Annotated in this window: 54 protein-coding genes (1 of these 54 running past the window's edge); 32 read left to right on the forward strand and 22 right to left on the reverse strand. The window is 72.2% G+C overall.

The features are described 5' to 3' along the window. Positions 1–363 precede the first annotated feature (363 nt). Genes AB0K28_RS32780 through AB0K28_RS32795 form a run of 4 tightly spaced genes read left to right on the forward strand, consistent with a single transcriptional unit; the run spans position 364 to position 3,327 of the window. Positions 364–1,293 (forward strand): metal ABC transporter substrate-binding protein, encoded by a 930-nt coding sequence (locus AB0K28_RS32780; protein ID WP_364377614.1) that lies wholly within the window; start codon positions 364–366, stop codon positions 1,291–1,293. Next, entirely contained in the window at positions 1,290–2,069 is a 780-nt protein-coding gene (locus AB0K28_RS32785) for a metal ABC transporter ATP-binding protein (RefSeq protein WP_345409624.1), read from the forward strand. The genes AB0K28_RS32780 and AB0K28_RS32785 overlap by 4 nt, the downstream gene beginning before the upstream one ends. Continuing rightward, the gene (locus AB0K28_RS32790) at positions 2,069–2,941 is read left to right on the forward strand and encodes a metal ABC transporter permease (RefSeq protein ID WP_364377846.1); all 873 of its coding nucleotides are present in this window, start codon (positions 2,069–2,071) and stop codon (positions 2,939–2,941) included. Before AB0K28_RS32785 ends, AB0K28_RS32790 begins: the two co-directional genes overlap by 1 nt. Continuing rightward, on the forward strand, positions 2,938–3,327 hold the full coding sequence (locus AB0K28_RS32795; RefSeq protein ID WP_345399302.1) for a transcriptional repressor: 390 nt from the start codon (positions 2,938–2,940) through the stop codon (positions 3,325–3,327). Before AB0K28_RS32790 ends, AB0K28_RS32795 begins: the two co-directional genes overlap by 4 nt. Here the strand turns inward: AB0K28_RS32795 and AB0K28_RS32800 are convergent. Beyond that, positions 3,314–4,324, reverse strand: coding sequence for a DMT family transporter (locus AB0K28_RS32800; protein WP_364377617.1), 1,011 nt, complete (start codon positions 4,322–4,324; stop codon positions 3,314–3,316). The two genes, AB0K28_RS32795 and AB0K28_RS32800, sit on opposite strands and share 14 nt — an antisense overlap. A 71-nt stretch (positions 4,325–4,395) precedes the next feature. Between AB0K28_RS32800 and AB0K28_RS32805 the strand changes: the two genes are divergently transcribed. Then, positions 4,396–4,944 carry a CGNR zinc finger domain-containing protein gene (locus AB0K28_RS32805; RefSeq protein ID WP_364377619.1) on the forward strand — a complete coding sequence of 183 codons (549 nt, stop codon included), beginning with the start codon at positions 4,396–4,398 and terminating at the stop codon, positions 4,942–4,944. A 76-nt stretch (positions 4,945–5,020) separates the two neighbouring features. After that, positions 5,021–5,293 (forward strand): hypothetical protein, encoded by a 273-nt coding sequence (locus tag AB0K28_RS32810; RefSeq protein WP_364377621.1) that lies wholly within the window; start codon positions 5,021–5,023, stop codon positions 5,291–5,293. Between the two features lie 50 nt (positions 5,294–5,343). Here the strand turns inward: AB0K28_RS32810 and AB0K28_RS32815 are convergent, their stop codons facing one another. Both AB0K28_RS32815 and recO read right to left on the reverse strand, forming a co-directional pair. Then, positions 5,344–6,171 carry an isoprenyl transferase gene (locus tag AB0K28_RS32815; RefSeq protein WP_364377623.1) on the reverse strand — a complete coding sequence of 276 codons (828 nt, stop codon included), beginning with the start codon at positions 6,169–6,171 and terminating at the stop codon, positions 5,344–5,346. Continuing rightward, positions 6,114–6,848, reverse strand: a complete 735-nt coding sequence (recO, locus tag AB0K28_RS32820; protein WP_345399287.1) for a DNA repair protein RecO — start codon at positions 6,846–6,848, stop codon at positions 6,114–6,116. The genes AB0K28_RS32815 and recO overlap by 58 nt, the downstream gene beginning before the upstream one ends. A 151-nt stretch (positions 6,849–6,999) precedes the next feature. Between recO and AB0K28_RS32825 the strand changes: the two genes are divergently transcribed. From AB0K28_RS32825 to AB0K28_RS32845, 5 genes are all read left to right on the forward strand, one after another. After that, positions 7,000–8,556 (forward strand): CDP-alcohol phosphatidyltransferase family protein, encoded by a 1,557-nt coding sequence (locus AB0K28_RS32825; protein ID WP_364377626.1) that lies wholly within the window; start codon positions 7,000–7,002, stop codon positions 8,554–8,556. Further along, complete coding sequence (locus tag AB0K28_RS32830; protein WP_364377628.1) at positions 8,553–9,272, forward strand: DUF5941 domain-containing protein; 720 nt, start codon at positions 8,553–8,555, stop codon at positions 9,270–9,272. The genes AB0K28_RS32825 and AB0K28_RS32830 overlap by 4 nt, the downstream gene beginning before the upstream one ends. Before the next feature lie 131 nt (positions 9,273–9,403). After that, positions 9,404–10,150, forward strand: a complete 747-nt coding sequence (locus AB0K28_RS32835) for a hypothetical protein (RefSeq protein ID WP_364377630.1) — start codon at positions 9,404–9,406, stop codon at positions 10,148–10,150. Then, the gene (locus AB0K28_RS32840) at positions 10,150–10,866 is read left to right on the forward strand and encodes a vWA domain-containing protein (RefSeq protein ID WP_345399275.1); all 717 of its coding nucleotides are present in this window, start codon (positions 10,150–10,152) and stop codon (positions 10,864–10,866) included. Before AB0K28_RS32835 ends, AB0K28_RS32840 begins: the two co-directional genes overlap by 1 nt. 160 nt (positions 10,867–11,026) lie before the next feature. Further along, complete coding sequence (locus AB0K28_RS32845; RefSeq protein WP_364377632.1) at positions 11,027–12,418, forward strand: glycoside hydrolase family 16 protein; 1,392 nt, start codon at positions 11,027–11,029, stop codon at positions 12,416–12,418. Positions 12,419–12,457: 39 nt separating this feature from the next. Here the strand turns inward: AB0K28_RS32845 and AB0K28_RS32850 are convergent, their stop codons facing one another. Then, a complete protein-coding gene (locus AB0K28_RS32850; RefSeq protein WP_364377634.1) occupies positions 12,458–13,642 on the reverse strand; it encodes a hypothetical protein in 1,185 nt (394 codons plus the stop codon). A 99-nt stretch (positions 13,643–13,741) separates the two neighbouring features. Between AB0K28_RS32850 and AB0K28_RS32855 the strand changes: the two genes are divergently transcribed. Further along, entirely contained in the window at positions 13,742–14,743 is a 1,002-nt protein-coding gene (locus AB0K28_RS32855; RefSeq protein WP_364377636.1) for a 2-oxoglutarate and iron-dependent oxygenase domain-containing protein, read from the forward strand. Here the strand turns inward: AB0K28_RS32855 and AB0K28_RS32860 are convergent. Further along, positions 14,740–17,094: a GH1 family beta-glucosidase gene (locus AB0K28_RS32860; RefSeq protein ID WP_364377638.1), complete on the reverse strand. Its 2,355-nt coding sequence runs from the start codon at positions 17,092–17,094 to the stop codon at positions 14,740–14,742. The two genes, AB0K28_RS32855 and AB0K28_RS32860, sit on opposite strands and share 4 nt — an antisense overlap. A gap of 92 nt (positions 17,095–17,186) precedes the next feature. On the opposite strand from AB0K28_RS32860, the gene AB0K28_RS32865 reads away from it, so the two are divergent. The 3 genes from AB0K28_RS32865 (at position 17,187) to rocD (ending at position 19,814) form a co-directional block, all read left to right on the forward strand. Next, the gene (locus AB0K28_RS32865; protein WP_345399260.1) at positions 17,187–17,672 is read left to right on the forward strand and encodes an Lrp/AsnC family transcriptional regulator; all 486 of its coding nucleotides are present in this window, start codon (positions 17,187–17,189) and stop codon (positions 17,670–17,672) included. Positions 17,673–17,797: 125 nt separating this feature from the next. Next, positions 17,798–18,595, forward strand: coding sequence for a dimethylargininase (gene ddaH / locus AB0K28_RS32870; protein ID WP_364377640.1), 798 nt, complete (start codon positions 17,798–17,800; stop codon positions 18,593–18,595). A gap of 1 nt (position 18,596) precedes the next feature. Continuing rightward, positions 18,597–19,814 carry an ornithine--oxo-acid transaminase gene (gene rocD / locus AB0K28_RS32875; protein ID WP_345399254.1) on the forward strand — a complete coding sequence of 406 codons (1,218 nt, stop codon included), beginning with the start codon at positions 18,597–18,599 and terminating at the stop codon, positions 19,812–19,814. 40 nt (positions 19,815–19,854) lie between these two features. Here the strand turns inward: rocD and AB0K28_RS32880 are convergent, their stop codons facing one another. Beyond that, complete coding sequence (locus tag AB0K28_RS32880) at positions 19,855–20,571, reverse strand: class I SAM-dependent methyltransferase (protein WP_364377643.1); 717 nt, start codon at positions 20,569–20,571, stop codon at positions 19,855–19,857. 16 nt (positions 20,572–20,587) lie between these two features. Further along, complete coding sequence (locus tag AB0K28_RS32885) at positions 20,588–22,138, reverse strand: alkaline phosphatase D family protein (protein WP_364377645.1); 1,551 nt, start codon at positions 22,136–22,138, stop codon at positions 20,588–20,590. A 214-nt stretch (positions 22,139–22,352) separates the two neighbouring features. On the opposite strand from AB0K28_RS32885, the gene AB0K28_RS32890 reads away from it, so the two are divergent. Together AB0K28_RS32890 and AB0K28_RS32895 are read left to right on the forward strand one after the other, a co-directional pair. Next, positions 22,353–23,630: a Glu/Leu/Phe/Val dehydrogenase gene (locus tag AB0K28_RS32890; protein WP_364377647.1), complete on the forward strand. Its 1,278-nt coding sequence runs from the start codon at positions 22,353–22,355 to the stop codon at positions 23,628–23,630. 75 nt (positions 23,631–23,705) lie between these two features. Continuing rightward, positions 23,706–23,909, forward strand: coding sequence for a hypothetical protein (locus tag AB0K28_RS32895; protein ID WP_364377649.1), 204 nt, complete (start codon positions 23,706–23,708; stop codon positions 23,907–23,909). A gap of 141 nt (positions 23,910–24,050) precedes the next feature. Here the strand turns inward: AB0K28_RS32895 and AB0K28_RS32900 are convergent, their stop codons facing one another. Continuing rightward, on the reverse strand, positions 24,051–24,497 hold the full coding sequence (locus AB0K28_RS32900; protein ID WP_345399239.1) for a MarR family transcriptional regulator: 447 nt from the start codon (positions 24,495–24,497) through the stop codon (positions 24,051–24,053). Between the two features lie 48 nt (positions 24,498–24,545). Here AB0K28_RS32900 and AB0K28_RS32905 point away from each other — a divergent pair, with 48 nt between their 5' ends. From AB0K28_RS32905 to AB0K28_RS32920, 4 genes are read left to right on the forward strand one after another with little or no spacing between them, the layout of a single operon-like run. Continuing rightward, entirely contained in the window at positions 24,546–25,622 is a 1,077-nt protein-coding gene (locus AB0K28_RS32905; RefSeq protein ID WP_364377651.1) for a substrate-binding domain-containing protein, read from the forward strand. Positions 25,623–25,674: 52 nt separating this feature from the next. Continuing rightward, positions 25,675–27,042, forward strand: a complete 1,368-nt coding sequence (locus AB0K28_RS32910; RefSeq protein ID WP_364377653.1) for an APC family permease — start codon at positions 25,675–25,677, stop codon at positions 27,040–27,042. Beyond that, positions 27,039–28,043 (forward strand): acetamidase/formamidase family protein, encoded by a 1,005-nt coding sequence (locus AB0K28_RS32915; RefSeq protein ID WP_364377655.1) that lies wholly within the window; start codon positions 27,039–27,041, stop codon positions 28,041–28,043. Before AB0K28_RS32910 ends, AB0K28_RS32915 begins: the two co-directional genes overlap by 4 nt. Before the next feature lie 57 nt (positions 28,044–28,100). After that, on the forward strand, positions 28,101–28,922 hold the full coding sequence (locus AB0K28_RS32920) for a trypsin-like serine protease (protein ID WP_364377657.1): 822 nt from the start codon (positions 28,101–28,103) through the stop codon (positions 28,920–28,922). Here AB0K28_RS32920 and AB0K28_RS32925 read toward each other — a convergent pair whose 3' ends face one another. The 3 genes from AB0K28_RS32925 to AB0K28_RS32935 are packed head-to-tail and all read right to left on the reverse strand — an operon-like array spanning position 28,923 to position 31,074. Next, positions 28,923–29,810, reverse strand: a complete 888-nt coding sequence (locus AB0K28_RS32925; RefSeq protein WP_364377659.1) for a Gfo/Idh/MocA family oxidoreductase — start codon at positions 29,808–29,810, stop codon at positions 28,923–28,925. Next, positions 29,807–30,718 carry an NAD-dependent epimerase/dehydratase family protein gene (locus AB0K28_RS32930; protein ID WP_345399215.1) on the reverse strand — a complete coding sequence of 304 codons (912 nt, stop codon included), beginning with the start codon at positions 30,716–30,718 and terminating at the stop codon, positions 29,807–29,809. The genes AB0K28_RS32925 and AB0K28_RS32930 overlap by 4 nt, the downstream gene beginning before the upstream one ends. 2 nt (positions 30,719–30,720) lie before the next feature. Next, positions 30,721–31,074 carry a YrdB family protein gene (locus tag AB0K28_RS32935; protein ID WP_364377661.1) on the reverse strand — a complete coding sequence of 118 codons (354 nt, stop codon included), beginning with the start codon at positions 31,072–31,074 and terminating at the stop codon, positions 30,721–30,723. 114 nt (positions 31,075–31,188) lie between these two features. On the opposite strand from AB0K28_RS32935, the gene AB0K28_RS32940 reads away from it, so the two are divergent. The 3 genes from AB0K28_RS32940 (at position 31,189) to AB0K28_RS32950 (ending at position 33,203) form a co-directional block, all read left to right on the forward strand. Beyond that, positions 31,189–31,905 (forward strand): TetR/AcrR family transcriptional regulator, encoded by a 717-nt coding sequence (locus AB0K28_RS32940; RefSeq protein ID WP_364377663.1) that lies wholly within the window; start codon positions 31,189–31,191, stop codon positions 31,903–31,905. A 24-nt stretch (positions 31,906–31,929) separates the two neighbouring features. After that, positions 31,930–32,253: a helix-turn-helix transcriptional regulator gene (locus AB0K28_RS32945; RefSeq protein ID WP_345399206.1), complete on the forward strand. Its 324-nt coding sequence runs from the start codon at positions 31,930–31,932 to the stop codon at positions 32,251–32,253. 98 nt (positions 32,254–32,351) lie between these two features. Then, positions 32,352–33,203 carry a hypothetical protein gene (locus AB0K28_RS32950; RefSeq protein WP_364377665.1) on the forward strand — a complete coding sequence of 284 codons (852 nt, stop codon included), beginning with the start codon at positions 32,352–32,354 and terminating at the stop codon, positions 33,201–33,203. On the opposite strand, the gene AB0K28_RS32955 is transcribed toward AB0K28_RS32950, so the two are convergent. The 5 genes from AB0K28_RS32955 to ddaH (AB0K28_RS32975) form a co-directional block, all read right to left on the reverse strand. Then, positions 33,184–33,780 carry a TetR/AcrR family transcriptional regulator gene (locus AB0K28_RS32955; RefSeq protein WP_345399200.1) on the reverse strand — a complete coding sequence of 199 codons (597 nt, stop codon included), beginning with the start codon at positions 33,778–33,780 and terminating at the stop codon, positions 33,184–33,186. The two genes, AB0K28_RS32950 and AB0K28_RS32955, sit on opposite strands and share 20 nt — an antisense overlap. 10 nt (positions 33,781–33,790) lie before the next feature. Next, positions 33,791–36,241: a PEP/pyruvate-binding domain-containing protein gene (locus tag AB0K28_RS32960; RefSeq protein ID WP_364377848.1), complete on the reverse strand. Its 2,451-nt coding sequence runs from the start codon at positions 36,239–36,241 to the stop codon at positions 33,791–33,793. Between the two features lie 44 nt (positions 36,242–36,285). After that, the gene (locus AB0K28_RS32965; protein WP_364377668.1) at positions 36,286–37,662 is read right to left on the reverse strand and encodes an MDR family MFS transporter; all 1,377 of its coding nucleotides are present in this window, start codon (positions 37,660–37,662) and stop codon (positions 36,286–36,288) included. A gap of 140 nt (positions 37,663–37,802) precedes the next feature. Beyond that, entirely contained in the window at positions 37,803–39,509 is a 1,707-nt protein-coding gene (leuA, locus tag AB0K28_RS32970) for a 2-isopropylmalate synthase (protein WP_364377670.1), read from the reverse strand. A gap of 183 nt (positions 39,510–39,692) precedes the next feature. Then, the gene (gene ddaH / locus AB0K28_RS32975) at positions 39,693–40,439 is read right to left on the reverse strand and encodes a dimethylargininase (protein ID WP_364377672.1); all 747 of its coding nucleotides are present in this window, start codon (positions 40,437–40,439) and stop codon (positions 39,693–39,695) included. Between the two features lie 38 nt (positions 40,440–40,477). On the opposite strand from ddaH (AB0K28_RS32975), the gene AB0K28_RS32980 reads away from it, so the two are divergent. The 6 genes from AB0K28_RS32980 (at position 40,478) to AB0K28_RS33005 (ending at position 47,460) form a co-directional block, all read left to right on the forward strand. After that, complete coding sequence (locus tag AB0K28_RS32980) at positions 40,478–40,723, forward strand: DUF2630 family protein (RefSeq protein ID WP_364377674.1); 246 nt, start codon at positions 40,478–40,480, stop codon at positions 40,721–40,723. Between the two features lie 41 nt (positions 40,724–40,764). Continuing rightward, a complete protein-coding gene (locus AB0K28_RS32985) occupies positions 40,765–41,748 on the forward strand; it encodes a GNAT family N-acetyltransferase (protein ID WP_364377676.1) in 984 nt (327 codons plus the stop codon). A 64-nt stretch (positions 41,749–41,812) separates the two neighbouring features. Continuing rightward, complete coding sequence (locus tag AB0K28_RS32990) at positions 41,813–43,924, forward strand: glycoside hydrolase family 6 protein (protein ID WP_364377678.1); 2,112 nt, start codon at positions 41,813–41,815, stop codon at positions 43,922–43,924. A 231-nt stretch (positions 43,925–44,155) separates the two neighbouring features. Beyond that, on the forward strand, positions 44,156–45,466 hold the full coding sequence (locus AB0K28_RS32995) for an MFS transporter (protein WP_364377680.1): 1,311 nt from the start codon (positions 44,156–44,158) through the stop codon (positions 45,464–45,466). A gap of 9 nt (positions 45,467–45,475) precedes the next feature. Beyond that, positions 45,476–46,141, forward strand: coding sequence for a response regulator transcription factor (locus AB0K28_RS33000; protein ID WP_364377682.1), 666 nt, complete (start codon positions 45,476–45,478; stop codon positions 46,139–46,141). After that, entirely contained in the window at positions 46,138–47,460 is a 1,323-nt protein-coding gene (locus AB0K28_RS33005; protein WP_364377683.1) for a HAMP domain-containing sensor histidine kinase, read from the forward strand. The genes AB0K28_RS33000 and AB0K28_RS33005 overlap by 4 nt, the downstream gene beginning before the upstream one ends. 48 nt (positions 47,461–47,508) lie before the next feature. On the opposite strand, the gene AB0K28_RS33010 is transcribed toward AB0K28_RS33005, so the two are convergent. Then, complete coding sequence (locus tag AB0K28_RS33010; protein ID WP_345399175.1) at positions 47,509–48,414, reverse strand: TAXI family TRAP transporter solute-binding subunit; 906 nt, start codon at positions 48,412–48,414, stop codon at positions 47,509–47,511. Between the two features lie 33 nt (positions 48,415–48,447). Between AB0K28_RS33010 and AB0K28_RS33015 the strand changes: the two genes are divergently transcribed. Both AB0K28_RS33015 and AB0K28_RS33020 read left to right on the forward strand, forming a co-directional pair. After that, positions 48,448–49,158, forward strand: a complete 711-nt coding sequence (locus tag AB0K28_RS33015; protein ID WP_364377685.1) for a Mut7-C RNAse domain-containing protein — start codon at positions 48,448–48,450, stop codon at positions 49,156–49,158. 23 nt (positions 49,159–49,181) lie between these two features. Continuing rightward, entirely contained in the window at positions 49,182–51,764 is a 2,583-nt protein-coding gene (locus tag AB0K28_RS33020) for a BTAD domain-containing putative transcriptional regulator (RefSeq protein ID WP_364377687.1), read from the forward strand. 31 nt (positions 51,765–51,795) lie between these two features. Here the strand turns inward: AB0K28_RS33020 and urtE are convergent, their stop codons facing one another. The 5 genes in view from urtE to urtA are tightly spaced (each overlapping or abutting the next) and all read right to left on the reverse strand, a layout consistent with a single transcriptional unit that may run on beyond the window. Continuing rightward, positions 51,796–52,485, reverse strand: coding sequence for an urea ABC transporter ATP-binding subunit UrtE (gene urtE / locus AB0K28_RS33025; RefSeq protein WP_364377689.1), 690 nt, complete (start codon positions 52,483–52,485; stop codon positions 51,796–51,798). Beyond that, complete coding sequence (gene urtD / locus AB0K28_RS33030) at positions 52,463–53,212, reverse strand: urea ABC transporter ATP-binding protein UrtD (protein WP_364377691.1); 750 nt, start codon at positions 53,210–53,212, stop codon at positions 52,463–52,465. Before urtD ends, urtE begins: the two co-directional genes overlap by 23 nt. After that, positions 53,196–54,218, reverse strand: a complete 1,023-nt coding sequence (gene urtC / locus AB0K28_RS33035) for an urea ABC transporter permease subunit UrtC (RefSeq protein WP_364377693.1) — start codon at positions 54,216–54,218, stop codon at positions 53,196–53,198. The genes urtD and urtC overlap by 17 nt, the downstream gene beginning before the upstream one ends. Continuing rightward, positions 54,215–55,063, reverse strand: coding sequence for an urea ABC transporter permease subunit UrtB (urtB, locus tag AB0K28_RS33040; RefSeq protein WP_364377695.1), 849 nt, complete (start codon positions 55,061–55,063; stop codon positions 54,215–54,217). The genes urtC and urtB overlap by 4 nt, the downstream gene beginning before the upstream one ends. Then, on the reverse strand, positions 55,063–55,540 hold the 3' portion of the coding sequence (urtA, locus tag AB0K28_RS33045) for an urea ABC transporter substrate-binding protein (RefSeq protein WP_364377697.1). The gene runs 743 nt beyond the window's last position; only the last 478 of its 1,221 coding nucleotides appear in the window; its start codon lies beyond the right edge, outside the window — the gene reads right to left on this strand; it ends in the stop codon at positions 55,063–55,065. Before urtA ends, urtB begins: the two co-directional genes overlap by 1 nt.

Genomic DNA, 55,540 nt, shown 5'->3' on the forward strand with positions numbered 1-55,540 from the left:
GCCGCACTCCGTGCGGCGGGCTCGGTCGCCCCTGACGCCACCGCCTTCCCCCGCTCTGGTCGCTCCGCTCCCGCCGCTCCTCCAGGCGACGGCGGCATCCCACCTGTCTCATTGCCGCACTCCGTGCGGCGGGCTCGGTCGCCCCTGACGCCACCGCCTTCCCCCGCTCTGGTCGCTCCGCTCCCGCCGCTCCTCCAGGCGACGGCGGCTCCCTCGCGGGGTCACTTCCCTTCCTTCTCAAAGGGACCGCACCACGTGCGGTGGGGAAGTCGCCGGATGGCGCCAGCCAGGCCGTCACCCCCTGAAGCGTCCCGACTCGGGGGATTTTGACAACCATTTTCATTTTGGCGCATACTGACTCACATGATGTCAGGATTTTCCCGGTCGTGGACTGTCGGCCTGCTGGCCACAGCCGCGCTGCTCACCACCACTGCCTGCGGTTCCGGTACGGCGGACACCTCCGCCGGGTCCGAGGGCGGCAAGCCCGAAGTGATCGCCGCCTTCTACCCGCTGCAGTGGCTGAGCGAGCAGATCGGAGGATCCGACACCCAGGTGAGCGTGCTGACCGCCCCCGGCGTCGAGCCGCACGACCTGGAGCTGGGCATCCAGCAGGTCACCCAGCTGAAGAACGCCGCACTCACCGTCTACATCAAGGGCATCCAGCCCGCCGTGGACGACGCCGTGGACCCGGAGACGAGCTTCGACGCCGCCACGGCCGTCCAGACGATCCCCGCGGGTGAGCACGAGGAGGAGCACGCCGGGGAAGAGCACGACCACGAGGTCGCGTACGACCCGCACATCTGGCTCGACCCCGCCCGCCTGGCCACCGTCGCCACCAAGCTCGGGGAGCGGCTCGCCACCGCCGACCCCGCGCACGCCCAGGGCTACAAGGACCGCGCCGCCAAGACGGCCGCCACGCTGGGCACCCTCGACCAGGAGTTCTCCAAGGGCCTCGGCGCGTGCCGCACCAAGACGATGGTGACCGCGCACGAGGCGTTCGGCTACCTCGCCGACCGCTACGGGCTCAAGCAGGTCGGCATCACGCTCGACCCCGAGACCGAGCCTTCCCCCACCCGCCTGTCGGAGGTCGGCAAGCTGGCCAAGGCGGAGGGCGTCACCACCATCTTCACCGAGTCCCTGGTCAGCCCGAAGGTGGCCGAGGTGCTGGCGAGCCAGGTCGGCGCCAAGACGGCGGTGCTCGACCCGCTGGAGAGCAAGCCCTCGGGCGACTTCGTCTCAGCCATGCGCGATAACCTCAAAACCCTACAAACAGCACTGGGGTGTACGTCATGACGGAAACGGCCTTCGCGATGACCGGCGGCCGGGTCACCTTCGATGGCAAGCCCGTCCTTCGAGGGATCGACCTGACCGTCTGTCCCGGGGAGGTCGTGGCCCTGCTCGGCGCCAACGGCTCGGGCAAGTCGACGCTGGTCCGCGCGCTGCTCGGCCTCACGCCGCTGACCGGCGGCACGACCTTGATGTACGGCACCCCGCCGGCCAGGTTCCGCGACTGGTGGCGCATCGGCTACGTGCCGCAGCGCCTCCAGGTGGGCGGCGGCGTGCCCGCGACCGTCCGCGAGGTGGTCGCCTCCGGCCGCGTCGCCAGGCAGCGCCGCCTGCGCAGGACGAGCGCGGCCGACAAGGCGGCCGTGGCGAGCGCCCTCGAGGCCGTGCGCCTGGCGGACCGGGCCGGCGACCCCGTCCAGTCGCTGTCGGGGGGCCAGCAGCAGCGGGTGCTCATCGCCCGCGCGCTGGCCGGGGAGCCCGACACGTACGTGATGGACGAACCCACCGCCGGCGTGGACGCCGACACCCAGCAGCTGCTCGCCGACACCCTGGGCGGGCTGGTCCGCGAGGGCAAGACGGTCGTCCTGGTGGCCCACGAGCTGGGCCCGCTGGAGCCGATCATCACGCGCGGCGTGGTGATCCGCGAGGGCCGCGTCGCCCACGACGGGCGGCCGCCCCGGCCCGAGGGCGAGTGCGCGCGGCCGGGACACGAGCACCAGCACCCGCACGCCGCCGAACCCGTCGGCGGCCCGCTGACCGGGTGGCAAGGGGAACCAAGGTGATCTTCGAACTTCTGCAGGAACAGCTCTTCCAGCTCGCGCTCATCGCGGCGCTGCTGGTCGGGCTCTGCGCGCCCGCCGTGGGCACGTTCATCGTGCAGCGCAGGCTGGCGCTGCTCGGCGACGGCGTCGGCCACATCGCGCTGACCGGCGTCGCGCTGGGGTTCCTGACCGGCAGCGCGCCCGTGCTCACCGCCGTTCTCGTGTCCATCGCCGGCGCCGTGGCCATCGAGCTGGTCAGGGCGCGCGGGCGCACCAGCGGCGACGTGGCGCTGGCGCTGATGTTCTACGGCGGCATCGCGGGCGGCGTCATGCTCATGGCCATCGCGCCCGGCGGCAGCAACGCCAAGCTCAACTCCTACCTGTTCGGCGCCATCGCCAGCGTCACCGTCGAGGACATCTGGGTGGTCGCCGCGCTCGCCGTGGCCGTGCTCGCGGTCGTCCTGATCTTCGGCAGGGAGCTGTTCGTGCTCTGCCAGGACGAGGAGATGGCCAAGGCCAGCGGCCTGCCCGTACGGTTCCTGAGCCTGCTCATCGCCGTCACCGCCGCGCTCACCGTGGTCATCGCCATGCGCGTGGTCGGCCTGCTGCTCGTCAGCGCCCTCATGGTGATCCCCGTGGCCACCAGCCAGCAGCTCACCCGCGGGTTCCGTACCACGATGGGGCTGGCCATGCTGTTCGGGGTGCTCGCCTCCGTGGGCGGCCTGCTCGCCTCCACCTACTCCGCCAAGGTGCCGCCGGGGGCCGCGATCGTGCTTCTTGCGCTCGCCGGCTTCGTCCTGGCGCTCGGGGTCGGTAAATTCGTACGTCGAGGGCGTACCCAGGAGTCGACATTGAGCGAGCGGCCAAAGCTGCGCATCGAGGAGGTCGCATGACGACGAGGCGCGATGCCGTGCATGACACCCTGCGCAGGAGCGAGGGGTTCCGCAGCGCGCAGGACGTCTATGCCGAGATGCGCCTGCACGGCGCCAAGATCGGGCTGACGACCGTCTACCGCGCGCTCCAGGCCCTGGCCGACGGCGGCCAGGTCGACGTGCTGCGCACCGACGACGGCGAGTCCGTCTACCGCGCCTGCGCCACCGACACCCACCACCACCATCTGGTGTGCCGCCGCTGCGGGCGCACGGTCGAGGTGGCGGGGCCCGCCGTCGAGCGGTGGGCGGAGATGGTGGGCAGCGAGCACGGCTTCACCGAGATCACGCACACGGTCGAGGTGTTCGGCACCTGCGCGGGCTGCTCGACGGCGGTCAGGTCGAGCTGACCGGCCCCGCGCCCGGCTCCTCGGCCGCCCGCACCGGCACCGCGTCCGGTTCCGGCCTCGCGTCCGGTTCCCGTACCGCGTCCGCACCCGGCCGCCCGGTCGCTTGACCCGGTTCCCCGGCCTGCTCGGGTGACGGGGTGCGACGGGAGCCGTACAGGACACCCAGCACGATCACCGCGCACCCGGCGAGCTGCAGCACCGACGGCCGCTCGCCCAGCGCGAGCGCGCCGATCGCCACCGTCGTCATGGGCTGGATGAGCAGCAGCAGCGCGGTCAGCGCGGCGGGCTGGCGCGGCAGCGAGTACGTGATCAGCGACCACCCGAGCACCTGCGGCCCCAGCGCGAGCAGCAGCAGCCACCAGTGACCCGGCCAGGTGGGCACCAGGTCGGCGCCGCCGAACAGCGGGCTCAGCACCGCCATGACGACGGTGGCCACCACGGTCGCGTGCGCCAGCGGCCCGGCCGCGCGATCGCCCCCGCCGCCCTTCATCAGCAGCAGGAACACGGCGTACGACACGGACGTCGCCAGCCCCGCCAGCACCCCCTTGAGCGGGTCGCTGCCGTAGGCGGCGCTGTCGAACACCCCGGAGATCAGCACGACGCCGGTGAAGACGACCGGCGTACCGAGCATGAGGCGGGTGGACGGCCGCTCACCGAACAGCCCCCACGCCGCGAACGCCACCAGGAACACCTGCAGGTTGCCCAGCACGGTCGCGAGGCCCGCCCCCACGTAGTCGATCGCGTGGTGCCAGAACAGCAGGTCGAACGCGAACGCCACGCCCGCCGCCCACGCCGCGGGCAACGCCCTGCGCGGCAGGGGCCCCAGCCTGCGCCGTTCGCGCCAGGCGAGGAACAGCAGCGGAGGTACGGCGTACGCGCAGCGGAACACCGCCGAGGTGGCGGGCGACACCTCGGACAGCCGGACCAAGGGGGCCGAGGTGGAGATGATGAGCGCTCCGGCGATCGCGATCAGCACGATACGGCGATGTGCGCTCACCGAAACCCCCGAAGTCCCGTATAGGAGATACGCTGCGACCACGCTAGATCCCGGCGCGGACAGGAGTCAACATGCCGTTTGGCCATGACATGGTGCATGCATTGGCCACCGTCGTCGAGCTGGTCAACACCTCGCCTTCCACCGGAGGCGACGAAGGACTGGCCGGCCTGGACGACCTCCAGGCGTTCGTGGAGTCACGCCAAGTCAGCGGCATCGACAAGATCACCGCCCGCGACCTCGGCCAGGTCCGCATGGTGCGGGAGGCGTTCCACCGTGTCTTCACCGCCCCCGACCAGCCCACGGCCGTACGCACCCTCAACGCCCTGCTCGCCGAGACCCGCATCACGCCCCGCCTCACCGAGCACGACGGCCACCCGCTGCACGTCCACTACTTCGCCGCCGACGCCAGCCTCGCCGAACACGTGGCCGCCGACTGCGGCGTCGCCCTGGCGCACCTGCTGGTCGAAGGCGAGGCCGAACGCCTGCGCACCTGCTCGGCCCCCGACTGCGACCGCGTCTTCGTCGACGAGTCCCGCAACCGCTCCCGCGTCTACTGCGACAGCCGCACCTGCGGCAACCGCATGCACGTAGCCGCCTACCGCGCCCGCCGCCGCGCCTGACCCGTACTCGAACCACGCTCGAACCCGCGAACGAGCCGCTCGTTGCGCCTGGAAAGCGGGGCTGGACGCCCCGAAGGTGTCCAAGTCGTCGTCGGGCGTCCGCAGGTTCACCTCGCTCGACCTCGCGCGCATCGCCGACCTGTGCGGCGTGTCCGTCGACTGGCTGCCCGGCGTGGCCCAGCCCACCCCCGCCACCTCGGCCCGCACCGCCGGGGCTCGCGTCACCCCATCCGGCGCCACCGGCCATCGGCGCCAGCCCTCCGAGAACCGTCCTCTCCACCTCATGAGAGCCGTGGCAGGAGCCCGCGTGTGCCGCCGAATCAGGCGCAGCTGTGATCGGCGGGCCTGAGCTCGTCTGGAGGGCGGCGGGACGGAAGGCCGCCCTCAAGGGCTCCGAGGTCAGACCGGGTTGGGGAGGGCGCCGCCGTAGCGGCGATCGCGCTTGGCGAAGATTTCGCAGGCTTCCCACAGGTCGCGGCGGTCGAAGTCGGGCCAGAGGCGGTCGAGGAAGACCATCTCGGCGTAGGCCGACTGCCAGAGCAGGAAGTTGGAGAAGCGCTGCTCGCCCGACGACCGTATGAACAGGTCGACCGGCGGGATCTCCGGCTCGTCGAGGTAGCGGGCGAAGACCTTCTCATTGACCTTGCCGGGCTTGACGCGGCCGGCGGCGATGTCGGCGGCCAGCTTCAGTGCCGCGTCGACGATCTCGGCCTGCCCGCCGTAATTGACACAGAATTGCAATGTGAGCTTGCGGTTGGCCGTCGTCATCTCCTCGGCGGCCTGGAGCTCCGAGATGACGCTCTTCCACAGCCGGCCCGGCCGGCCGGCCCACCGCACGCGTACGCCCATGGCGTGCAGCTCGTCGCGCCGCCGCCTGATGACGTCGCGGTTGAAGCCCATGAGGAAGCGCACCTCGTCGGGCGAGCGCTTCCAGTTCTCGGTGGAGAACGCGTAGGCGCTCAGGTAGGGGATGCCCAGCTCAAGGGCCCCTTCGATGACGTCGAAGAGCGAGGATTCGCCCGCCTTGTGGCCTTCGGTGCGGGGCAGTCCACGGGCCTTGGCCCAGCGGCCGTTGCCGTCCATGATGATGGCGACGTGCTGGGGCACCAGCTCTCGCGGAATGGGCGGCGGGGTCGCCCCCGACGGGTGCGGGGACGGTGGTCGTACGTTCACGCGGGCTCCCTTTCGACGTGTCGGAGAGAGCGTATTCCGTGTTCGAGGTGCCATTGCAGATAGGCGGCGACCAGGCCGCTGCACTCGCTGCGATGGCGTGACTCCGAAGCGTCGGCGGTGGCCCAGTCGCCGCGCAGCAGCGCCGTCATGAGCCCGATGGTCTCACCGGCGGGCACCACGGCGCCGGCCGGCTTGCAGCCTCCGCACACCACGCCACCTGCGACGATGGCGAACGCCCTGATCGCGGGCGCCTGGCATTTGGCGCACGCGTCGAGGGCGGGCGCGTAGCCGGCCACGGCCAGGGAGCGCAGGAAGTAGGCGTCGAGCACCAGCCGGGCCTCGTGCCCGCGGTCGGCGAGGGTGCGCAACCCGCCCACGAGCAGCAGGAACTGCCGCAGCGCCGGCTCCTTCTCCCCCTGCGTCAGCCGGTCGGCGGTCTCGAGCATCGCGCTGCCGGCGGTGTAGCGGGGGTAGTCGACGGCCAGCGCCTCTCCGTAGGGTCTGATCGTCTCCGCCTGGGTGATGACGTCGAGCGTGCGTCCGGTGTGAAGCTGCAGGTCGACGTGCGTGAACGGCTCCAGCCTTGCCCCGAAGCGTGAGGTCGTGCGACGGACCCCCTTCGCCACCGCGCGGATCTTGCCGGTGCGCTTGGCCAGGATGGTGACGATGCGGTCGGCCTCACCGAGCTTCTGAGTGCGTAGAACCACGCCTTCGTCACGGTAGAGACTCACTCGCACATCTTACGGCCGACCTGTATACCGACGGACGAGACGTTACGGTCATGCTCTGGTGACGCGACTTTGCGTCACTCTCACTAGACTTTGACGCCTGTCCCCGCATTACCCGTTGTTCAACCCCCCGCTACCGCCTCGAAAGGGAGTCATGACCCGCGTGGTCCTGCTGGGTGCTTCGCCCGGCCCCGACATCTCTCCGACCGGCCTGAGGCTGGCCGCGCTGCCCGGTAATCCCACCGTCGCCGAGCGCCTGCGCGGCCAGCTCTCATCAATGGACCCGCGTTTCGCGACGGTCCAGACGGGCGATGTGGCCGCCGCTCTGCGCGCCGTGGCCGACGTCGCCGAGTCAGCAACGGAGAGCCTGTTCCTCATCCCGGAGAACTCTGTCGTCCACGACGAGCTGATCTACCAGATCACCAAGTCCAAGCGCGGTGCGCTGGCGCTCGTCGCGAAAGAGCCGCGTACGGGGGTGACGGAGGACAACGGCCAGGAGGAGACCGGGCCGGAGGAGCCCGTCACCGAGGACGAGGGTCCCGGAGACCGCATCCCCATCGACGAGGCCGAGCCGGAGATCGGGCTCAACCGCGTCGAAGGGCTGCCGGTGCGGGTGCGCATCGGCAAGTCGCGCGTCGTCTCGGTCGGCACCGCCAACCACGCGGTGACCAGGCCCAACGGCGTGGTGCTCGGCCCGCTGCACATCAGCGCGCGCAACGCGCCGGTGCTCGCGCAGACGTGCCGCGAGCTCGCCGACATGGCGCACCGCTTCGGTGCCGACGACGACCTGATGCAGCTCATCGTCTTCGGCCTCGTACGCAACGGCGTGTCGGTCGGCATCCGCGGCCGCCGCGACCTGTTCTACCGCCGGGTCACCACCCAGGAGGAGATCAACGAGGCCGGCGCCGAGATGGCCGGCATGGACGAAGACCGCTCCAGGCTCAACAACGCGGTCAAGGGCGCCGACGGCTTCTTCACCACGTACTTCGTCTCCACCTACTCCCGCTACATCGCCCGCTGGGCCGCCCGGCGCGGCCTGACCCCCAACCAGGTCACGCTGATCTCCATCGCGCTCGGCGTGGCGGCCGCCGCCTGTTTCGCGACCGGCGACCGGCCCTGGATGGTGGCGGGCGGCGTGCTGATCTACTTCGCCTTCGTCTTCGACTGCGTCGACGGCCAGGTCGCCCGTTACGCCCGCAAGTTCGGCGTGCTGGGGGCATGGCTGGACGCCACGTTCGACCGGTTCAAGGAATACGTCGTCTTCGCCGGCCTGGCCATCGGCTGGGTGGTCTCCGGCCACGGCGACGAGATCTGGATTCTCGCGCTCGCGGCGATCGGCCTGCAGTCCGTACGCCACCTGCTCGACTTCTCCTTCGGCGCCGCCCGCCGCCGCAAGCCGCCGTCCCCCCTCCCCTCGATCCCCCTCGACTCCGCCGACGACCGCGAGCTGCGGCAGGCGCTCAGCACCCGTAAGGTGGAGCGGAGCCAGGGTGTCCGAGGCATGCTCAAGATGTGGACGAAGGCGGGCAAGTACCGCGCTGTCCACTGGGCGCGTAAGATGATCGTCTTCCCCATCGGCGAGCGTTTCGCGGCCATCGCGATCACCGCCGCCCTCTTCGACGCCCGGATCACCTTCATCACGCTGGTGATCTGGGGTTGCGTCGCCGCCGCCTACACCCTCACCGGACGCCTCATGAGGTCGCTCGTATGATCACCCACCCGCAGGCCATGGCCACCCCCACGCCGGATCCCGACGAGGAGCGCCGCCGCATCCAGACCGCCCGGCTCGTCGCCTATCGGGACGACGGCCCGCTCGCCCACGCCCTGTCCACCCGGATCGGGGCCGGCCTGCCACCCGTGCCCACCACGCTCGTCGCCCTGCTCGCCGTGGTCGCCATCACGGTCGCCGGGCTGCTGGAGCCGGGCCCCATCCTCCTGCTGCCCGTGGCCGTCGTGCTGCTGCTCGTGCTGCCCACGACGTCGCGCGACCACCTGGGCCGCTTCGACTGGCTCACCCCGCCGCTGGTGCGCGGCGCCGAGTTCTTCACCATCATCGCGATCGGCCTGGCCGCGGACGCGCCGAAGTGGCTGCTGTTCGTGCTGGTCTACGTCGTCGGCTACCACACCTACGACACCGTCTACCGCACCCGGCAGAGCATCTGGCCGCCCGCCTGGGTCTTCCGCGCCGGTCTCGGCTGGGAGCTGCGGCTGGCCATCATCGGTGTCGGTGCGGCGTTCGGTGCGGTGACGCCGGTGCTCGCGGTGCTGACGGCGTACCTGTTCGTGCTGTTCGCCGTCGAGAGCGTGACGAGCTGGGTGCGCCTGGACAAGGCGTCCGCCCAGGCCAGTGCCGACGCTGAGCAGGACCTGGAGGCCTCCCCTGAAGACGCCCTCGAGCAGGCCACGGGAGAGGCGGAGAAGGGCTGACCCGACGCCCGACCGCAGCTCCCGCCGCGGCGCCGTACCCCACGGGTGCGGCGCCGCGGCTTTTTCCTGTCACGCGGGCCTTTCGGCCACTTAGGCTGGGTTGAGGAGCACCTCGGGCCTGGGAGAGGCGGATGGCGTTCTTGCCACGGCTGTTCAGGCGGCACGATCCGCCGGCCGAGCGGGAGGAGGCGCGCCGCCGCGGGATGCGGGACGCGCTCCTGCACCCTCTCGGCGAGTTCACCGACCCGGAGTTCCAGCCCGCGTACGTCTCCGAGGTCAGGGCTCAGGCCCGCGAGGAGGTCACGCTGGTGGACCGGCGGCTGGCGGCCACGCGTACGGCGCTGCTGGAGCGGGCGCTGGGCGAGCGGGAGACGATCCTGCGCGAGCTGGGCAGGTCCGGCACCCGGCCGCCGCCGCCCAACGGGCACGCCCTGCCGGCGCCCGACGACCCCGACCCGTTCATCTCGATCGCCGAGGCCAGGGCGCGGCGGGAGGAGGCGCGGCGGCGCGCGGTCGTCGAGGGGTCGGAGGCCGCCGTGCAGCGGGCCCGCGCCCGCATCGAGCACCTCACGCAGGAGTGGGAGAGCGCGCTGATCGAGCGGGACCACGAGGTGGAGGCGGTGCACGCCAGGGCCGAGCTGCTGATCGCGGCGTACAAGAGCGGGGTGTTACGCGCTCATCCGCGCAAGGAGGAGATCCCGCCCCTGTGGAAGGGCGAGGTCGTCGCCATGACCGGGGCCGGGGAGGCGGCGGTGGCGGGGCGCGAGGAGATCGGGCGGATCCTGCGCGAGGTCGAGGAGCGCATCGAGGCCTGGCACGCCGGGGTCCCGCCCCCCGAGCTGACTCCCCCGCCCGAGACCCCTGAGGACAGTGGCTGATGGCGGGAGTGCGGAGGGCGGTGGCCGCGCTCAGCGGGCTGGTGCTGGCGGGTGGGGTGGTGGCGGGGTGCGGGACGGAGCCCCGCGCGGTGTGCGGGGCGATCGTGGACTCCACCACGTACGCCGACCCCGCCACGTCCAGGAACGACGTCACCTCGAAGCTCCCCGCCTTCGCCGGCGGGTGCGACTGGATCGGGTTCGCGGCGGTGACCGGCAGCTCGGAGAGCAGCACGTGCCGCCAGGGCCCGGTCTCCCTGGCGGCCACCCGGGCGGAGAACCCCAACGACAACCCGGTGGTGGAGGAGCGGGTCAGGCAGCACAGGATGCGGGAGGTGCTGCCGAGGGCGGTGGCGCTGTTCGACTGCCCCACGGAGGGCGATGGCTCCGACGTGCTGGGCGCCCTCCGTTACCTGGTCAAGCAGCTCGACGCGCGGCGGCAGCCGGACCGGCCGCACCAGGTCATCGTGTTCAGCGACCTGATCGACAACCGGGGCGAGCTGGACGTCAACCGCCTGAACCTGAGCGAGGACGGCCGCCAGCAGAAGATCAAGGAGCTGCGGGACGGCGGGCTGCTGCCCGACATGTCCGGATACTCGGTGGTGGTGCACGGCTTCCTGCGCGCGAAGACGTCGAGCCCCGACCGGTTCCCGCTGCTGGAGGGGTTCTGGCGGGAGTCGTTCGAGGCGGCGGGCGCGGCCACGGTCGACCTGCTCTGAGCCTGCGAGAGCGCTCTCCGCACGTCAGCCCAGGCGCTTTTCACAAGGGAGTCAGGAAGGGCGTGCGGAATGTTGACAGCAGGTAAGCCCAGCGTCCACACTGCGGAGAGAGCGCTCTCTCACGTCCCTCCGCACCCCCCATGGAGCGATGATGACCCGTGTGAACAGGCACAGGCGCCGCCTGGCGGCGGTCGCCGCGGCGCTGGCCGCACTCGGCGGCCTGCTCGTCCAGGTGGCCACCAGCGCATCGGCCTCCGTCCCCGCCACCCCGTCCGGCTGGTCGCTGGTCTGGGCGGACGACTTCAACGGCCCGGCCAGCACCCTTCCCTCCTCCAGCAACTGGATCATCGACACCGGCCACGGCTACCCTGGCGGCCCCGGCAACTGGGGAACGGGCGAGATCCAGCGCTACACCGACAGCACCGCCAACCTCAGCCTCGACGGCTCAGGCAACCTGCGCATCACCCCGCTGCGCAGCTCGTCGGGCGAGTGGACCTCCGCCCGCATCGAGACCAGGCGCGCCGACTTCAAGCCCGCCGACGGCCGCATCCTGCGCATCGAGAGCCGCCTGCAGATGCCGAACGTGACCGGTCAGGCCGCCCTCGGCTACTGGCCGGCGTTCTGGGCGCTCGGGGCCCCGTACCGGGGTAACTACTGGAACTGGCCGGCCATCGGCGAGTTCGACATCATGGAGAACGTCAACGGGCTCAACTCCGTCTGGGGCGTGCTCCACTGCGGCGTCAACCCCGGCGGCCCGTGCGAGGAGACCAACGGCCTGAGCGCCAGCCGCGCCTGCCCCGGCTCGACCTGCCAGTCGGCCTTCCACACCTTCCGCTTCGAGTGGGACCGCAGCGTCTCGCCCAACCAGCTCCGCTGGTACGTGGACGGCCAGCTGTTCCACAGCCTGAGCCAGTCCAGGTTCGACGCGACCACGTGGAACAACATGACCGGCCACGCCGGCTACTTCCTGCTGCTCAACGTGGCGATGGGCGGCGCGTTCCCGAACGCGCTCGGCGGCCAGACGCCGACCGCGGCCACCGTGCCGGGCCGGCCGATGGTGGTCGACTACGTGGCGGTCTGGCAGAGCGGTGGCGGCGGCACCGACCCGACCGACCCGCCGACCGACCCGCCCGGCGACGTCGACGCCCGCTCGACCATCCAGGCCGAGCGCTACTCGGCCCAGTCGGGCACGATCGTGGAGACCACCACCGACTCGGGCGGCGGCCAGAACGTCGGCGCCATCGCCAACGGCGACTGGCTGCGCTACGACGGCGTGAAGTTCGGCTCGACGCCCGCCACCCAGTTCAAGGCCAGGGTGGCGTCGGGCGCGGCGGCGGGGGTGAGCGGGCTCGTCCAGGTCAGGCTGGACAGCCCCACGGCGCCGCCCATCGGTGACTTCGCCCTGGCCAACACGGGCGGCTGGCAGAGCTGGCGGACGATCCCCGCCAACATCTCGGGGGTGACGGGCACGCACACCGTGTACCTGACCTTCTCCTCCGGGCAGCCGGCCGACTTCGTCAACGTCAACTGGCTCACGTTCTCGACGTCCTGACCGCAGCCGCTGGGGCCCCGGGCAGGGCCCCAGCGGCCGTCAGGCGGTGCGGCGGCGGGCGATGATCCGTTCTGCCCAGCTCGCCGCCTCCGGGTCCCGCAGCCCCTCCACGACGCCGCCCAGGTACGCCGTGGCCAGGCTGTCGAAGCCGCTGTCGAGCCGGCGTAACCGCCCGTCCCGCCGCCGCTCGGCCCCTTGCAGGTATTGGGCGATGCTCTCGGCGTAACTCGCGTCCCGCTGGTAGGCGGCCTGCGCGGCGGCGCACGCCGCGGCCTCGGCGTCGCGCTTGGCCCGCAGCTCCCACAGCCGCCGGTCGTTGGGGTTGTGCATGCGGCGGCCGAGGTCGGCGGCGATGAGCGCGGTGGCCACCAGCAGGGCCAGCAGCAGGGTCATGGTGGGCAACGACCCGACGCCCTCCGAGGCAGGCCCGATCTGCTCGCCGTCCACGACCAGCGGCCGGACGAGCGCGTCGCGGCGCAGCACGGCGACGGCGACGATGAGGCCGAGCCACACGAGCGCGGCGAGGACGAGCAGCCAGCGGCCCTTGGCCGGGCTTCCGTGCTCCTGCCAGGAACGGAACGCGCGGCCGTACATGTGGGGGGCCACCAGCATGATCAGGGCGGCGCCCGCGGCGAGCAGCGCGGTCATCGCGACGCTGTCGCCCCAGCTCAGGATGACCTGGTAGAGGATCGGAACCTCGACGATCAGCAGGAGCAGCAGCAGGAGCGCGGCGGGCAGCCAGCGGCGGACGACCGGCCAGCGGCTGCCGGAGATCGCGATCGAGCTGGGCCGGCCGTCGCCGGGGCGGCGGCTGGGCTGCTCCAGCTCGGCGACCTGGCGCCGGGTCTCGTCCAGGGCCTGCCTGGCCTCGCCGAAGGTCCGCTGCGACTCCGCGAGGCGGATCTTCTGCCCCTCGAACTCGGCCCGCGCCCGCTGGATCTCCTGCTCCGTGCGCTCCTCGATGGCGGCCAGCTCGGCCAGCCGCTCGTCCTCCAGCTCGTGGAAGCGCGGCACGCTGCCGGTCTGCAGGGTGAGCGTGTCGATCTGGCCGTCGGCGGCGTGGGCGCGGCCCAGCTCGCGTTCTGCGCGGCGGCGCTGCGCCCAGTCGGGCATGCGGTAGAGGTCGCCCTCGTACGCCACGGCGGGCGCGATGCGGGTGACCTCGTCACCGGGCTGGTCGGGCACGCGGGAACCGGCGCGGCGGTTGCGGCGGATGGGACGCATGGGTCCTCCCCAGCGGGCACGAGGGGTGCTGACTCCGATGCTAAATCCCGGGCCCTCGATGCCGTCGCCGATGGGCGAAATGGGGGAACAATGAGCCGCGTGAGCGATTTGCCGATCATCGACGTGTCCCCGCTCGTCTCTGGAGGCCCCGGCAACGAAGCGGGCAACGAAGCGGGCAACGTAGCGGGCAACGTAGCGGGCAACGTAGCGGGCAAGGCGGCCGTGGCCGAGGCGATCGGCGCGGCCTGCCGCGACAGCGGGTTCTTCTACATCCGCGGTCACGGCGTGCCCGCCGAGCTGATCGACCGGCTCGACGCCGCCGCCAGGCGTTTCTTCGCGCTGCCCGACGAGGTCAAGCAGGAGATCGCGATGGAGCGCGGCGGCCGGGCCTGGCGCGGCTTCTTCCCGGTCGGCGGCGAGCTGACCTCGGGCCGGCCCGACCTGAAGGAGGGCGTCTACTTCGGCGCCGAGGAGCCGCCAGGGCCGCGCCCGCTGCACGGCCCCAACCTGTTCCCCGCCCAGGTGCCCGAGCTGCGCGCGGCGGTGCTGGACTACCTGGGCAGGATGACGGAGGTCGGGCAGGCGGTCATGGCGGGCGTCGCGCTCAGCCTGGGGCTGGACGAGGGCTACTTCCGTACGGGCTACACGGCCGACCCGACCATCCTGTTCCGGATCTTCCACTACCCGCCTGGCCCGCCGGACGACGCCGACACGTGGGGCGTCGGCGAGCACACCGACTACGGCCTGCTCACCCTCCTCCTCCAGGACGCCAACGGCGGCCTCCAGGTGCACACGCGATCGGGCTGGGTGGAGGCGCCGCCGCTGGAGGGCACGTTCGTGTGCAACATCGGCGACATGCTCGACAAGCTCACCGGCGGCCGCTACCGCTCGACGCCGCACCGCGTGCGCAACCGCAGCGGCAACGAGCGACTCAGCTTCCCGTTCTTCTTCGACCCGGGCTGGGACAGCGAGGTGCCGCCCCTGCCGTACGCGCCGGGCCGCCGCTGGGACGGCCAGGTCGACTTCACCGGCACGTACGGCGAGTACCTGCTGGCGAAGGTGTCGAAGGTCTTCCCCGAGCTGTTCGAGCGGCAGATCTAGGCCGACCCGCGCACGACGAGCCGGGCGGGCAGCACGACCGAGGTGGTGTGGCGGCCCTCCAGCCGCGACAGCAGCAGCCGGGCCAGCGCCAGCGCCTGGTCGGCGACCGGCACCCGGACGGTGGTGAGCGCGGGCGTGGTGGCCGAGGCGGCGTCGATGTCGTCGAAGCCCACCACCGCCACGTCGTCCGGCACCCGCCGCCCCGCCTCGCGCAGCGCCCGCATGGCGCCGATGCCGAGCTGGTCGGTGGCGGCGAACACGGCGTCGAGCGCGGGGTCGTCGGCGAGCAGCCGCCGCATCGCATCGGCGCCCGCGGCCCTGGTGAGGTCGTCGGCGGGCGCCAGGTGCGGCTGCAGGCCCGCCCGTCGCAGCGCCGCCCGGTGCCCGGCCAGCCGGTCCTGGACGGTCACCAGGTCCATCGGCCCGCACACCATGCCGACGCGCCGCCGCCCCCGCTCCAGCAGGTGCTCGGTGGCCGCCGCCGCGCCGCCCGCGTTGTCCACGTCCACGTACGGCACCAGCGACGCGATCTCCGGCTTGCCGAGCAGCACGACCGGCACCCCGGTGCGGGACAGCCGCTCGGCCAGCGTGTCGGCCCGGTCGGGCGGCAGCAGCACGACGCCGTCGGCCAGCCGCGCCTCCACGTGGGCGACGATGCGCCGGTGGCTCTCGGCGGTGTCGGCGAGCATGAGCGTGATCTGCTTGCCGGCGCCTTCGAGCAGGCTGGTGACGTATTGGACGACGGCGGCGGTCAGCGCGTCGCCGCCGCCCTGCCTGGGCACCGACAGCACGAGCGCGACCGCGTTGGTCCTGCGGGTGACGAGGCTGCGGGCGGCCAGGTTGGGCACGTAGCCGAGCTCGTTGACGGCCCGCATGACGGTGGTCCTGACCTCGGGGCTCACCGACGACTCGCCGTTGACGACGCGGGAGACGGTGGCGCGGGAGACGCCGGCGCGGGCCGCCACGGTCTCCAGGGTGGGGCGCTTGGGCGGGGTCTCGGCCAGGCCGTTGCGACGTACGACGTCGCGGTACCACAGGGCGCTGTCCTTGAGGCGCCGCCGCTGGGTGGCGAAGTCGACGTGCACGAGGCCGAACTTGCGCTGGTAGCCGTCCACCCATTCGAGGTTGTCGAGCAGCGTCCAGGCGAGGTAGCCGCGTACGTTGGCGCCCGCGTCGAGCGCGGCGCGCAGGGCGCGCAGGTGCTCCTCGATGAAGCTGATGCGATCGACGTCGTGGATGCCGTCGCCGGTCACCACGTCGACGAAGTCGGCGCCGTTCTCGGTGATCATGAGTTCGAGCCCGGGGTACTCGCGGGTGAGCCGGCCCAGCAGCTGCGACAGGCAGCCGGGCACGATGGGCCAGCCCATGGCGGTCACGGCGGTGGGCACCGTGCAGAACAGCACGCCGTCGCTGCCCGGGTAGGCGGGGTCGGCGGGCTCGCTGGGCTGGGCCTGCACGACGAGCGGCGCGTAGTAGTTGACGCCGAGCAGGTCGATGGGCTGCCCGATGATCTCCAGGTCGCCGTCGTGGACGTGGCCGAGCCCGCCGTGCCGCTCGATGACCGGCAGCAGCTCCTCCGGGTACGCCCCGCGCAGCACGGGCTCCAGGAACTGCCGGTTGACCAGCGTGTCGATCCTGGCGACGGCCGCCGCGTCCTCCTCCGACGCCCGCCGGCCGGGGTCGCTCACCTGGGCGGGCGTCATGACGGGCGAGATGTTGAGCACGACGCCCACCTCGGCGGCGCCCGCCTCGCGCAGCGCCCGCACGGCCAGGCCGTGGCCGAGCAACATGTGGTGGGCGGCGGCGAACGCCTCGGCGGCCGACGTGCGGCCGGGCGCGTGGATGCCGGCGCCGTGGCCGAGGAAGGCGGCCACCCACGGCTCGTTCAGCGTGAACCAGGTGCGCACCCGGTCGCCCAGCCGCTGGTGCACGGCGGCGGCGTAGTCGGCGAAGCGCAGCGCCGTGTCACGCGACGGCCAGCCGCCGCGATCCTCCAGCGCCTGCGGCAGATCCCAGTGATAGAGCGTCGCGTACGGCTTGATGCCGGCGCCGACCAGCTCGTCCACCAGCCGGTCGTAGAAGTCCAGCCCGGCCGCGTTGGGTTCGCCGCCGCCGTCGGGGAAGATCCGCGGCCAGCTCATCGAGAACCGGTAGGAGCCGAGATCCAGCTCCCGCATCAACCGGACGTCCTCCGGATAGCGGTGGTAGTGGTCGCATGTCTCCACCCGGTCCACGGAGAAGGTGTCCCAGATCGACGGGCCTCGGCCGTCGATGTTCGTGGCCCCCTCGATCTGGAAGGCCGACGTCGACACTCCCCACTCGAAGCCCTCGGGGAAGCTTGCGGTGCTCATTTCTGCGGATACCTTCCAATCAACGATCAGCCGGCCCAGTCTCCCGCGCCCCCTCGTCGCGCGCCAGCCTGGCCAGGAGGTATACAGAGCGCGTGGAACTGGACCGGCTCGATCGTGACATCATCGCGGCGCTCGTGGATGACGCCCGCCAGACCTACGCCGAGATCGGCCACCGGGTCGGGCTGAGCGCCTCGGCGGTCAAGCGCAGGGTCGACCGGTTGCGGCAGGCGGGGGCGATCACCGGGTTCAGCGCGCGGGTGGCGCCGCAGGCGCTGGGCTGGACGACGGAGGCGTACGTCGAGCTGTTCTGCCAGGGCAAGACCAAGCCGTCGGACATCGCGCTGGCGGTGGCGAAGTTCCCGGAAGTGGTGGCGGCGGCCACGATCACCGGCGAGGCCGACGCGCTGCTGCACATCAGGGCCACCGACGTGCGGCACGTGGAGCGGGTGATCGAGCGCATCGCGGCGGAGACGTTCGTGGTGCGGACCAAGAGCGCGATCGTGCTGTCGCGGCTCATCGACACACCGCCGGGCGCCTCGGTGCCGGAGGCGCGCAACGAATCGCCCTTGATGGGCTGAGACAAGCAACGGATTCGCGCGAACGCGCAATGTCAAGCCCTTGGCCGCCCGAATCGGCGTTCTTAGGCTGTCCTCATCTCCTCATCGTGGAGTTTTCCCTGCTTAGAGAGCCGATGGAGCGTTGCATGCCCAAACACTTCCTCATGTGCCGCCCGTACTACTTCGCGGTCGAGTACGCCATCAACCCGTGGATGCATCCCGAGGCGGGCGCCGACCGTGACATCGCGGTCCGGCAGTGGGAGGGCTTGAAGTCGGCGTACGAGGAGCTCGGGCACGAGGTGAGCCTGATCGAGCCGATCGACGGCCTGCCCGACATGGTCTTCGCCGCGAACGGCGCGCTGGTCGCGGGCGGCCGCGTCTACGGCGCCCGCTTCGCCTACCCGCAGCGCGCCGCGGAGGGGCCCGCCTACCTGCGCTGGTTCGCCGAGCGCGGCTACCCGGTGATGGAGCCGGCGCACGTCAACGAGGGCGAGGGCGACTTCCTCACCCTCGACGAGGTCATCCTGGCCGGCACCGGCTTCCGCACGGACGTGGTGGCCCACCAGGAGGCGCAGGAGTACCTCGGCCGGCCGGTCGTCTCGCTGACGCTGGTGGACCCGCGCTTCTACCACCTGGACACGGCGCTGTTCCCGCTCGACGGGCACAACGTGGCCTACTACCCCGAGGCGTTCTCGCCCGGGAGCCTCGCGGTGCTGCGCCGCATGTTCCCCGACGCGGTGCTCGCGACCGCGCAGGACGCCGAGGTGCTCGGCCTCAACGCGGTCAGCGACGGCACGAACGTGGTCATCAACGCCGAGGCGACCGACCTGCAGCTGGAACTCAAGCGGCGCGGGTACGAGGTGATCCCGGTCGACCTGTCGGAGCTGCGCAAGGCGGGTGGCGGCCCCAAGTGCTGCACACTGGAGATCAGGGGGGACAACTGACATGATCACCAGCGCAGAGCTGATCGAGATAAGCGAGCGCCGCAGCGCGCACAACTACCATCCACTTCCCGTCGTCATCCACGAGGCCGACGGCGCGTGGGTCACCGACGTCGAGGGCAAGCGTTACCTCGACTGCCTGTCCGGCTACTCGTCGCTGAACTTCGGCCACCGCCACCCGAAGATCATCGAGGCGGCGCGCGAGCAGCTAGAGCGGCTCACGCTGACCAGCCGCGCCTTCTACCACGACCAGTTCGCGCAGTTCTGCGCCGGGCTCGGCGACCTGACGGGCAAGGACATGGTCCTGCCCATGAACACCGGCGCCGAGGCCGTCGAGACCGCGATCAAGGTGGCCCGCAAGTGGGGTTACGAGGTCAAGGGCGTCGAGCCCGGCCAGGCCAACATCATCGTCATGGACGGCAACTTCCACGGCCGTACGACGACGATCATCAGCTTCTCCACCGATCCCGACGCGCACGACGGCTTCGGCCCGTACACGCCGGGCTTCCGCATCGTCCCGTACGGCTCCGCCGAGGCGGTCCGCGAGGCCATGGACGCGGCGACGGTGGCCGTGCTGGTCGAGCCGATCCAGGGCGAGGCCGGGGTGCTGGTGCCGCCGGACGGCTACCTGACCGAGCTGCGGGAGCTGTGCTCGGCCGAGGGCGTGCTGCTGATCGCCGACGAGATCCAGTCGGGGCTCGGGCGCACCGGCCACACGTTCGCCTGCGACCACGAGGGCGTCGTGCCCGACATCTACGTCATGGGCAAGGCGCTAGGCGGCGGCGTGGTGCCGGTGTCGGCCATCGCGGCCAACCGCGACGTGCTCGGCGTCATCCATCCGGGCCAGCACGGCTCCACGTTCGGCGGCAACCCGCTGGCCTGCGCGGTCGCCAACGCCGTGATCGAGATACTCAACACCGGCGAGTTCCAGGCCAGGGCCGCCAAGCTGGGCGAGCTGATGCTCGGCCGGCTGCGCGAGCTGGTGGGCCACGGCGCGGTGATCGAGGTGCGCGGGCGCGGGCTGTGGGCGGGCGTGGACATCCACCCCGACGTCGGCACCGGGCGCGAGGTGTCGAAGGCGCTGCTGAAGCGCGGCGTGCTGGCCAAGGACACCCACGGCTCCACGATCCGGCTGGCCCCGCCCATCGTGGTCGCGGAGGATGACCTCCACTGGGCGCTCGACCAGCTCGTGGACGCCGTCTACGAGCTCCAGAGCAGGTGACGCGGGGGCCGGAGGCCACGCCTCCGGCCCTCACGCGCGCTCAGGAGGCGCGCCACACCTGCATGCCGTCGGGGGCGTCGTCCTGGACGAAGCCCGCCTCCTTCAGCTCGGCCGCCAGCACCGCACCGGCCGGCCGGTGGGCGGTGCTCACCACCTCGTCCTCGCTGAGGAGCAGGTCGCCCTGCCTGACCCGGTAGCGGAAGCGCGAGGTGACGCTGTCACCGGTGACGTCGAGCACCTGCCCGGCCACCTCGTACGTGTGCCGCCCCACGATGTACGACCCCATGACTCCCGGCTCGGCCTCCGGCCTGGGCAGGTCGCGGTCACGCCAGTTGAACACCAGCCGCCCGTCCCTGTCCAGCTGCCCGGCCAGCACCCGCCACAGCTCGGGCCGCTCGGCGGCGGTGAAGCTCTGCAGCACCGAGATCATCACGACCGCCTCGGCGGGCTCGTCCACCTTGACGTCCAGCCCGCCGCACGGCAGCACGGTCACCCGGCGCAGCAGCTCGGGGTCGTGGGCCAGCCGGTTGACCAGCACCGAGCGCATGCCGGGCGACGGCTCGACGGCGTAGATCTCACCCGGCGTGGCACGGGCGATGACCTCGGTGATCAGGCCGGTGCCCGCGCCGATCTCGATGACGCCACGCCGCACTCCGGCGAGCAGCGGGGGCAGCGACTCACGGATCGCCGGCACGTGGCCGTCCTCGTGGAAGAGGTCATAGAACGGCACGGCAGGGGCATAGGGATCAGCAAGCATGCGGACGAGCTTAGAGTCAGCGCAGCTCGGTGGTCTCGATGGGTGCGACGACCTCGCCGGTGGAGCCGTACCAGGTGACCGTGTTCGGCAGGTCGAGCGTGGCCAGCGCGTTCTGGAACCAGGGGCCCTTGGTGATGCGCCAGCGGAACGGCGGGCGGGGGACGCCGGCCAGGCGCGCCAGCAGGCTGCCGACCAGGGTGGCGACGGAGAACTGGGTGAAGACGTTGGCCCAGCGCAGCATCCGGCTGAGCGGGTTGCGGATGGGCGAGCAGACCAGCTGGAAGACCTGCCCGCGGTCGGCCTTGGCGAGGTAGGAGTAGTGGACGTCGCCCGACAGGATGTAGGCCGGCTTGCCGAGCGCGATGAGCAGCTTGGCGAGGTCCTCGAACGAGCGGCGGAAGGCCGCCCAGTGCTCCAGGTCGATGGCCTGCCTGATCGTCTCGGACCAGCGGCGGACGAGCGGCCCCCACTTGCCGTCTGCCAGGGCCTCGTTCCAGTTCTGGACGCCGTGGACGCCCTCGGGCAGCAGGAACGGGATCGACGAGCCGATGATGAGCCGCTCGGCGGGCTTGCGCACCTCCTCCTCCAGCCAAGCCCACTCCTCGGCGTCGAGCATGCGCCGGTCGCCGGGGGTGAGCTGCCTGGCGCACCGGGTGTCGACCATGATCAGCCGGGCGGTGCCGAGGTCGCGGGCGTAGCTCCAGCGGTTGCTGCCGGGCTCGGCGTCGGCCTTCTCGGCGAACGCGTCGAGCGCCGCTCCCCCGTCACCGGCCATCAGCTTGGCCAGCAGCGGGTCCTCGGCGCGCTCAGCCGGGGAGAGGTTGCCGAGGTGCTGGTAGACCCAGTAGGCGCCGAGGCCGGCGACGACCCGGCGCTGCCACCACGGCGTCTTGGCCATCTGCTCGCGCCAGGGCTGGGAGGTGTTCCAGTCGTCGCGCAGGTCGTGGTCGTCGAAGATCATCGCCGTCGGCACGGTGGACAGCAGCCAGCGGATCTCGGTCTCGGTCCACGCCTGGCGGTAGAGCTCGGCGTACTCCTCGAAGTCGGCGATCTCCCCCTGGGGCTCGGTGTCGTCCCTGCGGGAGCGGATGAAGGCCAGCATGTCGGGCGACGGGCTGTCGGCGTAGACCTGGTCGCCGAGGAGCAGCAGCAGATCGGGCCACTCGTCCTCGCCGGCCTGGGCGAGGTGCTCGCCGTAGGCGCGCAGCACGTCGTCACCGTGCGTACGCACGTGGAAGGCGTCGTGGGGCACGCTGGTGCGGCACGAGCCGAACGCCAGCCGCCGCACCCCCTCGTCGGGCAGCAGCCGGATGCGGCTCGGCGGCCGACCCGCCGGTGGCCATACCTGCTCCCCGTCGCAACTGACCGTGTACGACGCGATATCCTGGGACAACTCAACGAGATCCACGATCGCGTAGTGGTGACCGTGCACGGTGAAGGTAGGCGACCGGTAAGTCCTGCCGTCCGCCTCGATGGCGACCGTGCAGGGTTCGGCGGTCTCCACCCAGATCGAGGCGCTGACGGAGTCGACGTATCTGAGCATCGGCCCCACCACGAGTGCGGTCATGTCACCCCCCGATTCGACGTTTCGGCACACTCTGCGCTCGTAAGCCTGCCAGAGTGGCACGACCGCGGCATCCTGATCACCGGCCTGGATCTCATCGACAACTAGGCAAGGTCAAACCACCCGCTCTAGGATGATCGTAACAACAACGCCCAAAGGGAATGGCAATGGCGCCTTTTCCCGCTATAGGGCGTACATAACAGGAGGAATTTCTTCCATGAGCATCATGGTGCCGTCAACGACGCCGGCCCTGATCACCCCGGGCCGTCAAGCCCTCGACTCCGCCCTGCACCAGCTCGACCGGGCCGCCGCGCACCTCGGCCTGGACGACGGGCTCCGCACGATGCTGGCCACGCCCCGCCGCTCGCTGACCGTCTCGGTCCCCGTGCGGCGCGAGGACGGCAGCCTGGACGTCGTCCAGGGCTTCCGGGTCCAGCACAACGTCTCGCGCGGGCCCGCCAAGGGCGGCATCCGCTTTCATCCGGCGACCGACATCCACGAGGTCACCGCACTCGCCATGTGGATGACGTGGAAGTGCGCACTGGTCGGCATCCCGTACGGCGGCGCCAAAGGCGGCGTGGCCGTGGACCCGACCGGGCTCACCACCCGCGAGCTGGAGCGGCTCACCCGCCGCTACGTCAACGAGATCCTGCCGCTGATCGGCCCGGAGAAGGACATCCCGGCCCCCGACGTCGGCACCGACGAGCAGACCATGGCCTGGATCATGGACACCTACAGCGTCAACGCGGGCTACTCGGTGCCAGGGGTGGTCACCGGCAAGCCCATGACGCTGGGCGGCTCGCTCGGCCGCGGCGGCGCGACCTCGCGCGGCGTGCAGATCGCGGCGCTGGCCGCGCTCGGCCGCTCGCCCGAGGGCGTGACCGTGGCCGTGCAGGGCTTCGGCAAGGTGGGCGCGCTCGCCGCCCAATACCTCGCCGACGCCGGCTGCAAGGTCGTGGCGGTCTCCGACATCACCGGCGCCGTCCACGACGGGCGCGGGATCGACGTCGCCGCGCTGCGCGCGTGGGTCGCCGAGAGCGGCGGCGTGCGCGGGTACGCCCAGGCCGACGCGATGGCCCACGACGACCTGTTCGAGCTGGACGTGGACGTGCTCGTCCCGGCCGCGCTCGAAGGCGCCATCACCGAGGCCAACGCGCCCAGGATCCGCGCCCGCCTGGTCGTGGAGGGCGCCAACGGCCCCACCACGCCCGAGGCCGACGCGATACTCGCGGCCAACGGCACCACGGTCGTGCCGGACATCCTCGCCAACGCCGGCGGGGTGATCGTGTCGTACCTGGAGTGGGTGCAGAACCTGCAGGCGTGCTCGTGGAGCTCGGGCGAGATCGAGCTCAAGCTGCGCGAGCTGATGCTGAACGCCTTCGACGAGGTGACGGCGCTGGCCGCCGAGCGCGGGCTGACGCTCAGGCAGGCGGCGCACGTCATCGGCGTGAGCCGGGTGGCCGAGGCGCACCGGATGCGCGGCCTCTACCCGTGAGCGCGCGACTTTAGTAGCAGGAGGCCCGCCCAAGGTTCGATGCCGGGGCGGGCCTCGTGTTGCGAGCCTTGACACATGAGAGGAATCGTCAACATCGTCGGCGTGATCGCCATCATCCAGGGGCTCGCCGGGTTCGCCGGGCGGATGTGGTTCGACAGCAACTGGGGCTTCCTGCATCGGCTCGTGGACCTGCCGCTGCCGGGCTATCTGGGGGTGGCGGCGGCCGGCGTGGTGGCGATCATCTGGGCTGACTCCGCCAAGAAACGCGAGGGCAGCTGACGCCCTCAGGCGGCCGGGGGGCCGAGACGGTCCGAGGGGCCGAGACGGTCCGGGGAGCCGGGGCGGTCCCGGGGGCCGGGGCGGTCCCGGGGCGGCGGCGTTCTGCGAGCTCAAGGCCCGGCCGGCGGCCCGCCTGCCTGCTCAGGCCTTCAGCTCGGCGTGGTCGAGGGCGGCGACCAGGCTCTCCAAATCACGCATGAGCTGCTCGGTGCGCTCGGCGCCGAACGCCAGCGCGATCAGCCCCTGCTGCTCGGCCACGGCGCCGTCGATGCGGGCCAGCAGCTCGGCCCCCCGCCCTGAGACGAACACCGCCACCCGCCGCCGGTCGCCCTTGGCCGGGCCGCGATAGACCAGCGCGCGGTCGATGAGCCGGTCGACGGCCTTGGTCAGCGTGGGGTGCGGCATCAGCACCGCCTCGGCCAGCTCGCCCATCGACTCGCCCCGCCCGTCGGCCAGCGCCCGCATGATGCGCCACTGCTCGACGGTGACCCCCTCGCCGGCGAGCGCCGCCGCGAGCCCCCGGTTGACGCTGCGCTCCGCACGGCTCAGCAGGTAGGCGAGTGAGGACCCGAGCCCATGAGTGGTCATCGAAGGGGTCCTTTCGTCGGGGGGTTGTAGAGGAGGATACTCGTCGGCGTGGCGGCGACGGTCGATCCTCTCGAAGCGCGGCTCCTCCCCTCCGACGCGATCAGGATCGCGCTGGTCGTCCCCGTGTCGGGGGTGCTCGGCCTGATGGGCCCCTGCGCGATCAACTGCGCGGTGCTGGCCGCCGAGGAGATCAACGGCAGGGGCGGCATGCTGGGCCGGCCGGTCGAGCTGGTGCTCATCGACGGTGGGCGGCCCGCGCCGCAGGTCGCGGACGAGGTGGCCGGTCTCGTACGGTCCGGCACGATCTCCGCCGTGGCCGGGGCGCACGCCAGCGACGTGCGGGTGGCGGTGGTGGCGGCGATCGCGGGGCGGGTGCCGTTCGTGTACGCGCCTCCGTACGAGGGCGGCGGCCGCGCGCCGGGCGTCTACTTCCTGGGCGAGACCCCCGACAGGCAGCTCGTCCCCGGCATCGATCGGCTGACCGCCTCCCACGCCCGCCGCTGGTACCTGCTGGGCAACGACTACATCTGGCCGCGCCTGGTGCACGCCAGGGCGCGCGGGCGGCTGCGCGCGGCGGGCGCCACGGTGGTGGGCGAGAGCCTCGTCGCGTACGGACAGGCGGTGCACTGGCTGGACCGGGTGGCGGGCGCCCGGCCTGACGCGATCCTGCTGACGCTGATCGGCAGCGACCTGGTGGCCTTCAACCGGGCGTACGCGGCGGCGGGGCTGAGCGCGGTGCGGCTGTGCGGGGCGCTGGAGGAGCACGGCCTGCTGGGCATCGGCGGCGACGTCACGGGCGGCCTGTACGCCTCGATGGGCTACTTCCGCAACCTGCCCACGGAGGCCGGTCAGGGCTTCGCCGAGCGCTACGCGGCCCGGTTCGGCGCGGACGCGCCGCTGCTCAACGCGCACGGCCACGGCTGCTACGAGGCGGTGGCAATGCTGGCGGCGCTGTGCGCGCGGGCCGGCTCGCTGGCGGTGCCCGCGCTGGACGCGGTGGCCGACGGCACCACGATCACCAGCGCGCGGGGCACGCTGACGCTGCTCGACCACCAGGTGCGCCACCCCGTCCACCTCGGCAGGGCCGACGGCCTTGATTTCTTTCTGGAGAAATCTTTTCAGTAGAAAGCTTTGGCTCTAAGGTGCCAATCGCCCCCTTAGCAGCTAGGAGCCGTGCATGAGCACAGTCGAGCAGTTCGGCTACCGCCAGGAACTCCAGCGTTCCCTGGGTTTCGCCGACCTGATGATCTATGGCCTGATCTTCATGGTGCCGATCGCGCCCTTCGGCATCTTCGGCAACGTCTTCTCCATCTCGCACGGCATGGTGGCGCTGGCGTACGTCATCGGGCTCGTGGCGATGGCGTTCACCGCGCTGTCGTACGCGCAGATGGCCAGGGCGTTCCCGATGGCAGGCTCGGTCTACACCTACGCGGGGCGCGGCATCGCGGCCCCCGTCGGCTTCTTCGCCGGCTGGGCGATCCTCCTGGACTACGTGCTCGTGCCCTCGCTGCTGTATCTGGTGGCGAGCACGGCGATGAACTCGTTCGTCCCGGCCGTCCCCGTCTGGGCGTGGCTGGTGGCGTTCGTGCTGCTCAACACCGTCGTCAACTACCTGGGCATCCAGATGACGGCCAGGATCACCCGGATCATGCTGGTCGCCGAGCTGGCCGTGCTGGCGATCTTCCTGGTGGTCGGCGGCGTCGCGCTGGCCCAGGGCAAGGCGCAGGCGGGCGCGCTCACCCCGCTCTTCGACTCCTCCTCCTTCACCTGGACCGTCGTGTTCGCCGCGGCGTCGGTGGCGGTGCTGTCGTTCCTCGGCTTCGACGGCATCTCGACGCTCGCCGAGGAGAACCGCGAGGACGCGCGCAGGCTCGGCCGTTCCATGGTCGCCGCGCTGGGCGTGGCCGCGGTGCTGTTCGTGGTGCAGACGTGGGTGGCCGCCCTGCTCACCCCGAACAGGGAACAGCTGATCGCCGAAGGCGACCTCACCGGCAACGCCTTCTACGACACGGCGGCCTTCGCCGGCGGGCCCTGGCTGTCCGTGCTCACCGCCGTCGCCACCGCCATCGCCTGGGGCTTCGCCAACTCGCTGGTCGCCCAGGCCGCCACCTCGCGGCTGCTGTTCGCGATGGCCCGCGACCGGCAGCTGCCCGCCTTCCTGGCGAAGGTGCATCCCAAGCACAGGGTGCCGGTCAACGCGACGTTCGCCGTCGCCGCCGTGTCGGTCACGCTCGGCGTCTTCATGAGCCTGCGCGACAATGGCATCGGGGAGCTCGCCTCCCTGGTCAACTTCGGTGCGATGAGCGCGTTCCTGATGCTCCACGTCGCCGTGGTCGTCCACTACATGATCAAGAAGCGCAGCCGGAACATCTGGGCGCACCTCGTCGCGCCCGCGATCGGCTTCGCGGTGCTGGTGGCCGTCGTCATCAACCAGAACGTCGCCGCGCAGTGGGTCGGCGGCGTCTGGCTCGCGATCGGCCTGGTCGTCATCGGCGTCTCCTACGTGGTGGGACGCCGGCCCGAACTTCCCACGGAGGTCAAGTGAACGTCGTCTCCTACCACCCCTCGCCGGAAGAGCTGAGCTACACCTTCGGGGGGCGCGCGGCCGTCGGCAAGGTACGGCCGGGCACGATCCTGGAGATCTACACCGAGGACTGCTTCGGCGGCCGGGTGCGTACCGTGGACGACCTGCCGTCCCAGGTGTGCGAGTTCCCCTACCTCAACCCCGTGACAGGCCCCTTCCACGTCGAGGGCGCCGAGCCGGGCGACACGCTGGCGCTGCACTTCGTCTCGATCACCCCGGCCAGGGACTGGGCGGTCTCCACCACGTTCCCCCACTTCGGCGCGCTGACCGCGACCCACACCACGGCCATGCTGCACCCGCCGCTGGAGGAGCGGGTCTGGCGCTACGACATCGACCTGGAGCGGAACGTGGCCGTCTACCACGCCCGCAACAGCGACTTCAGCGTGGACCTGCCGCTCGACCCCATGCACGGCACGGTCGGCGTGGCGCCGGGCGCGAACGAGGTCCGCATGTCGATCACCCCCGACGCGCACGGCGGCAACATGGACACCCCCGAGCTGCGCGCGGGCGTCACCGTCTACCTCGGCGTCAACGTGGAGGGCGGGCTGTTCTCCGTCGGCGACGGCCACGGCCTGCAGGGGCACGGCGAGGTGTGCGGCACCGCCGTGGAGTCGGCCATGAACACCGTGGTCGCGGTCGAGCTGATCAAGGGCGTCTCCACGCCGTGGCCGCGGCTGGAAGACGACCGGCACCTGATGTCCACCGGCTCGGCCCGGCCGCTGGAGGACGCCTACCGCATCAGCCAGCACGACCTCGTCACCTGGACCTCCGAGCTGACCGGGCTCGACACGCTCGACGCCTACCAGCTCGTCAGCCAGGCCGGGCAGGCGCCGGTCGGGAACGTCTGCGACACCAACTACACGATGGTCGCCAAACTGCCCAAGGCGTACCTCGGCCGGGCCTCCGTCCACGAGGACGTGCACGCAAGGCTGCGGGCCCTGGGTTCCGCGTACACAAGTTAGGGTAAACATTGATGTCGCAGGTCAGGGCACTGATCATCTTCCCCATAGGGTGTGAGGGTGCTCAGGTTGGTGCTGTCCCTGGTCCTGCTCGATCCAGCCGCCGTCACCGAGGTGTCCCAACGCGACGTTCCCGCTTCCAGCGTCCTCACCCCCGACGGTGACCGCCTGGGCTACGCGCCGGTCCCGCGCCCCTACACGGGGGCGCGGCGGCTGACGGGGGTGCTGCTCGGCCGCGACCCCGTCGCCAAGACCGACGTGTTGTGCGGGGGGACGGTGATCGGCTCGCGCAGCCGCAGCCTGGTGCTGACGGCGGCGCACTGCCTCTACCGCGACGGGCGGCTGCTCGAACACCTCGCGTTCCTGCCGGGCTTCGACCGGGGGCGGCCGAAGCTGGGCGTCTGGCCGGTCGTGCGCACGTGGGTGCCGGCCAGGTGGCGCTCGCGGCCGTACTCGCCGGACCTGCTGCCGTACGACGTGGGGCTGGTCGGCGTCGCCCGCCGCAAGCGCCCGCTGGAGGCCGTCACCGGGCGCGGGCTGAAGGCGATGCCCACCGCGCGCGGCACCGAACTGCGCGGCCTCGAACTGCTCGGCTACCCGGCGGGCAAGGGCTACCCCGGCACGACGCTGTACCGGTGCGTCGGCGACACCGTCGAGGCCGTGCGCAAGGGCCCAGGGCTGATGGTGACCCACAACTGCCACGCCACAGCGGGCGGCAGCGGCGGCCCCGCGCTGTACGGCGGCGCGATCGCGGGCGTGGTGTCGTCATCGAGCCCGCTGCGCGACGCCGAGGGCTACACCGTGCTGACCCGGCTGGGCGGCAAGGTGTTCGGCCGCATGTTCGCCAGGGCCGACGAGACGATGCTCGCGCGGCCCCACTGATCAGCCGGCGTGCTCGACGATCCGCTCGCAGAGGGCGTGGGTGGCCAGCGCGTCGCCCGCGTCGATGCGGCGCTCCTCGCGTACGGCGGCCAGGAACTCCAGGCAGATCTGCTCGATGCCGCGCTGCCTGGCCACCGGCACCCAGTCGGGCCTGCGGACGAGCCGCTCGCCGCCCTCGTAGTCGATCACGTCGCCCAGGTTGACCACCCGCCGCTTGGTGCCGTCGCCCATGACCTCACAAGTCTCCTCGCTGGCGCCGCTCATCCTGTTCATGACGCCGATGGCGGTGAAGCCGTCGCCGGACAGCTCGAGCACGATGTGCTCGATGAGCCCGTCGTGGACGCGGGTCCTGATCGTGGTGTCGGTGACCTGGCCGGGTGCGAGGAACCTGAGCGTGTCGGCCACGTGGATGAAGTCGTCGAAGATCGCCCGGCGCGGCGTGTCGGGATGGTTGAGCCGGTTCTTCTCCATCAGCACCAGGCGGCGCGGATGGGCGACCAGCTCGGCGTAGCCAGGGGCGTGACGCCGGTTGAAGCCCACCATGAGTGACCTGTCCTCGTCCCTGGCCAGCCGGACCAGGCGCTCCGCGTCGGCCAGCGTGTAGGCGATGGGCTTGTCCACGTAGACGTGCACCCCGGCCGCGAGCAGCGGCTCGACGATCCCCGGGTGCGCCTCGGTGGCCGCGTGCACGAACGCCGCCCGCACCCCCGCCTTGATCACCTCATCTACGCCGGTGTAGCGGGCGGCGATGCGGTAGGCGTCGCCGAGCCGGTCGAGGCGGGCCTGGTTGCGGGTGCACAGGTGCAGGTCGAGTGCGGGCTGCGCGGCGAGCACGGGCAGGTAGGCCTTCTCCGCGATGTCGCCCAGCCCGATCATGGCAATCTTCACGCGTCGAGCGTAGCCTTGAGCGCCTCGTCGATCGGGGTAGGCGCGACGCCGAACGCCCGCTGGAAGGCCGACGAGTCCATCACGAACGGCTCGGTGAACTGGTAGCGGACGTGCGCCAGCTCGCCGATCATGTACGAGAACGGCCCGGCCGCCCTGATCACCGGCCACGGGATCTGGAACATGCGCGGCGCGGGCCGGCCGAGCAGCGCGGCCATGCGCTCCCCCACCTGCCGGAAGGTCAGCGGCTCCCCGCTCGGCACGTGCCAGGGGCGGCCCCAGGCCCGCTCGTCCGCGCCGGCCGTGATCAGCGCCTCCGCCACGTCCGGCAGGTACGACCACGTGTGCGGCACGTCGGCCGGCCACACCAGCGGGATCGTCCTGCCCGCGCGCAGCGGCTTGAGGAACCGGTCGCCCAGGTAGGACTGGTCGGTGGCGCCGGGCCCGAAGAAGTCGGACGCGCGGACCTCGGTGGCCCTGATGCGGCCCGCCTCGTGCGCGGCCAGCGCGTCCTGCCACATCTTGGTCCGCACCCGGAACTTGGGGTCGGTGGAGGCGAGCGGCAGGTCCTCGGTCATGGGGCCGGTGACGGGCCCGTACGGGTAGAGGTTGCCGAGCAGCACGTAGACGGCGCCGGTGGCCTCGGCGGCGGCCAGGAACGCGGCGGCCATCGGCGGCCAGTCGACCGGCCAGCGGTCGTAGCGGGGGTTGACGCAGTTGTAGAGGACGTCGGCGCCCTCGGTGAGCTCGGTGAGCCTGGCCTTGTCGGCCACGTCGGCGGCCACCTTGACGGCCCCGTCGGGGCCGCGGCCCGAGCGGGTCACGACCACGACCTCGTGGCCGCGCGAGAGGAGCTTCCTCGCCAGGTGCGTACCGACCTGGCCGGAGCCCACGACGACGTGCTTGCCCATGATCAGACCTCGTTCCAGATGAGGCGGAGAACCGCGTTGACGACGAAGAGCGCGAAGAAGACGAGCGCCGGGGTGACCAGGCCCGAGGCGTAGAGCGCCAGGGCGCCGCCGCCGAACCAGAGGATCTCCAGCGCGGCGCGGGCCAGGCCGGTCAGCGGGTAGACGGCGTTCTCGCCGCCGCCCGCCCCGAACAACGCCCACGCGGCGATGAACAGCGCGGGCGCGCCGAGCCCGGCGAGGAGCTTCACGCCCCAGTTAGGGCTCAGGGTGAAGCCCCAGTAACCGGCGGAGAACAGCACCCCCATCTCCAGGAGGAACATCAGGAGCATGTTGGCGCTTTTAGCGAGGGACGACATCGGGGGGCCTCCTGGGGCGGCGTTCTCTTACGAGAGCAATGCTCTCTCAAAAGAGCGCCAATCGTCAAGAGCAGTGCTCTCGTTTTTTGGCACCGCTCTGATAATCTGCTCGGCATGACCGCCAGCCGCACCGCAAGAGAACGCGTCAGGGCCGAGCTCACCAAGGAGATCACCGACATCGCACGGCGCAGGCTCGCCACCGAGGGAGCCGGCGGCCTGTCCCTGAGGGCCGTCGCCCGCGAGATGGGCATGGTGTCGTCGGCCATCTACCGCTATTTCCCGAGCCGCGATGACCTGCTCACCGCGCTGATCATCGACGGCTACAACGCGCTCGGCGAGGCCGTCGAGACCGGCGAGGCCGAAGTGGCCCGCGACGACCACCTCGGCCGATGGCTGGCGGTCTGCCGCGCCGTCCGCGGCTGGGCCCTGGCGCACCCCCACGAGTTCGCGCTCATCTACGGCTCCCCCGTGCCCGGCTACCAGGCGCCGCAGGCCACGATCGACGCCCGCGTACGCGACGTCGTCGTGCTGGGCCGCCTCGTGTCCGACGCCTGGCGGGCCGGCGTGATCCGGCCGCCCTCCGGCGGGGCGCCGCAGGAGCCGGCGCAGGAACCGGCGCAGGAATTGGCGGGGGACGCCGCGACCATCCGCGAGCTGATGCCCGAGGTGCCCGACGCCGTGGTCTGGCGCGCGGTCACCGCGTGGAGCACGTTGTACGGCTGGGTCACGTTCGAGGTGTTCGGCCAGTTCGACAACACCATCGAGCACCGGGAGGCCGCCTTCGAGCATGCCATGCGGCTGACGGCGGGCACCTTGGGGCTTGCTCAGTGAGACTTACTAAGTTTTACTGAATACATGGCTCGCAGGACACAGGAGCTCGGCCGCTTCACGGACGTGGCGCTGCTGGTGCTCATCAGCCTCGCGGAGGGGCAGAAACACGGCTACCGGATGATCGGCGACATCGAGGAGTTCTCCGGCACCTCACTGGAGCCGGGCACGCTCTACGGCGCGCTGATGCGGCTGGAGGAGCGCGGCTGGATCGAGCCGGTCGCCTCTGCCGAGCGGCGCAAGCCGTACCGGATCACGCCCGGCGGCCGGGCCGCGCTCGGCGAGCAGCTCGCCACGCTGCGCCGCATCGAGCGGGCCGGCAGCACGCGCGTGGCGCTGGGGCCGGCATGACTCCTGCCCGCCCGCGTCCCCCGAGGCGGGGACGCTCCTCTTCGACGAACACGACCGGCGGAGGCGGCGTTCCTCCGCGCGGGGAAACGGGGGCCGGTGTGCTGCGGTGGCTGGCTGAGGCGGCGCTGCGTCTCTATCCGAAGGCGTGGCGGGAGCGGTACGGCGACGAGGTGGGCGACCTGGTCACCGCCCGGCCGGTACGCCCGCGCACGGTGGCGGATCTGCTGGCCGGGGCGGCCGACGCCTGGCTGCACCACCGGCGCATCCCCGGCGCGGGCCCGTTGCGCGTGCCGCTCGCGGTGTCGCTGGTCACGGGCGGCTTCCTGCTGTGGTTCCTGTGGCGGCCCGGCCTCGGCGAGCTGCCCGGCGTGTGGGCGCGGGCGGCGGCCGCCGGCCCGATCGCCGAGCAGCTGCGCGGCACGGCGACGTCGCTCTTCGTCGCGGCGGGCGTGACGGCGCTGCTGTCGCTCTGGCAGCTCGGCTCCGCCGTCCGCGTCCACTCCTCCCACGATCAGGCGGCCAGGGCCACCGCGCGGCGGATGCTGCGGACGGCGGGCCTGCTGGCCGTCCCCGCCGCGCTGGTGGGCGTCCTCCTGCTCCGGCAGCCGGTCGGGCCGCTCGGGACGGCGATGACGGGCGGGTTCTTCGTGCCGATCCTCATGGCGCTGGTGCTGCCGCTGCCGCTGATCGCCTCGGCTGCTCCGGCGTTCGGGCCGGCCGTGCTCGCCGCAGGGAGGTCCCTTGCCGTCGCCGCGCTGATGAACGGCCTCGCGTGGCTCGCCGTGGCCGTGCTGCTCGTGCTGGGCCAGGCGGCACCGGCGTTCGTGACGCCGGTGGCCGCGGGCGCGCTGATCGGCGTCTCCATGACCGCTCTGGTGGCGGGCCGTACGCTCGCCAGGGGCAGGACGGGCGCCGTGGACATCCTCTCGCTCAGCGGGACGACGGTTTGAGCAGCGGGACGAGCACCTCGTCCACGATCTGCACCACGAGGCCGTCGGGGAACGGCAGGCCCTCGAACAGGAAGTGGTGGCGCAGCAGAGCGTGACCGGCGTCGATGCGGCGCGGCGTGACGTCGGACGGGTCCACCTCGCCGCGCTCGATGGCCCTCTGCACCACCTCCTCCATCAGCCGCCGGCCCCTCCCCTGCGTGTTGCGCCGCATCGAGCCCAGCGGCGACTCGCCGCGCAGCGCCTCGCCGAGCAGCCCGCGCATCGCCTCGCCCGCAGGGCCCGACAGGGCGTTGGAGGTGGTGGTCAGCAGCGCCACCAGGTCGTCGCGCAGGTTGCCGGTGTCGGGCGCGGAGCCGGGCGACGGCAGCGACCGGTAGACCGCATCCATCACCAGCTCGATGCGGCTGGGCCAGCGCCGGTAGAGCGAGGCCTTGCTGGCCCTCGCCCGCTCCGCGACCCCCTCCATGGTCAGTCCGGCGTAACCGACCTCGGACAGCTCGTCGAGCGTGGCCTGGAAGATCGCGGCGCTCAGGGCCTCGCCCCGGCGGCGCGGCTGTTTGCGGTGGTCGGTCACCATGGCAGGCATTCTAGGGAGCGGCCGTGACGGTGCCGGTGTCACCGTTGACGGTGACCTGCAGACCGTCCTCCAGCACCGACGTGCCGCGTCCCGTGCCCATGACGGCCGGGATGCCGTACTCCCTCGCGACGATGGCGGCGTGCGAGGCGGCGCCGCCGGTGTCCACGACGACCGCCGCCGCGCGCTGGAACAACGGCGTCCACGACGGGTTCGTGTACGGGCAGACCAGCACGTCGCCTGGCTCCAGCCGGCCGAACTCGGCGACGCTCGCGATCACCTTGACCGGCCCGGTGGCCGTGCCGCCGCCCGCCGCCGCGCCGGTCAGCAGCGCGGGGCCGGGGTCGGTGACGGGGTGGACGGCCGCCGGGTCGATGAGCCTGACCCCGGACAGCTCCTCCCGCTTGGCCGCCCGCCGCCTGGCCACGTCGCGCAGCCGGGCGGCGGCCGGGTCGTCGGTGCCGCGCAGCGACTCCAGCTCCTCCAGCCGCAGGTGGAAGACGTCATCGGGGCGGTCGAGCAGGCGCGCCTGCGCCAGCCTGCGGCCCATCTCCACCAGCGCCCTGCGCATGACCGGCGCCGGCATCATGAACGAGAAGTGGCTGTCCTCGCGGAAGACCATGCCCGCGCGGGCCGCCGCCACCCGGCGGGCCAGCCACCGTGGTCTCACGGGTGGCCCCGGCTGCTCCTCCCGTTCCTTGGGCGGCGCCGCCGCCAGCACCCGCACCAGGTCGAGCACCACCTCGGGGGCGTCGGCCCAGGTGGGCGGCGTGATGAGGATGGGGCTCGCGGTCTCGCGGTGGCCGTACTCGGCCATGAAATCCGCCAGCTCCGCGGCGAACTCCGTGGCGACCTCCGTGGCGACCTCCGTGGCGACCTCCGGGGCGAACTCGGCGGGCGGCCGCTCCGCCTTCAGCGCCCCCGTACGGCGGGCCGTCTCGGCCAGGCGCTCCAGCGCCCGGTTGGCGTCGGAGGTGCGGGTGGGCGCGCCCAGCAACAGCTCGCCGAACATCTTCCTGCGCCCGAGCAGCGTCAGCCCCAGCATCAGCCGCAGCAGCGCGAGCCCGACGCCAGGCAGGTAGTCGATCCGCAGGTCGGCCACCGGCCCCACCAGGTCCATCGCCTGCCTGGGCACCCGCCGCAGCTCCTCCCACGGCAGCTCCTCCAGGTCAAGGGCGCGCAGCTTCTCGACATCCTCCAGGTACGCCTGGAAGCGGGGGTCCTCGGTCCAGCGGGCGGGGTCGTACCTCCTGGCCTTGCGCAGCGCGCGGAACGGCGCCGTCAGCACCTTCCGCTCGAAGCCCGGCCTGACGGGAACGATCCGGTAGACGACGCCGTCCTCCTCCTGGAGCGCCTCGTGGATGAGGTTGCGGATGCCGTACGCGGCGAACACCTTGCTCATCTGCCCCGCAGGCCCGTTGGGCAGCCAGGAGGACATGTCCATCGGGTACGGCCGCTCGGGCAGGTACTCCATGAGGATCTCGGCCGTCTTGCGCTGGATGCCGTCGAGCGGCCCCAGCGGAGGCGGCGGCAGCGCGGTCATGGGCCGGGCCTGGAGCAGGTGCAGCCGCCCCGCCACATGAGCCCACTCGATGTCCTGCGGCCGCCCGAACACCTCGGCCACCCGCCCCCCGAGCGTGGCCAGCTCCCGCAGCACCTCATCGGACAGCAATCCAGGGGTGCCCGGAACCGGCCCCCGCTCGGCCCGGGCACCCAGCCCACCGCCCTGCCCACCGCCCTGCCCACCGCCCTGCCCACCGCCCTGCCCACCGCCCTGGCCATCGCCCTGGCCACCGCCCTGCCCACCGGCCCCCGCCGGGCTCTCGTGGACGACGCCGCCGCCTTCCGCGCTGCGGACCACGACCTCGCCGCGGCCCGGCCTGAAGTCCACGACCTCGCCCGACGGCCGGAGCACGTAGTGGTCAGGGGTGACCAGCCCCGACACGACCGCCTCCCCCAGCCCCCGGCCCGCGTCGACGACCAGTTGCGTGCGGTCGCCGGTGACCGGGTTCGCGGTGAACATCACCCCGGCCGTCTCCGCCTCCACCATCCGCTGCACGACGACCGCGATCCGCACCTCGGAGTCGTCCAGGCGCAGGCGGGCCCGGTAGGCGACGGCGCGGTCGGTCCAGAGGGATGCCCAGCAGCGGCGTACCGCGTCGAGCAGCGCCTGCTCCCCGACCACGTTGAGGAAGGTGTCCTGCTGACCGGCGAACGCCGCCCCCGGCAGGTCCTCGGCGGTCGCGCTCGACCGCACGGCCACCGGCCCGCCGCCGAGCCGCGCGTACGCTTCGGTGATGGCCTTCCGCAGCTCGTCGGGGGGTTCGACGGTCTCGAAGTGCTCGCGGGTGTCACGACCGCGGGCGACCAGCTCGTACGCGTGCGTCGTGATCACGAACCCGTCGGGCACCGGAAGGCCGTGGCTGACGAGCTCACCCAGGTTGGCGCCCTTGCCCCCGGCCATGGCCAGGTCGGCGCGCCCGAAGGCGTTCAGGGGTGCGACCAGTTTCACTGTCTCTCCTCGACGTAGGCGGTGGTGCGGAGCGGGCGCGCCGGCAGGGCCAGGGCCAGGAAGAACGCGACGACGAACAGCGGCGCCATGGCCGCGAACACCGGCGGCACCGCGGCGGCGAACGTCTCGCGCATCCCTTCCGGCAGCGTGGCCGGGTTGCTCCCCGAGATGCCCGACCGCAGCGTGATCAGAGCGCCGACCAGCGCGACCCCGGCGGAGGCGCCGATCTGACGCAGGAACGTGACCGACGAGGTGGCGGTGCCCAGGTCCTCGTACGGGACGGCGTTCTGGGCGGCCGTCACCATCACCTGCATGACGAGCCCCACCCCCAGCCCGGTCAGCGCCATCGCCGCCACGAGCCCGGCCGGTGAGGCGCCGGCCAGCCCGATGAGCCCGAGCCCGGCCGCGGCGAGGATCGTGCCCGCGACGGGGTAGGGCTTGTAGACGCCGGTCCTGGTGATGAGCCGGCCGGAGACGATGGTGGTGAGCAGCACGCCGGCCATGAGGGCGGTCACCATCAGCCCGGCGCGGGTGGCGCTCGTGTGCAGCGCGATCTGCGCGTACGCGGGAAGGTACGACGTCGCGCCGAACAACGCGAACCCGACGACGAAGCTGATCGCCACGGGCACCGCGAACGCCCGGTCCCTGAACAGCCGCAGCGGCAGGATGGGGTCGGTCGCGTAGCGGGCGCTGAGCAGCCAGCCGGCCACGCCGGCCGCCGCCAGCCCGAGGTAGGCGGGGTTGCCGCTCTCCCCCAGCAGGACGACGCCCACGACGGCCACGCCCAGTGTGACGGCCCCCGCCACGTCGAGCGGCGCCCGGCCGACGGGCCTCGGCAGCTTGAGCGTGGCGGTCAGGACGATCAGCGCGAGCAGCCCCAGGGGCGGGTAGATGACGAAGATCCACCGCCAGCTCAGCTGGTCGATGAAGAACCCGCCGATCAGCGGGCCGCCCACGGCCGCCACCACGTACGCGGCGCCGATGAGCCCCAGGTAGCGCCCCCGCTCGCGCGGGCTCACCACCTCCCCGATGATCGCCTGCGCCCCGATCATCAGCCCGCCACCGCCGATGCCCTGAACCGCCCGGAAGGCGATGAACTGCGGCATCGACGTGGCCAGCGCACACAGCACGGCCCCGGCGACGAAGATCACGATGGCCGCCTGCATGACCGGCTTGCGCCCGTACCGATCGCCGAGCTTCCCGTAGACCGGCATGACGACGGTCGCGGCCACGAGGTAGGCGCTGACGACGGCCGACATCTGGTCGAGCCCGCCCAGCCCGGCCGCCACGGCGGGCAACGCCGGCGCCATGATCGTCTGATCGAGCGCGCCGAGCAGCATGCACAGCATCAGCCCCGACAGCACGAGCCCCATGGCCGCTCCTTAGAGAACGTCTCGTTCTCTACCGAGCATAGGATCCACCCCAAAGAAACGCAACGTTCACTATCCGGTCATTTCCCAGGACGTGAAAAAGCCCGAGTCCTCACCGCCGTGAGGGCCCGGGCTTTCGCAGGTCAGCGGGAGGCGCGGTTGACGGCCGAGATGATGGCCTTGAGCGAGGCGGTCGTGACGTTGGTGTCGATGCCGACGCCCCACAGGACCTGGCCGTTCACCTCGCACTCCAGGTAGGAGGCGGCCTTGGCGTCGCTGCCGGCGGTCATCGCGTGCTCGACGTAGTCGAGGACGCGCACCTGGATGCCGACACCGGCGATGGCGTCGATGAAGGCCGAGATCGGGCCGTTGCCGGTGCCGTCGATCTCGCGGATCTCCCCGTCGAGCCGCACGTCGGCGCTGATGCGGTCTTTGTCGTCGACCGTGGACTGGTGGCGGTGGGCCATGAGGCTGAGCCGGCCCCAGCGGTTGGCGGGGTTGGGCAGGTATTCGTCGCGGAAGATGTCGTACATCGCGGCCGGGCTGATCTCGCCGCCCTCGCTGTCGGTGCGCGCCTGCACGACCTTGGAGAACTCGATCTGCAGCCGCCGCGGCAGGTCGAGCTGGTGGTCGGCCTTCATGATGTACGCGACGCCGCCCTTGCCGGACTGGCTGTTGACCCGGATGACGGCCTCGTAGGAACGCCCGATGTCCTTGGGGTCGATCGGCAGGTAGGGGACGGCCCAGGTGAACTCGTCGACCGGCACGCCGGCCGCCGCCGCGTCGCGCTCGAGGTGCTCGAAGCCCTTCTTGATGGCGTCCTGGTGGGAGCCGGAGAAGGCGGTGTAGACCAGCTCGCCGCCCCACGGGTGGCGCGGGTGCACGGGCAGCTGGTTGCAGTATTCGGTGATGCGACGGATCTCGTCGATGTCACTGAAGTCGATCTCGGGGTCGACGCCCTGGGAGAACAGGTTCATGCCGAGCGTGACCAGGCAGACGTTGCCGGTGCGCTCGCCGTTGCCGAACAGGCAGCCCTCGATGCGGTCGGCGCCCGCCATGTAGCCCAGCTCGGCGGCGGCCACGGCGCTGCCGCGGTCGTTGTGCGGGTGCAGCGACAGCACGATCGAGTCGCGGTGCTTGAGGTTGCGGTGCATCCACTCGATCTGGTCGGCGTAGACGTTGGGGGTGGCCATCTCGACGGTGGCGGGCAGGTTGATGATGACCTTGCGGTCGGGGGTGGGCTGCCACACCTCGTTGACGGCGTCGCACACCTCGACGGCGTATTCGAGCTCGGTGCCGGTGAACGACTCGGGCGAGTATTGGAAGCGGACGTCGACGTCGGTGGCGTCGGCGAGCTTCTTCACCAGCTTGGCGCCCTCGACCGCGATGGCGGTGATGCCGTCTTTGTCCTGGCCGAACACGACGCGGCGCTGGAGGGTGGAGGTCGAGTTGTACAGGTGGACGATGGCCTGCTTGGCGCCCTCGATCGACTCGAAGGTGCGCTCGATCAGCTCGGGCCTGGCCTGCGTCAGCACCTGGATGACCACGTCGTCGGGGATGCGGCCCTCTTCGATGATCGTGCGGATGAAGTCGAAGTCGGTCTGCGACGCCGCCGGGAAGCCGACCTCGATCTCCTTGTAGCCCATGCGTACGAGCAGCTCGAACATCTGGAGCTTGCGGTGGGAGTCCATCGGGTCGATCAGGGCCTGGTTGCCGTCGCGCAGGTCGACCGCGCACCAGCGGGGCGCCTTGGTGATGACCTGGTCGGGCCAGGTGCGATCGGTCAGCCGGATGGGCTCGAACGGCTGATAACGATGGACGGGCATGCGGCTGGGCTGCTGAGCGGTCATGAGTCGGTGCTCCTCGTCGGTCTTCGGAAGAAAAGCGGCCGACGCGCACGACTGGCTCCGCGGCGAGGGAGCCGGCCTCTACAGGCCCCCGCCGCGGCAGCTAAGAAGCAGCCCGCGCAGCATGCCATGCACGCTACCAGACGTCTCGCCGTGGGCCGCGCAGGTTCTCACATCCTGAGAACGTCAGTCCGCCACGAGCACGCTGAGGCAGGTCACGCAGCCTTCCAACCGCTCAAATTCCGAAATATCCACTTTCATCACCATATAGCCGCGCTGTTCGAGCACCGTCCCTGTCTGAGGGGCCGCGGCGGACAGCAGCACCCGGTTCCCGCCCAGCGGCACCACGTGCGCGCCCGCCTCCTCCTCCGGCACCAGCAGGCCCGGCAGGTCCACGTGGCGCGGATCGCCGATGAGCGTCCCGTCGGGCAGCGCGGTCACGGCCGACTTCAGGTGCAGCACGCCCTTGAGCTCGACGGGCACGACGCTGCGCTCCGGCAGCAGGGCGGCGAGCTGCGCGACGCCCTCGTCGTTGGTGCGGGCCGACCTGCCGACGTACACGGTGGAGCCGACCTGCAGCACGTCGCCGCCGTCGAGGGTGGCGGGCGGGGCGATGCGCACGGACGGCAGGCCCAGGCCGCGCACCACCTCCGCCACCGACTCCACCTCGGGCCCCCGCTCCTCGGCGCCCGGCCTGGTCAGCACCGCGAGACGGCCGGACACGACCACCGCGTCCTCGACGAACGGCGCGTCGGGCAGGTCGTCGGCGCGCGGCGCGTACACCGGCCGCCAGCCCGCCTCGGCCAGCGCGGCGACGTAGGCGTCGTGCTGGACGGCGGCCCGCTCGGGATCGACCGGCTCGCGCGCGAGATGGGTGACGATGCCCTCGGCGACGCGGGGACCGGGCTTCCTTACCAGCGCAATGCCTGACATAGGGCGTGTTCTATCACGCACTGACTAGAGTCTTGGACATGCGTGACGACGAGATTCTGACCAGGATCAGCGCCCTGGTCGACGAGGAGCACGAGCTGCGCGGCAGGCTCACGGCCGGCCAGGTGACCACCGGCGAGGAGCAGGCGCGCATCAAGGAGCTGGAGACGGCGCTCGACCAGTGCTGGGACCTGCTCAGGCAGCGCAGGGCCAGGCGCGGCGCGGGCGAGGACCCCGACGGCGCCACCGCCAGGCCGCCCCGCGAGGTGGAGAACTACCGGCAATAAATCGTTCGCCTCGGGGCGGGGCCGTGCGGTCTCCTGGTTCCATGCGCATCCAGCCGATCGACCCGGAGCAGCCGGGCGGCCTCATCGAGGGCCTGCACGAGGCGTACATCACGGCCGAGGCGGCGAGCGGCGACGACCGCGGCCCTGAGCCCGGCCTGGCCTGGTTCTCCCATCTGATCAGGAGGGGCGGGGCGGGCCAGCGTTACGAGGCGTGGGCGGCGACCGACGGCGGCAAGGTGGCGGGCGGCTACGGGCTGGAGCTGTACGAGACCGACAACCGGCACATCGGCTGGCTCTTCCCGCTCGCCGTGCGCCCCGAGTCGCAGGGCCGCGGCCTCGGCACCGCCCTGTTCGCGCACGCGCTCGACCGGATGCGCGCGAACGGCAGGACACTGCTGCTGACCGAGACGATCACCACCGGCACGGCCGCCCGCTTCGCCGCCGCGCGCGGCATGACGGTGGCGATGAACGAGGCCCGCCGCACGCTCGACCTGCGCGCCGCCGACTGGGACGCGCTGCGCCGCATGCGTCCCGAGGTGCCCGGCTACCACCTGGAGCAGTGGATCGGCCCGGCCGGGCCCGAGCTGCTGCCCGACCTGGCCGCGGTGATGGGCGGCATGAACGACGCCCCGCGCGACCCCGGCGTCGAGGACCAGGTCCACTCCGTCGAGCGGCTGCGGCAGCGCGAGGAGTCCATCCCGCTGACCGGCCGCACCAGCTACACCACGATCGCCCGGCGCACGTCCGACGGCGCCCCCGCCGGCTACACCCGCATCCTGCTCGACAGCGCCCGCGACAACGGCTGGGGCCACCAGGCCGACACCACCGTGCTGCGCGAGCACCGCGGCCACCGGCTCGGGCTGCTGCTCAAGGTCGCCAACCTGCTGTGGCTGCGCGAGCACGAGCCGCACCTCGACCGGATCATCACCTGGAACGCCGTCTCCAACGCCCACATGCTGGCCATCAACGAGGCCATGAGGTTCGAGCTGTTCGACAAGTGGCACGAGTGGCGGCTGCCCTTGTGAAGATCGCTGTGAAGATCGCATAAGCATGGCCCCGGCCGCCGCGCCGGGGCTAACCTGACGCATTATGACCTTGGAGTCGCTGAGGAACGGAGATCCGCAGCAGGTGGGGCCGTACACCCTGCTGGGCCGGCTCGGCGAGGGCGGCATGGGGGTCGTCTACCTCGGCGAGGGCCCCGGCGGCCGGGTCGCGGTCAAGGTCATCCACGCCAGGATGGACGCCGACGCCGGCTTCCGCCGCAGGTTCGCCCGCGAGGTGGCCGCCGCGCAGCGGGTCGCCAGGTTCTGTACGGCGCCCGTGCTCGACGCCGACGTCAGCGGCGACGTGGCCTACCTCGTCACCGAATACGTCGAGGGCCCCAGCCTGGGCGCGGCCGTGCAGGAGTCGGGGCCGCTCAAGGGGTCGGCGCTCGACGGGCTCGCCGCCGCGATGGCGATGGCCCTGCGCGCCATCCACGGGGCCGGGGTCGTGCACCGCGACCTCAAGCCGTCGAACGTGCTGCTGTCGCAGGTCGGGCCCAAGGTGATCGACTTCGGCATCGCGCATCTCGTGGACTCCGAGATGAGCAGCGCCATCGTGGGGACGCCGTCGTACATGTCGCCCGAGCAGGTGTCGGGCGTCACCGTGGGGCCCGCGTCGGACATCTTCTCCTGGGGCTGCACGGTCGCGTACGCGGCGAGCGGCGTCTCGCCGTTCGGCACCGGATCCGTTCCCGACGTGCTGCTGCGCGTCATCAACGACCCGCCCGAGCTGTCGGGGCTGCCCGGGCCGCTGCACGATCTGGTGGTCGCCGCGCTGTCCAAGAACCCCGCCGAGCGCCCCACCGCGCAGGACCTCATGGACCGGCTGAGCACCGGCCCGGAGAGCGCGGCCCGGCCGGAGGTGGCCGGCTCCCGTGCGCCGGTCGCCGAGCCGCTCCAAGAGACCGGCAGGTGGGTGCCCGAGAGCGAGGGAGCGCTCACGGCGGCGTCGGGGCAGCGGAAGTGGGTGCTGGCGGCGGCCGTCGCGGTCGTGGCGGTGGCCGGGTTCTCGGTGGCGATGGCGGTCAGGGGGTCGGGCGATCCAGGTGCCGACGGGAGGACGTCCGCCACGGGCGCGAGCCGGACGACGGGCGCGACGGGCGGCACGGCCAAGAGCACGCCGGGAGGCGGTGGTGCCGGAGTGGGGAACCCGTTGCGGGCCGGTGGGGCCGTGGCCTTCTACTCGCCGAAGGAGCCGTTCGCGAGCGAGCAGGCCGGCCGCTGGCGCAAGGACCGCCCGAAGGACGCCGCACTGATGGACCGGCTGGCGGCGGTCCCCCACGCCATCCGGGTCGCCGATCCTGGGGTCAGGCCGAAGGTGGCGGCGGCGGTCACGGCGTCAGGGCAGGCGGGCGCGGTGCCGGTCTTCATGGTCGACGACCTGCCGGGCAGCGACTGCCGGCCGCCCGCCGACACCGAGCTCAAGGGCTACCAGGAGTGGATCGAGGGGATCGCCAGGACGATCGGCCCGTCCAAGGCGGTGGTGATCCTCGAACCCGGCAGCCTGGTCCGCATCCCCGGCACCAAGAACTGCGACCCCGGCGGCTCCCCCGAGCCGCGTTACCAGGCCCTGCGCGCCGCCGTGGCCACGCTCAAGTCGAACCCCGGCACGGCCGTCTACCTCGACGGCGCCCAGGCGCACTGGCCGGGCACCGAGGTCATGGCCGAGCGGCTGATCGGAGCGGGCGTCGAGCGGGCCGACGGCTTCTTCCTCAACACCGCCGCCTTCACCGCCACCGAGCCGACCGTCGCGTACGGCAAGGAGCTGTCCGCCTGCATCGGCGTCCGCGTGAGGTCGGGCGGCTCGGGCTGCCCTGAGGCCGCGGACGCCGACCCCGCGGCGATGCCGCACTTCGTGGTGGACACCAGCAGGAACGGCCAGGGGACCTGGGTGCCGGACGAGCACTATAAGGACCCGCAGACGTGGTGCAACCCGCCGGGCCGCGGCGTGGGCCCCCGCCCGACCACGGAGACGGGCGAGGAGCTGGTGGACGCGTACCTGTGGATCTCCAGGCCGGGCGTCTCCGGCGGCCGGTGCACGCGCGGCACGGACGGCGAGAAGGACCCGGAACGCGGCGTCGTGTCACCGCCGTCCGGCGAGTGGTGGGACGTGCTGGGCCTGGAGATGGCGAAGAACGCCGACCCGCCCCTCGACTGACACCCCGACCCGCCGTCACCCCCCTCACAGCCCCAGCCCCGGCCCGGTGGCGGGCCACCGCCACCCACACCCCTCCAAGGCCCCGGCCCGTGTTGCGGGCCGGTTAAGCGCAGGTAAGAAGTCATGTTAAGCGGACGTTAGATCTGGCCCCGGCCATCTTGTCCGAACAACCTTCCGCCGTAAGGCTCTGGCCAGCACCCACTCCCCCCAGAGCCCTCCAGGAGGTTCTTCGTGAGCAAGGCACGCGTGCCGTGGAAGGCCGTGCTCGGCGGATCTGTCGGCAATCTCGTCGAGTGGTACGACTGGTTCGTCTACAGCAGCTTCGCCGTCTACTTCGCGGCGTCCTTCTTCCCCGAGGGCGACACCACGGCCAAGCTGCTCAACACGGCCGCCATCTTCGCCGTCGGCTTCTTCATGCGCCCGCTGGGCGGCTGGCTGCTCGGCCGCTACGCCGACAGGAAGGGCCGTAAGGCGGCGCTCACGCTCACCGTCACGCTGATGTCGGCCAGCGCCCTGCTGATCGCGGTCGCCCCCACGTACGACTCGGTCGGTTACGTCGGTGCGCTGGTGCTGGTGGTGGCCCGCCTGCTGCAGGGCCTGTCGGTGGGCGGCGAGTACGCGGCCAGCGCCACGTACCTGACCGAGGCGACCCCGAAGGGCCGGCGCGGCATGGCGTCGAGCTTCCAGTACGTCTCGATGACCGCGGGCCAGCTCGTCGGCCTCGGCCTGCAGATCGTCCTGCAGAACACGATGTCCAAGGAGGCGCTCGACTCCTACGGCTGGCGGATCCCGTTCCTGGTGGGCGCGGTGGCCGCGGCGGTGGTGTTCTGGCTGCGGCGCAACCTGCTGGAGACGGAGGCGTACGACGAGGAGGAGCGCGAGGCGGCACCCGCCCGGCGGGGCACGATCGCGCAGCTGCTGGCCCACAAGAAGGAGGCGCTGCTGGTCATCGCGCTGACGATGGGCGGCACGGTGGCGTACTACACGTACACGACGTACCTCACGAAGTACCTGTCGAACACGGCGGGCCTGCCGAAGGAGACGGCGACGCTGGTGAGCTTCTGCGCGCTGTTCGTGTTCATGTGCCTGCAGCCGCTCGCGGGGTCGCTGTCGGACCGGATCGGGCGCAGGCCGCTGCTGATCACGTTCGGGATCGGGTCGATGGTCGGGACGGTGCCGCTGATGACGGCGCTGGGCCAGGTGAGCGGGTTCGGCGGCGGGCTGGCGCTGTCGCTGATCGGCCTGATCATCATCACGGGCTACACCTCGATCAACGCGGTGGTGAAGGCCGAGCTGTTCCCGACGCACGTGCGCGCCCTGGGCGTCGCGCTCCCGTACGCGATCGCGAACGCCCTGTTCGGCGGCACCGCCGAGTACGTCGCGCTGTGGTTCAAGGACGCCGGCATCGAGTCGGGCTTCTACTGGTACGTCTCCGGCTGCGCCGCCGTGTCCCTCGTCGTCTACCTGTTCATGCGCGAGACCAGGGACGCCGCGCTGTCCCGCAGCGAGGCGGCGGCCGAGTCGGTGCCCGCCCGCGTCTAACCTGGCCACATGCGGGTTCTCCTGGTGGAGGACGACGATCGGCTCGCCTCCGCGCTGACCACGGCGCTCGCCCGGCACGGCCATCAGGTCACCAGGGCGGGGCTGGCCGTCGACGCCCTCCGCCTGGCGGGGGGCGTCGACTTCGTGCTGCTCGACCTGGGCCTGCCCGACATGGACGGGCTCGACGTGCTGCGCAGGCTGCGGCGGGTCTCGGCGGTGCCGCTGATCGTGGTGACGGCCCGTACGGAGGAGCGGGAGGTGCTGCGCGGCCTGCGGTCGGGGGCCGACGACTTCCTGGTCAAGCCGTTCCGTACGGTGGAGCTGATGGCCCGCATGGAGGCGGTGATGCGGCGGGGCACCCGCCCGCGCCCGCCGCGCGACGAGGTGGTGCGGGTCGGCGACGTCCGCATCGATCTGGAGGGCCGCCAGGTCACGGTGGCCGGTGCGCCGGTGACGCTGACGCGGCGCGAGTTCGACCTGCTGGCGATGCTGGCCCGTGAGCCGGGCGTGGTGCGGGGCCGCGAGGAGATCCTGGACGAGATCTGGGGCGATCCGCTGCTGTCGGCGTCCCGCTCGCTGGACGTGCACGTGGCCAACCTGCGCGCGAAGACGGGCCGGCCCGGCCTGGTGGAGACGTTGCGCGGCACGGGTTACCGGCTGGGCTCGACGGCGTGAACGCCCGGCTGGTCGGCACGTTCACGACGCTGATCGTGTTCCTGGTGGCGGCGCTGGCGGTGCCGCTGGGCCTGGCGTACGCCTCCCACCGGACCAACCGGCTGCTGCTCGACCGCCGCGCCGACGCCACCCGCTTCGCCGAGCTGGCCGACCAGGCGGCTCGCGAGGACGACTACACGGCTCTGATCGCCGAGGTCGACCGCTACGCCGCCCTCTATGGCGCCGCCGTCCGCGTCCGCGACAGGGACGGCACGGCCCTGCTCACGGCGGGCGACTTCACCGTGGACGACGGCGAGGCGCTGCGGCTCGCGCTGTCCGGCCGTACGACGGAGGACCTGCCGACGATCAGCCCGTTCGGCCCGGGTACGGTGCTGCTGGCCGAGCCGGCCGGCCGCGACGCGCAGCTGTCGGGCGTGGTGCTGCTCCAGACGCCCACGGATCAGGCGCGCGGCGACGTGACGCTGGTGTGGGGCGCGCTGGCGCTGGGCACGCTGGCGTCGGTCTCGTACGCGGTGCTTGCGGCCAGGCGGCTGGCCCGCTGGATCCTGCGCCCGGTCACCGAGCTCGACCGCACCACGCAGGCGATCGCCCAGGGGCGGCTGGACGCGCGGGCGCATCCCGGCATCGGCCCGTCCGAGCTGCGGCGGCTGGAGGAGCGGTTCAACGCGATGGCCGACGCGGTGGCGGGCGCGATGGAGCGGCAGCGGGCGTTCGTGGCCGACGCCTCGCACGAGCTGCGCACCCCGCTGACGGTACTCGGGCTGCGGCTGGAGAACCTGGAGCCGCACCTGCGCCGCGAGGGCACCGCCGAGTACGCCGAGGCGATGGCGGAGCTGGACCGGCTGTCGCTGCTGGTGGCGGACCTGCTGGCGCTGGCCAAGGTGGAGGCGGGCGCGGGGGTGGGCGGCAAGGACATCGAGCTGGGGCCGCGCCTGGCGACGTGGCGCGAGGTGTACGCGGCCAAGGGCGTGCGGCTGGTGACCGAGGTCTCCGGCAAGGTCGTTCCCGAGGCGGCGGCCAGGATCGCGGACATCGCGCTCGACAACGCCCAGAAGTTCGTGCCCGCGGGTGGCACGGTCACCGTCGCCCTCGACGGCGGGGTGCTGCGGGTCGCCGACGACGGCCCAGGGCTCGGGGAGGGGGAGCGCGCGGAGGCGCTCGGCCGCTTCTGGCGCTCGGGCTCCCACGCGAACGTGCCGGGCAGCGGGCTCGGGCTGGCCATCGCGGCCGAGCTGGCCAGGGCCTGCGGCGCCACCCTGCACCTGCTGCCCGCCGACCCCCACGGCCTGGTCGTGGAGCTCCGCCTTGCTCAGCCGTAGCGCAAGCGCCGCACCTTGCTCAGCCGTAGCGCAAGCGCCGCACCTTGCTCAGCCGTAGACCGAGCGGTAGTAGCGCGCGGCGCCCGGGTGGAGGCTCACGACGCCGGTGCCGATGGCGTAGCGCCTGTCCAGCCGCCCGCCGGGTGCCGACGGCGCCTGGAGCCGGTCGCGGGCCAGGAAGAGCGTCTCGGTGATCGTGTACGCGGTGTCCTCGGGCAGCGAGGTGCGGCACATCAGGTAGCTGGGCGTGCCCACGGTCGGCACCGCCCTGACGGCCCCGTACGCGCCGGCGGGCACGGACGCGTGCTCGTAGACGGACCCGTAGCGGCGCCGCAGCTCCGGCACCAGCGACTCGAGCGGCACCAGGCGGATGTCGGGCAGCGCCTCAAGGGCGGGCGTGGGCACCCCGCCCGACCAGAAGAACGCCTCGACCCGCCCGTCACGCAGCGCCTTGATCGACGGGTCGAGCCCGAGCCTGGAGACGCGGGGCGGGGTCTCCAGCCCGGCGACGGCCAGCACGCGGGCGGCGGTGACGGCGGTGCCGGAGCCGTCGAGCCCGATGGACACGGCCCGCCCGGCGAGCTGCCCCGGCCCGGTGATCGCGGAGTCCTTGGCGACGACCAGGTGCACGTAGTTCATGTACATGCGGGCCAGGGCGGAGACGGGCTGCCGGCGTACGCGGACGGCGTCGTCGGCGCTGTCGGCCAGCGCGAACCCCACGTCGGCCCGCCCGTCGGTCATCATCGTGAGGTTCTCCACACTGGCGGCGGTGCGCAGCACCCGAACCCGCCGCCCGTCACGCCGCAGCTCCTCGGCGAGCCGGTCGCCGAGCGCGCCGTAGGGACCGCCCGCCAGGCCCGTGGCCAGCCGCAACTCCGGCAGGTCCACGCCGCCGCCCGAGCAGCCGGCGGCGAGCAGCGCCAGGCCGAGGAAGGAGCGTCGGGAAACGGGCATGATTCACGCTATCCGGTGGCGGAGAATGGACGTGTGACGATCGCACGCCTGCGCATCTCCCCAGATCTGACGATGTTCCTGCCCGCGAGCCGCCGCCAGGAGTGGCAGGAGGTCACCCCCGACGGCACCGCCACGCTCGGCCACCACGTCGAGTCGCTGGGCGTGCCGCTGACGGAGGTGGGGCCGATGCTGGCGGGCGGCCGGGGCGTCCCGCCGTCCCACCTGCTCGCGCCGGGCGACGAGGTGGAGGTGCACCCGGTGCCGCGCCCGCAGCCGCTGCCAGGCGAGCCGAGGTTCCTGCTCGACGTGCATCTCGGCACGCTGGCGCGGCGGCTGCGGCTGCTCGGCGTCGACACCGCCTACCACAACGACATGGACGACCCGGCGCTCGTGGTCCAGGCCAACGAGGAGCGGCGGGTGCTGCTCACCCAGGACCGTGGCCTGCTGCGCCGCCGCGCTCTCTGGCTGGGCGCGTACATCCGCGGCTCGGCCCCGTCCGACCAGCTGCGCGACCTGCTGGAGCGGTTCGCGCCGCCGCTGCGCCCGTGGACGCGCTGCACCGCCTGCAACGGCGTGCTGCGGCCGGTGACCAAGGACGAGGTGGAGCCGCTGCTGGAGGCGGGCACCCGGCGCTCCTACGACGCCTACGGCCGCTGTGGCTCGTGCGGCCAGGTCTACTGGCACGGCGCGCACAGCGGCCACCTGGAGGAGATCGTCCGCATGGCCACCGCCTGGTCCGCGTGAGCCGGGCGACGATGGAGGGTCGCATGGAGTTCCGCATCATGGGGCCGCTCGCGGTGCTCGACGCCGAGGGCCGCGACCGCACCCCGACCGTGCGCAAGCACCGCGACCTGCTCGCCCTGTTCCTGCTGCACGCGGGCCGTCCGCTGACGGTCGAGCGGCTGCGCGGGCTGTTATGGGCGAGCGAGGGCGGCGACAGGTCCGACTCCCTGGTCCGCGGTTATGTGGGCGAGCTGCGGCGGCTGATCGGCAAAGACGTGATCACGACCGTGTCCGGCTCGTACGTGCTGGCGCTGGGCGACGGCCTGCTCGACGTCGACAGGTTCCGGCTGCTGGTCGACAGGGGCGCGAACGAGGAGGCGCTGGCGCTGTGGCGCGGCGAGGCGCTGGAGGACGTCGACCCCGAGGGCGCGCGGTGGGCCGGGACGCGCCGGCTGCGCGATGAGCTGGAGGAGCTGCGGCTGCTCGCCCTGGAGCGCCGGGTGCAGGCCGACCTCGAGGCCGGGCGGCACCGCGAGCTGCTGGCCGAGCTGAAGCAGCTGACCCGGCTCCACCCGACGTGGCAGCGCTTCCGCGGCCAGTACATGCTGGCCCTCTACCGCAGCGGGCGGCGGGTCGAGGCGCTGGCGGCGTACGCGGTGCTGCGTGACAAGCTCGACGGCGGCCACGCCATCGAGCCCGACCCCGAGCTGCAGCTGCTCTACCACCGCATGCTGCACGACGACGTCTCCCTGCACGTGTCGGCGGGCCCGCCGGTGCTGCTGCCGCCCGACGTCAGCGGCTTCACCGGCCGCGCAGGACTGCTGGAGCGGGTGATCGGCGAGCAGGTGGTGGTGCACGGGCAGGCGGGCGCGGGCAAGTCGGCGCTGGCCGTGCACGCGGCCTGGCTGCGCCGTGCCGACTTCTCCGACGGCATCCTGTACGCCGACCTGCGCGAGACCACGGCACCGGCCGCCGTCCTCGAGGACTTCCTGCGCTGGCTGGGCTGCCCGGCCCAGGCCATCCCGGCCTCGCTGGAGCAGCGGGCCCGGCTGTTCCGCGCGTACGCCGCCAACCGGTCGATGCTGGTGCTGCTCGACAACGCGGCGGACGAGGCCCAGGTGCGCCCGCTGCTGTCGGCCTGCCCGACGGTCGTGACCAGCCGGTCCCCGCTCGGCGGCCTGACCGGGGCGCGGCGGCTGTCGGTGGGGGTGCTCGACGAGAAGGAGGCGCTGGAGCTGCTGATCGCGGGCTCCGGCCGGGACGCGGGCGACGAGTCCTGGCCGCGGCTGGCGCGGCTGTGCGGCGGGCTGCCGCTCGCGCTGCGCATCGCGGCCTCCCGGCTGGCGGCCCGCCCCGAGTGGACGGTCGGCTACCTCGTGCGGCTGCTGGAGGACGAGCAGGGTCGGCTCGACCGGCTGCACGCGGGCGACCAGACCGTGCGCAGCGTGCTCGCGATCGGCTTCGACGGCCTGCCCGAGGCCGCCAGGCTGACGCTGCGCGGGCTCGGCGCCCTGTCCGCGCCCGACGTCGCCGACTGGGTGACCGAGCTGCTCGGCGGGCAGGCGGAGGCGCTGGTGGACGCGGGGCTGCTGGAGACGTACGGGGTCGACGTCGCGGGCCAGGTCCGCTACCGGATGCACGACCTGACCCGGCTGTTCGCCCGCGAGCAGCCGGTGCCCGGCGTGCCGGCGAAGGTGGCGGCGGCGGCGCTGACGCGGGTGCGGGCCTCGCGGTTCTCGCTGGTGTCGGGCGATCCCGAGACGGCGGTCGCCACGCGGGACATCAGGGAGTCGGTGGAGTGGCTGGCCGCCGAGCGGGCGTTCCTGGTCAGCCTGGTCGGCGACCTGCACGCGGCGGGGCTCGACGAGGAGTGCTGGCGGCTCGGCCACCTGCTGGCGCCGTTCCTGGAGCGGCACAGGTTCCTCGACGACTGGCGGACGGTGGCCGGGCTCGGCCTCGCGTCGGCGCGCCGGGCGGGCGACGACCAGGGCGCCGGGCTCGTCCTGCTCGACCTGGGCGACCTGCATCTGGCGGAGCGGCGGTGGGACCAGGCCGAGGAGGTGCTGCGGCCGGCGCTGGAGACGTGCCTGCGCCACGGCGGGGCCCGCCACGCGAACCGGGTGCGGCTCCGGCTCGGCCGCGTCCATCTGGAGCTGGGCCGGCTCGACGCCGCCGAGGAGACGCTGCGGCAGTGCCGCGAGGCCGCCGGCAACGTGCGCGACGAGGCCGACGCCGACCGGGTGCTCGGCGAGGTGCTGCGCCGCGCGGGCCGCCTCGACGAGGCCGCCGGCCGCCTGCTCGCCGCCGTCGAGGGGCTGGCCAAGCTGGGCGACCGGCACCGGCAGGCCGACGCGCTGCTCGACCTGTCCGCCGTGCGCCTGGCGCAGGCCGCCAAGCCGGCCGCCAGGGCCGCCGCCGAGCAGGCCAGGGGCATCGCCGTACGCCTCGGCGACCGGCTGCTCGACGCCTACGCCCTGCTGGCCCTGGCCGGGGTGAACCGGGCGGAGGGCGCGGCGGGGCGGGCCGCCGAGCTGGCGGGCGCGGCGCTGGAGGTGTTCGACGAGACCGGCGACCAGCGCGGCGCCGCCAACGCCCGCGCGTTCCTGGCCCGCGCCTCGCCCCGCTGATCGCCGCGCCTCGCCGCCGTGGGCGGCGAGGTCAGACGGCCAGGAGGCGCTGGACGTCCTCCCTGTGCAACTCCTCGGCCGTGCCGGTGCGCACGACGTGCCCCGCGTCGAGGATCACGAACGTGTCGGCCAGCCGCAGCGCGATGTCCAGATACTGCTCGACCAGCAGCACCGCCAGCCCCGCCGCGTGCAGCCGCTCGATGGCCGCCTCGATCTCCAGGATGATCGACGGCTGGATGCCCTCGGTCGGCTCGTCCAGGATGAGCATGCGTGGCCTGGTCACCAGCGCGCGGGCCATCGCGAGCTGCTGCTGCTGACCGCCCGACAGGTGCCCGGCGCTGCGCTTGAGCAGCGGGCGCAGCGCGGGGAAGAGATCGAGCGCCTCGTCCACGGCCGACCTGGGCTGCTTGGCGGCCTCGACGGTGACCAGCAGGTTGCCCAGCACCGACAGCTGCGGGAAGCACTGGTGGCCCTGGGGGACGTACCCCATGCCGAGGCGCACCCGCTCGTGCGGCTTGAGCCTCGTGACGTCGCGGCCGTCGAACGTCACCGTGCCCGCCGTCGCGGGCAGCACCCCCATGACGGTGTTGAGCAGCGTGGTCTTGCCCACGCCGTTACGTCCCATGACGCACACGAGCTGCCCCGGCCCGACCTCCACCGAGACCCCGAACAGCACGCGGGCCCGCCCGTAGCCGGACTCAAGGCCGGTTACCGACAGCATCCCCTGTCCTCCTCCCCAGGTAGACCTCCTGCACGCGGGGGTCGGCGCTGACCTGCTCGACCGATCCCTCCACGAGCACCTTGCCCTCGTGCAGCACGGTCACCGTCGAGGCGTGCCGCCGCAGGAACTCCATGTCGTGCTCGACCACGATCACCGTGTGGTCGTCGGCGATCTGGGTGAGCAGCTCGCCGGTGCGTTCGCGTTCGTCCTTGGACATGCCGGCGACCGGCTCGTCCAGGAGCAGCAGCCGGGGCCGCTGCGCCAGCAGCATGCCGATCTCGAGCCACTGGCGCTGGCCGTGCGAGAGAACGCCGGCTGAACGTCCGGCGAGCTCTTCGAGACCCGTCCTGGCCAGCGCCTCCTGCACGGCCTCCGACACGCCGTCGCGCCTGCGCGCGAGCGTCCACAGCGGCTTGCGGAAGGTGGCGGCGAGGTCGAGGTTCTCCAGCACGGTGAGCGCCTCGAACACCACCGAGGTCTGGAACGTGCGGCCGACGCCCATCCGGACGATCTGGTGCTCCTTCCTGCCGACGAGGTTCTGGCCGCCGAAGCGGACGGTGCCGGCCGCCGGCCTGGTCAGCCCCGTAATCACGTCGATGAGCGTGGTCTTGCCCGCCCCGTTGGGCCCGATGAGGAAGCGCAGCTCGCCCTCGGGCACGGTCAGGTCCACGCCGTCGAGTGCGCGGAACCCGTCGAACACGACCTGGACGTCACGTAGTTCGAGCACGTCGCAGCCTCCCTGCCAGGCCCACGATCCCTCTCGGGGCCAGCGTCATGACCAGGATGAAGAGCGCTCCCTGCAGGTAGAGCCAGCCGTCGGCGAACTGCTCGCTGAAGGCGGTCTTGGCATAACCCATGACGACCGCGCCGAGCACGGCTCCGGCCAGCGCGTGCCGTCCGCCCACGGCCACCGCGACGACCAGCTCCAGTGACGGCACGACGCCGAGCAGGGCCGGCGAGATGATGCCGACGACGGGGACGAAAAGGGCGCCCGCGAGCCCCGCCATGCCCGCTGAGAGAGCGAAGGTGACGGTCTTGACCAGGGCCGGGTCGTAGCCGAGGAAGCGCACCCTGTCCTCGCCGTCGCGTACGGCGACGAGCAGCCGGCCGTACCGGCTGTTCACCAGTTGCCTGGTGGCCAGGTAGAGCACGCCGAGCACGCCCGCGACGACCAGGTAGAGGCCGCGCTGGGTGGAGTCGTCGGCGAGGTCCTGGCCGAACAGCTCGAAGAAGTTCGTCATGCCGTTGGTGCCGCCGGTCAGGCCCTGCTGCCCGACCAGCAGGATGACCATGGCGGCCGCCAGCGCCTGGGTGAGGATCGCGAAGTACGCACCGCGTACGCGCTGGCGGAAGACCAGCGTGCCGAGCAGCACCGCGAGCGCCGCGGGCCCCAGGACCGCCATCGCCACCGCGAAGACCGGGTTGGCGAACGGCGCCCACAGCGCGGGCAGCTCCTCCACCCCGCTCCACACCATGAAGTCGGGCAGCCCGCCCGGCCCGGCCTCGTGGAGCTTGAGGTACATCGCCATGGAGTAGCCGCCGAGCCCGAAGAAGACGCCCTGCCCGAGGGTGAGCATGCCGCCCCGCCCCCAGGCGAGCCCGATGCCGAGCGCGACGATCGCGTAGCACAGGTACTTGGCGAGCAGTCCGAGCCGGAACGGCTCAAGCAGCAGCGGCGCGGCGATCAGCGCGATCACCGCGATGGTCGCGAAAGGAAGGTTGCGCTTGATCACGTCAGCACCCTCGACCTGAGCACGAACATCCCCTGCGGCCTGATCTGCAGGAAGGCGATGATGACGGCGAACACGATGACCTTGGCCAGCGAGGCGTCCGACCAGAACTCGGCGTAGGAGTTCAGCAGCCCCAGGCCGGCGGCGGCCAGCACCGCGCCGCGCAGCTGCCCGAGCCCGCCGGCCACGACGACGAGGAAGGCGTCGACGATGTAGTACGTGCCGAGCGCCGGCCCGACCGGCCCGATGAGCGTCAGCGCCACCCCGGCCACCCCGGCCAGGCCGGAGCCGACGAAGAACGTCAGCATGTCCACCCGGCCGGTGTCGATGCCGCTGGTGGCGGCGAGCTGCCGGTTCTGCACCACGGCCTGGGTCCTGCGGCCCAGGCCGGTGCGCGTGAGGTACGCCCAGACCCCCACCACGCCGGCCACCGCCAGCGCCATGATGAACAGCCGGTTGTAGGGCAGGATGCCGACCCCGCCCGCCAGCCACGAGGGGGCGGGCACCTGCACGTTGGGCGCGCCGAACAGGTCGCGGGCGAGCTGCTGCAGCACCAGGCTGACGCCCCAGGTGAGCAGCAGCGTGTCCAGCGGCCTGCCGTAGAAGTGGCGGATCGCGGCCCGCTCCAGGATCAGCCCCATCACCCCGGCCACCAGGAACGCGACCGGCAGCGCGAGCACGAGGTCCTGCAGCAGGAACGCGGTGTAGGCCCCGGCCATGATGAACTCGCCGTGCGCCATGTTGATCACGCCCATCTGCCCGAACGTGAACGTCAGGCCGAGCGCGATCAGCAGCAGCACCGCCCCGATGGACAGCCCGATGGGAAGCTGGTTGACGAAGGCCGACATCACTGACCCGCCGCCAGGCCGCCCGCCCACGGGTAGCCCTTGAGGTACGGGTCGGGCTTGATCGGCTCGCCCGAGTCCCACACCTGCTTGATCAGGCCGTCGGGCTGGATGATGCCGATGCGGGCGGTCTTGTACATGTGCTGGTTCTCGCCGTCGATGGTGACCAGGCCCTCGGGGCGTTCGAGCGCGATGCCGGGCGCGGCCTTCTTGACCGCCTCCACCTCGGTCGTGCCGGCCTTCTTGACGGCCTCGGCCCACAGGTAGACGGCGTTGTAGCCGGCCTCCATCGGGTCGGAGGTGACCTTGTTCTGGCCGTACTTCGCCTTGTACGCCTTGACGAACGCCTCGTTGGCCGCGGTGTCGGTGGTCTGGTAGTAGTTCCAGGCGACGGGGTGGCCGGCGATGTTGTCCACGCCGATGCCGGTGACCTCCTCCTCGGCGACGCTCACCGACAGCACCGGCATGGTCTCCGCGCTG

It is taken from the genome of Nonomuraea sp. NPDC049504 (assembly GCF_040676845.1).
GTDB lineage: Bacteria > Actinomycetota > Actinomycetes > Streptosporangiales > Streptosporangiaceae > Nonomuraea > Nonomuraea salmonea.

What these genes read in the sequence shown, in the direction of transcription:
- AB0K28_RS32910 (WP_364377653.1), top strand. Translation starts at nt 25,675, where the DNA reads ATGAGCACAGTCGAGCAGTTCGGCTACCGCCAGGAACTCCAGCGTTCC.
- AB0K28_RS33010 (WP_345399175.1), bottom strand. Translation starts at nt 48,414, where the DNA reads ATGCCCGTTTCCCGACGCTCCTTCCTCGGCCTGGCGCTGCTCGCCGCC.
- AB0K28_RS32940 (WP_364377663.1), top strand. Translation starts at nt 31,189, where the DNA reads ATGACCGCCAGCCGCACCGCAAGAGAACGCGTCAGGGCCGAGCTCACC.
- AB0K28_RS32850 (WP_364377634.1), bottom strand. Translation starts at nt 13,642, where the DNA reads ATGCGTCCCATCCGCCGCAACCGCCGCGCCGGTTCCCGCGTGCCCGAC.
- AB0K28_RS32895 (WP_364377649.1), top strand. Translation starts at nt 23,706, where the DNA reads ATGAGAGGAATCGTCAACATCGTCGGCGTGATCGCCATCATCCAGGGG.
- AB0K28_RS32935 (WP_364377661.1), bottom strand. Translation starts at nt 31,074, where the DNA reads ATGTCGTCCCTCGCTAAAAGCGCCAACATGCTCCTGATGTTCCTCCTG.
- urtE (WP_364377689.1), bottom strand. Translation starts at nt 52,485, where the DNA reads ATGCTGTCGGTAACCGGCCTTGAGTCCGGCTACGGGCGGGCCCGCGTG.
- leuA (WP_364377670.1), bottom strand. Translation starts at nt 39,509, where the DNA reads ATGACCGCTCAGCAGCCCAGCCGCATGCCCGTCCATCGTTATCAGCCG.
- ddaH (WP_364377640.1), top strand. Translation starts at nt 17,798, where the DNA reads ATGCCCAAACACTTCCTCATGTGCCGCCCGTACTACTTCGCGGTCGAG.
- AB0K28_RS32885 (WP_364377645.1), bottom strand. Translation starts at nt 22,138, where the DNA reads ATGACCGCACTCGTGGTGGGGCCGATGCTCAGATACGTCGACTCCGTC.
- AB0K28_RS32985 (WP_364377676.1), top strand. Translation starts at nt 40,765, where the DNA reads ATGCGCATCCAGCCGATCGACCCGGAGCAGCCGGGCGGCCTCATCGAG.
- AB0K28_RS32965 (WP_364377668.1), bottom strand. Translation starts at nt 37,662, where the DNA reads ATGGGGCTCGTGCTGTCGGGGCTGATGCTGTGCATGCTGCTCGGCGCG.
- AB0K28_RS32815 (WP_364377623.1), bottom strand. Translation starts at nt 6,171, where the DNA reads ATGGCACCTCGAACACGGAATACGCTCTCTCCGACACGTCGAAAGGGA.
- AB0K28_RS32990 (WP_364377678.1), top strand. Translation starts at nt 41,813, where the DNA reads ATGACCTTGGAGTCGCTGAGGAACGGAGATCCGCAGCAGGTGGGGCCG.
- AB0K28_RS32930 (WP_345399215.1), bottom strand. Translation starts at nt 30,718, where the DNA reads ATGGGCAAGCACGTCGTCGTGGGCTCCGGCCAGGTCGGTACGCACCTG.
- AB0K28_RS32835 (WP_364377630.1), top strand. Translation starts at nt 9,404, where the DNA reads ATGGCGTTCTTGCCACGGCTGTTCAGGCGGCACGATCCGCCGGCCGAG.
- AB0K28_RS32805 (WP_364377619.1), top strand. Translation starts at nt 4,396, where the DNA reads ATGCCGTTTGGCCATGACATGGTGCATGCATTGGCCACCGTCGTCGAG.
- AB0K28_RS32945 (WP_345399206.1), top strand. Translation starts at nt 31,930, where the DNA reads ATGGCTCGCAGGACACAGGAGCTCGGCCGCTTCACGGACGTGGCGCTG.
- ddaH (WP_364377672.1), bottom strand. Translation starts at nt 40,439, where the DNA reads ATGTCAGGCATTGCGCTGGTAAGGAAGCCCGGTCCCCGCGTCGCCGAG.
- AB0K28_RS32890 (WP_364377647.1), top strand. Translation starts at nt 22,353, where the DNA reads ATGAGCATCATGGTGCCGTCAACGACGCCGGCCCTGATCACCCCGGGC.
- AB0K28_RS32830 (WP_364377628.1), top strand. Translation starts at nt 8,553, where the DNA reads ATGATCACCCACCCGCAGGCCATGGCCACCCCCACGCCGGATCCCGAC.
- AB0K28_RS32960 (WP_364377848.1), bottom strand. Translation starts at nt 36,241, where the DNA reads ATGGCCGGGGGCAAGGGCGCCAACCTGGGTGAGCTCGTCAGCCACGGC.
- AB0K28_RS32860 (WP_364377638.1), bottom strand. Translation starts at nt 17,094, where the DNA reads ATGAGCACCGCAAGCTTCCCCGAGGGCTTCGAGTGGGGAGTGTCGACG.
- AB0K28_RS32795 (WP_345399302.1), top strand. Translation starts at nt 2,938, where the DNA reads ATGACGACGAGGCGCGATGCCGTGCATGACACCCTGCGCAGGAGCGAG.
- AB0K28_RS33000 (WP_364377682.1), top strand. Translation starts at nt 45,476, where the DNA reads ATGCGGGTTCTCCTGGTGGAGGACGACGATCGGCTCGCCTCCGCGCTG.
- AB0K28_RS32900 (WP_345399239.1), bottom strand. Translation starts at nt 24,497, where the DNA reads ATGACCACTCATGGGCTCGGGTCCTCACTCGCCTACCTGCTGAGCCGT.
- AB0K28_RS32955 (WP_345399200.1), bottom strand. Translation starts at nt 33,780, where the DNA reads ATGGTGACCGACCACCGCAAACAGCCGCGCCGCCGGGGCGAGGCCCTG.
- rocD (WP_345399254.1), top strand. Translation starts at nt 18,597, where the DNA reads ATGATCACCAGCGCAGAGCTGATCGAGATAAGCGAGCGCCGCAGCGCG.
- AB0K28_RS32780 (WP_364377614.1), top strand. Translation starts at nt 364, where the DNA reads ATGATGTCAGGATTTTCCCGGTCGTGGACTGTCGGCCTGCTGGCCACA.
- AB0K28_RS32825 (WP_364377626.1), top strand. Translation starts at nt 7,000, where the DNA reads ATGACCCGCGTGGTCCTGCTGGGTGCTTCGCCCGGCCCCGACATCTCT.
- urtB (WP_364377695.1), bottom strand. Translation starts at nt 55,063, where the DNA reads ATGTCGGCCTTCGTCAACCAGCTTCCCATCGGGCTGTCCATCGGGGCG.
- AB0K28_RS32785 (WP_345409624.1), top strand. Translation starts at nt 1,290, where the DNA reads ATGACGGAAACGGCCTTCGCGATGACCGGCGGCCGGGTCACCTTCGAT.
- AB0K28_RS32880 (WP_364377643.1), bottom strand. Translation starts at nt 20,571, where the DNA reads ATGCTTGCTGATCCCTATGCCCCTGCCGTGCCGTTCTATGACCTCTTC.
- AB0K28_RS32840 (WP_345399275.1), top strand. Translation starts at nt 10,150, where the DNA reads ATGGCGGGAGTGCGGAGGGCGGTGGCCGCGCTCAGCGGGCTGGTGCTG.
- AB0K28_RS33020 (WP_364377687.1), top strand. Translation starts at nt 49,182, where the DNA reads ATGGAGTTCCGCATCATGGGGCCGCTCGCGGTGCTCGACGCCGAGGGC.
- AB0K28_RS32980 (WP_364377674.1), top strand. Translation starts at nt 40,478, where the DNA reads ATGCGTGACGACGAGATTCTGACCAGGATCAGCGCCCTGGTCGACGAG.